Raw genomic sequence first — 57,671 nt, 5'->3', positions numbered from 1 at the left:
AAATCATCATTGCTGAAATAGCTGTATTAAATTGATTAATAGTTTCAATATCATGAGATACTTTTTTAATAGTTTTATGAGTTAATTTTAATAATTCTGGAGACATTGGTATAGAAAGAATTTCATGATCTTCAAATAATCGCCAAACTCTATCTAAAAATTTTTTAATACCTTTTATTCCATTCATAGACCAAGGTTTTCCCATTTCTAAAGGTCCCATAAACATTTCATAAAGGCGTAAACTATCCGCACCAAATTCTGCTACGACATCATCTGGATTTACAACATTACCACGAGATTTACTCATTTTTTCGTTATTTTCACCAAGAATCATTCCTTGATTTACAAGTTTATGGAAAGGTTCTTTTGTAGAAACCAAACCACAGTCAAATAATACTTTATGCCAAAATCGTGCATATAATAGATGGAGTACTGCATGTTCTTGCCCACCTACATAAAGATTAACAGGCATCCAATATTCTTCTTTTTCTTTAGATATAAATTCTTGAGTATTGGTCGGATCAATATATCTTAAATAGTACCAACATGATCCTGCCCATTGAGGCATTGTATTTGTTTCACGCTTTGCTTCTATTCCACATTTTGGACAAGAGGTATTCACCCACTCCTCAACTTCAGCCAAAGGTGATTCTCCTGTAGAAGCTGGGAAAAATTTTTTTACATTAGGTAATAATACAGGTAGCTCTGATTCAGGAACGGGAACAATTCCACATGTACTACAATGCACCAAAGGGATAGGCTCTCCCCAAAAACGCTGTCTAGAAAAAATCCAATCTCTTAATTTGTACTGTACTTTGGCTTTTCCTTTTTGTTGAGCTTCTAATTTTTCAATAATTTTTTGTTGCATTATTTTTGTTTCAAGACCAGATAATTTTTCAGAATTAAAAGAAAACCCATATTGAGTATAGGCATTGTCAGTTAAATCTGGTGCGTTTGTGCCATCAGGAGATACCACAGGAATAATAGGTAAATCATATTTTTTTGCAAAAGTATAATCTCTTTCATCATGAGCAGGTACCGCCATAACAGCACCTGTCCCATAAGTTTCCAAAACATAATCTCCTATCCAAATAGGTATTTTTTGATTATTAATAGGATTGATAGCAAAAGCACCCGTAAAAACACCTGACTTTTCTTTATTAAGTTCTGTTCTTTCCATATCATTTTTCGATTGAGTTGCTATAATATACTCTTGAATAGATTTTTTTTGATTGTCTGTAGTTATTATTGATACCAATTTATGCCCAGGAGATAATACTATATAAGTAGCACCATATAGAGTATCTGGTCGTGTTGTATAAACAGTAATAGTTTTATTGGAGTTTTCTTCTGTAAAAATAATTTCCGCACCATTTGAGCGACCTATCCAATTTTTTTGGAGAGATTTGATAGAATCCGGCCAATCACACAAATCCAAATCTTCAATCAATCTATCTGCATAAGCAGTTATTTTAAGTACCCATTGACGAAGATTTTTTTTGATTACAGGATAACCCGTGCGTTCACATTTACCATTGACTACTTCTTCATTAGCTAAGACAGTCCTACTTTCTTCACACCAATTTACTGGCATTTGAGCTTCGTAAGCAAGACCTTTTTCAAATAATTTTAAAAAAATAAACTGTGTCCATTTGTAATAATCAGCATTATGAGTGCAAACTTTTCTATCCCAATCATAAGCAAATCCAAGACTTTTAATCTGTCGTTCAAAATTAATAATATTTTGTTCTGTCGAAATCAAAGGATGTATCCCTGTTTTGAGAGCATACTGTTCTGCTGGAAGACCAAAAGAATCATAGCCCATAGGATGTAAAACATTAAAACCCTTCATCCTCAAGTAACGTCCATAAATATCTGTAGCTGTATACCCTTCTGGATGTCCCACATGTAGACCATTTCCAGATGGATAGGGAAACATATCTAATAAATAAGCTCTTTTTTCTTTAGGAAATGCTAGATCTTCAGTAACTTTAAAAGAATTATTATCTGACCAATATTTTTGCCATTTTTGTTCTATTGATTTAAAATCATAAGCCATAAGTTAGTCCTCGTAATTGTAATCTTACCTTTTGAATATCGGAATTATTTGTATTTTATTAACACTATAAATATATTATATTAAAAATAAAACCCTCTAACGAGGGTTTTATTTGTTTATTAAGATGTTTGTATTCTTTTGTTTATAATCAGTATAATATAATTTATATTTGAAATATCTTCTCTAAATATAAATTATATATTTCGTATATTTATTGTTAATTTTATTCCAATATATTATTGATTCGTTAAAACCATTCATAATTTTCTCTTATATCAAAACGAGCACAAATAATATATAATATACTTCCAAAAATTATATTGATTAAAATTTCACCCGGTATTTTTAAGAAAAAATAGAAATCAAATAATGATGTTTCTCTATATATAATAAAAAATACATAATATAATATATATTTGACTATAGTAATAAGAATAATATAAAGTATGAATACAATAATGTTTGGCAATTTTGCTATTTTTTGAAATGGAGTAGCACACGCTCCTACTAAAGTAAACACAAAAGCATTAAGTCCAAATAATGCACCACTCATTAAATCTAAGATTAATCCCAGAAAAAATCCTAAAATCTCTCCTTTAAAAGAACCTCTTGATAAGGCATAAACAATCGTTAATAATAAGAGAAAATCAGGAGAAACAGATCCTATAGAAATAACTTGAAATGATTGCATTAATCCTAGAAAAATCCCTAAAAAAAGATATAACATAGAAAAAAAATATTTAGATTCCATTATTAGTATCCTTAAATTCATTAAAATCAGGGTAGTTATTTACATAATCTAGCACAAAAACCTCTAATATTTTACTATATTCAAATTTAGACTCAATATATAATATTTTAAAGAACTCTTCAATCACATTTTGACCTATACCTTTAATTTCGCCTATATACAAACCTTCTGGATAAATATCACTACCACCAGAAGTTACTATTTTTTCTCCTAAGATAGGATTAGCATCAATAGGAATATAATCCAAAGCAAGATTTTGATTCCAAGAACCTTGTCCTCTTAATACACCTGCATATCCCGTCTCTTGGGACTTAACACCCACAAAAAAGTTCTTTGCGGTAATAACTCTAACTCTACTATAATCCAAACCAACTTCAACTGTTTTACCAACTAAAATTAATTTTTCTGTATTTTCTGATGAATATACTACAGGCATATTAATTTTAAGACCATCTTTTTGACCTTTATTAATAACTAAAAAATCAGACATTAATGAAGGATCTCTAAAAATAACTTTACTATAATGTACAGAATATTGTATTTCTTGTTTTAATCTGAGCATTTGACGAAGATTATCATTTTCTTCTTTTAAATAAGTATACAAACGAGATAATTCTTTATAATATAAAACTTCTTGTTCAGAATTTTCTAGCTCTTTTTCAAGTTGTCGAATATTTTTAGTGTTTATAAAAACATTCACAAGAGAATTTTTTATGTCTAAAATAGAATTTTCAAATTTAAATAAAAAACCATAAAAATGCGATCTTAAATAAATTTTATCTGTATCTATTTTTGATGACATAAAATATACTGAAATTAATAATAAAGTACAAGCACTGATGAGAATTTTATAACGAATGAAAAAAAAGCGCACAATTATACTGAATACGGAGTTTCGTAATATTTAATATTTTCTAAAAATTTACCACATCCCATAACCACACAAGTCAATGGTTCATCTGCTAGAAAAGATGGAACGCCGGTATTTTTTGCAATAAACTTGGACAAACCTCTAAGTAGTGCACCACCACCTGTCATTACAATACCACGATCAATGATATCTGCTGCTAATTCTGCAGGAGTTTGATCTAATGTCAAACGAATAACATCCAAGACTTGATTAACAACATCTTGTAGTGATTCTCTAATTTCAACACTATCAATAGTTAGTGTTCTTGGTAATCCTGAAATAGTATCACGACCTTTAATATCAATATGTTCTACTGTTTTTAATGGATATGCTGATCCAATTTTGATTTTGACTTCTTCTGCCGTTCGTTCACCCACACTTAAATTATGATATCGTTTCAAATGATTAATAATAGCTTCATCAAATTTATCTCCGCCAACACGAATAGAATTAGTAATAACGATACCACCTAATGATAGTACAGATACTTCTGTAGTACCACCACCAATATCAACAACCATATGACCTGCTGGCTCTTCAACAGGAATTCCTGCACCTAAGGCTGCTGCACGAGATTCTTCAATCAAATGAATTTTAGTTGCCCCAGCTTGTTCTGCCGCTTCACGAACAGCTCTGCGTTCTACTTCGGTAACACCTGATGGTACACCTATGACCATTCTTGGATAAACAAGTTTTTTATAAGGTTGACTTTTTGCAACAAAGTATTTCATCATTTTACCAACTACTTCAAAATCAGCAATAACACCATCTTGCATGGGACGAATAGCAACAATATCACCAGGTGTTTTTCCTAACATTTTTTTAGCTTCTCTACCCACAGCAATCACTTTTCCTGTACTTGTTTGTAATGCTACAACAGAAGGTTCTGATAATTCTATGCCTCTGCCTCTTACATAAATAAGAGTATTAGCTGTGCCCAAATCTACAGCTATATCATTAATAAAAATATCTCTGATTCCTTTAATTAAATCCATGAATGCTCCCTTGCATTTGTATAGCAAAATTAACTGATTCTATACTGTATTATATTAGTATAAAACACTTACTATAAAAATTCAAATTTTTATTTATTTATTTTTATTATTCTGAATGAGCTTTTTAGTAAAGAAATTATTGTATCCCAAACATTTAATATTCTAATTATATTAAATAATATAACATATCGTATTCCTTTTCTAATACCTAATGAATAAATATACCATAAATATATTCCTATTTCTATTATTCCTAAAGGCAGTATGAGTATGTATTCTTGAACAAAAATAGCAACAATAGCAAGTACTTTTACAAACATATATACAGTGCTGATATTTTTTTTGATATCTACCACACAATTCGGTATATTTTGAATAAATTGTTGAAATTCTTTGTAGTTTTTTGGAAATTGTTTGTGAATAAAATAAAAAGGTGTATGAACTATATGAGAAAAAGTGTCTATTTTTAGTGGAAATTCATTATTATGTTGCTCAATAATATTTTCTAAAAACTCTCGCCTATATACAAACATTGTTGTTGAAAATAATTCTCTTTCTTTTTTCAGATCATTAATAAAATCTTGCTGAACAGGTCTATATCTAGGATAATAACCTTTTGAAAAAAACATATTTCCAACAATAGCATAATACAATTCTTCTGAAACATCTTGTGTTAAAGGAAGTAACAACGGTAGAACACCCTTAATACTAGGATCAACAAAAATTCTATTCAAGATATCTTGAGCAAATATAGGGATTTCATCACCCATTTCTTTAAATATAATGATATCATAAGATTTTAGATTAGGAAGTAGCGCTAAGATATCATTAGTAGTAGAGATATAAAAAGTATCTTTTATATCTCTATCTGCCTGATCAAAAGAAAGCACCGCATAAGTAAGTTGCTCTTTACCAAATACTAGTCTTCCCCAAAAATTACTTTTTAAACGCCAAAAAACAGCTATAGTATCTTTGAACATAGAAAGAATAGTATCTACACTGATTCGGCCTATATTTGACCCTCTTGCATAATGTAACACTATAGGGTGAGATTCTATTGTATAATCTCTATATTGACACAAAGCTAATAGCTCTATATCAAATGCAAATCTTTTTACTAATAAATATGGTAGGGTTTTTTCTAATATTTCTCTCTTAAATAACTTTATTCCTGTTTGCGTATCTTTAACAGATAAATTAAATAATACTTTATTAATAAGAGTATATACTTTACTAAATAGCTTTCTAATAAAAGGATAATTCAAATTAGATCTTGGATCTTCTTTTGATCCAATAATAATATCACTATTAGTTTGATTCATTTTTTGAATAAAATACGGTAAATGTTTTATACTCAATTCTAGATCACTATCTAAAAACAAAATATAGTCACCTTCACTTTTTTCAAAAGCAGTACATAAAGCCCTACCCTTGCCATAATTACGCGAAGATCGTAGAATTTTTATCTTGGGATTTTGTGAAAATTCTTGCAACAAAATCTTATATCCATTATCATGAGATCCATCATCAGAAATAATAACTTCAAAATTCCAATCCCACTCTATTAGTTGCATCACAATAATATGAACATTTTGAACAATCACTGATTCTTCATTATAATAAGGTAATAAAATAGATAGTTTTTTTTGTTTGATTTGCATAGGAATTTCTTGCAAAACAGATTGAATACTATCAAAAGAAAATTTCACCATAAACACATAACCACATTTATTTATTTTATTATAACATAGTAAAATAAATAAATCAAAATAATACAAGTAATTCTCATGCAATAACACTAATATAAATTTTAAAAAATCCGATACTATACTAGGTTAATTCTAATTGAATAATTAGTTTTTCGGAGGAAAAAATATGAAAATTTTATTATTAGTAACATTTATATTTATGAATGCTATTACTTATGGACAGTCTTTTCAAATGCAATATAACAAAATATCAGCAAATGAAGTTCAATTTACTACGATTTATAAAGGTCCTAGTGCTGAAATTATACTACCAGCAAGAGGTAGAATTATTGCTTTATCAGAACAAAATGATCTTAATACTGGTGGCGGAAAAATACGCGTCGGTATTCGTGTAGGTTCAAACAACGAAACTACAGATCAAGAATATACGGTACGATTCACTTATTCTTTATTATTATCTAGCCGTGGTGGATCAGGTAGTATTTCTACAAATTGGTATCCTACTATTAAAGATATTGACACAGAATATACTGTTACTACCCTTGGCTCAACATTAGGAATGCTTATTTATCCATATATGAGTAATGAAAATAATACTTTCAATTTCATGGACTCTCAAAATCCTCAACTTCTTGTTTTTAATCATACAAAAGAAATATCTTCTGAAACATCTTTACCAATAACATTATATACTGCTACTAAATTTGAAACATCATTTGATAATATTATAAAGATTACTGATTATATTAACGATTACTTTGGGAAAAAAGATATTCAAGAAATTATTATTATCAACATGCCTCTTATTACTTCCAGTAGTTTTTTTAGTAATGGAAAACTATTCGTTAATATCCCTGGTAATGGCACTGAAAAACAAATGAAAGACACTATTATAATAGCATGGGAAAAAACTAAAGAAAATCTCAGTACTCGTTTTTTTAATATGTTTAAAGATTCTGTATTTAGATTAGCATCACTTACTCTTAATACCAATTCCATTTCTGTTGACGAATCTACACCAACAGAAACTGCAAATACATCAACACCAACTTTAAATACTGATCTTGGAAAAATAGTACTTGTTCCTGGAACTTCTTATTATCAAGAATTATTTAATAAAGGATTTGAAACTAATTCTGTACAATATGTTGATATAGAAGGTATTTTTAATAACTATGCTCTTCTTCACCTTGCACAGTATAATATTGGTACAGAAACACTACTAGCAGGTATTAAAGCATATTTCAATGGAGAAAATGTTACACCAACAACAGAAAAAGCTGCTGAGACTACAGATAGTACTACAGAAAATATTACAAATACTAATATTATTGACAAAATTACTACAAAAAGTGCCAATAATATCCCTACCAAAATCGATGCAGAATATATAGATTGGACTATAATTACTCAAAACAAACTACAAGAGCCTCTTTTCAGTCTTTATACAAAAGAGATTTTCGCAAAGAATTTTGTACCACATTTGATTGCAAAAGGAAATACTGTATCACGAAACAGTTTTAATATTCCAAACTTTAATATGAAAGATTCCGAAGGAACTGCTATTGATATAAATTGGAACGATTTTAGATCTATTAATATCGATATTTCAACTAATAGTAGCTATACCATAGATCCTGAAAGAATAGTTCCTCAACAAAACTACATGGATAATTATTACACACCTAACACCAATGAACAAAATATTCGACATCAAATAATAGCATTAGCAAGTCGTCAAAAAGCTGTTGGTGAAATTAATATTAGAACAAATTTGAATATGGTGAAATTTACTGTAGAAAGTGAAAATCCATTTCAAGTAGAAACTGGCAGTTCTATTTATGTTCTTGTTTCTCACATCTTATCAAATGTTACAGGTTCTTTAAAACCTGGTATTAAAGAATCTTTCTTCTCTGTAGATATTGATGGAAAAATCACTTACATTGCTACTCGTTTAAGAATATAAAATACATATTATAAAACAAAAAATCCCACCGTTTGGTGGGATTTTTTTATTTATTTATCTATTAATGACGCTTTAAAGACTAATTAAAGTAATTAAATTAAAAATATCATCAGTTTTAAAGTTTTTTTAGCTACAAACATAGTCATACTCTATTCCTATCCTCTAACAAACTACTACAAAACTAAATATGACCCTATAAATAAGTAATTTTTACCACAATATTTTTTCTACGCTACTTTACTTATACTATTGTTATTGAAATTTGATATAAATTATCTTATTCTTGATTAGATAGTATTATTTTTGAGATATTAGCCCACTCATAAATCAGAAAAGACATTGTAGATTACAATGTCTTTTCTGATTATATTGATATTATTATCGAATCCTATTTAGTGTATCACCAAAATCTTCTTCTGTATCTTGTTGAATTCTAGTAGACACTCGAGGAGAGGAACTTTTAGAATAAGCTTCTTTTCTGATCCGTTTTAAGAACATTTCTTCATAATAAGGAGTATTCTTTTTAAAAAGATTAACATCTTGTAACGATGCTTCTTTAATAACTTCCATAACAGGATCTTGAATTCCATGGGGAACATTTGATGTATGTAAAAACCCTAGATTATGAGTCAATTCATGAGCTAAAATTACCGCTAATGATATCACATTGTATTGTTGATAGTTAACATCGGTTCTAAACCATATGGTATGTTGAAAACCACCGACAGTAGCTTGTGCTAAAATATTTTTATCCAAATCTGCTTTACTTATACTAAAAGTCATTATTGATTTTCTTAAGTTATTAATAATAATTATTGGAAGTACTTGCTCTGTTCTGTTATTATTATAAAAAGTTTTTAATTTCATTTTTTCTTCAAATAAAGGATGATTAATAACAAAAATTACTAATTCTAATGCATCTGCAAATATAATTCTTTCTTGCCATGTAAATTCTCCAGATACAGAAAAGTTAATAAAAGATAATAAATCTATCTGAAAATAAGGATATGTCTTTTTGAAATCTGTATTAACAGGATTCCAATCTTTCCTAGTCCGAAGAATCGTACACATATTTCCAAATAAAGTAACTCCTGGTTCTAATCTCTGTGGAAATAAATTACCCCGATCAAATCCATGTAGAGGTCTTGTTGGAAATGATTTATTTTGATAAAAATTGTCATCAAGTGAACAAGATGTAAAATAGATAAAACAAAAAATAAGTCCATATATTCTCATAAACATACCCTTATACTAGAATTTCTATTTAGTAAATGTAATTAATGATGGATTATAGTCTGTTGGAGCTTCCAAGCCACAGAGATTACATAATGTTGCTGCTACATTCGCTAATCCTGCTGGTTCTTCAATAGTAGCTAATTTGTATTCACCATTATAATTAGGATCATAAATAATAAAAGGTACTGGAGCTAATGTATGAGCAGTATGAGGAGACTTTTCTCCTGTATTTTTATCTATAGTCCACATTTTATCAGCATTACCATGATCAGCTAAGACTATTAAAATCCCATTAGCTTTTTTTACGGCATCCAAAACTCTACCCAATTGTTTGTCGGTAACTTCCATAGAAAATACAGTTGCATCATAATCACCTGTGTGCCCTACCATATCTCCATTAGGAAAATTAATACGGATATGATTGAATTTACCACTTTCTATAGCTATTAGTACTTCGTTAGCAATTTCTTCAGCTTTCATTGCTGGAGCTTGATCGAAAGGGATATTATCAGATTTTATTTCTACATATTTTTCTAGTTTTTCATTTAGATATCCACTTTTATTTCCATTCCAAAAATAAGTAACATGTCCATATTTTTGAGTTTCAGAAATAGCCATTGTTGATAATCCATTAGAGACAAAATATTCCCCTACAGGTCTATCTATTTTTGGAGGAACTACCAAAAATAATTCTGGCAATTTTAGATCTCCGTCGTACTGCATCATACCAGCATATAAGACATTTGGTCTAACACCTCTATCAAAATATTTGAATTCATCTAAGGTAAAAGCCATCGAAATTTCAATCGCTCTATCTCCACGATAATTAAAAAACACAACAGCATCATTATCTTGAATACGACCTATTGGAGTATTATTTTTATCAACTACTACAAATCCAGGAACATATTGATCATTTCTTTTTGCATCTTCTGCATAAAATGTTTCAATAGCTTTGATCGCTGAAGGAAAAGTATGATCTGCTTGACCATGTACATGAGCATTCCAACCTTTTTCTACCATACCCCAATCAGCATTATAACGATCCATAGTCATAAGCATTCTTCCACCACCAGAAGCAATAGCATAACTAAATCCATCTTGAGTGTTAATCGTATCAAAAATTTCTTGTAATTCTTTGAAATAATTAATAGCACTACGACCAGCTACATCTCTACCATCTGTCAACGCATGGACACGGAGTGTTTTTACACCTTGAGTAGCAGCATGTTTGATCATTTCTATTAATTGTTTAATATTAGAATGTACTCCACCATCAGAAACTAATCCTATAAAATGAAATGTTGAATTTTTATCTATTGTTTGTTTTACTAATTTGTTCCAAGTTTCTGTTGTAAAAATAGAACCATCGGTAATAGCTTGATTTACTCTTTTCGCCCCTTGAGCAAAAATTCGTCCAGAACCCAAAGCGTTGTGCCCAACTTCACTATTACCCATATCATCATCTGTTGGCATACCAACAGCAGTTCCATGAGCTTTTAATAAACGATGAATTTCAGATTCCATTAAAGCATCTAATACGGGAGTACATGCACCAGCAACAGCATTGCCATCTATTTTATCACTTATACCAACACCATCTAGAATTGCTAAAACTACAGGGCCAGGTCTTTTAAATCCATTTTTTTCTAATTTCAAATTCATAAGTAACTCCAAATGTTATAATATTATATTGTATTATTATTTAGTACTATGTATTATTATAACTATAATATGATTTTATTGCAAGACTAGAGTATAATAATATAATATAACTTATTTTAAATATATCTTGATTTATAAAGTATATAAGTCTTATAATTAAACTAATAATTAATTAAGGAGTTGTTTTTATGAGCAAAAATATATACTTAGATAATAATGCTACCACTCCTATAGACCCTGATGTTTTGAATACTATGTACCCCTATTTGGAACAGATCTTTGGCAATCCCAACTCTTCCCACAATACAGGATTGGAGACACATGTTGGTTTGACACGGGCATCAGATCAATTGTATGCCTCACTTAATATTCCCGAACAAGATACTCTTGTTATGACATCTAGTGCAACAGAAAGTATCAATACAGTACATAAAAGTATTTTATTTGATTTTATAAAAAATAAAAATTCTCAAAACCAAATTATTACTTCATCAGTAGAACATTCAGCGGTACGAAAAAGCTTAGCTTATTTGGAAAAATTCGGTATAGAAATTATTTCTTTACCCGCTATTAATAATAGTGTTTCTATAGAAAGTTTTCAAAGCAAATTTCAACCTGAAAAAACATTATTAGTATCTATTGGATTAGCAAATAGTGAAACAGGGATCCTTCAACCAATCAAAGATATTGCTAAAATATGTCATCAAAATAATATATTAATTCATACAGATGCTACTCAAGCTATTGGTAAAATACCTATTGATATTTATGACCTTGATGTTGATTATTTATCATTTTCAGGACATAAATTCCATGCACCAAAAGGAATTGGAGGATTATATATCAAAGACTCTGCTCCTCTTATTCCTTTATTACATGGAGGAGAACAAATGGGAGGTTTCCGTTCGGGAACGCTGAATGTTGCTGGCATCATTGCAATGGGCGAAGCATTAAAAATAGCAACAAAAAAACTAGACTTGTATAGCGATTCTATGCTACAATTAAGAAGCAATTTGGAAGATTTTCTTGCTCAAATTCCAAATTGTACTATTTATGGCAAAGATCAAGATCGTATTCCTAATACTACTTTTTTTAATATTCCTCAAATAGATCATGATTATCTTGTTTGGCACCTTAATAACAATAACATTTCTGTTTCAACTGGATCTGCATGTACTACCAAAACTATAGACTTATCTTTGCAAACAGACTCCAATAGAGGAGTACGAGTAAGTACTTCTAAATTCACTACATTGGAAGAAATTACAATATTGATAGATTATATTTCAAAACTATTAAATTAATATTTTACGATTTTAGGAGATTACTATATGCAAAAAGTAGATGTGAATTTTGATGAACTTAGCTTAGTTCAAAAATTAAGAGTAATAGAATTAGAATTAGATGAACATGTTCGCCCTATGTTAATCATGGATGGTGGAGATATGGAATTAATTGATCTTAAAGAAGACGGGGACAATCTATTGTTATTCATTGAATATTTAGGTGCATGTAATGGTTGTCCTAGTGCATCTACAGGTACATTAATGGCTATTCAACAATTTTTACATGTAAGAATTTCAGAAAGAATAGAAGTCATTCCTGCTTTATTTAAAGATTTAGATTTAGTATAATCACAAAAAATCCTAAAAATTAAAATAAATTTTTAGGATTTTTAATGTTTTTTTTCTTTTTGATACTAAATTCTATACCATATTGATTGATATTATCAATAATTTCTTGTTTCAAAGGTAAAGAATTACCTTGCCAAATTAATACACGAATTGTTTTTGTATCAATTTGAATAACACCTAATAAACTAGGTAAATAATCTTCATAGATACTATAGAGAGCATAATTTTGATCTTGATTTATTAACGAAAATGGAGTATTAGTTGTGCCTAATAATTTTCCTACTCCTAATTTGATTTCATTAGATAAAAAATGAATTTTTTGTTTATTACCAGATTTCTTACTTTGCCATTCTGTATTCTCTAATTTTCTTTCCATTAATAATGAATTATTATCATTCATAGGAATATAGGCAATACATGAAGTTAGAAATATAATATAATATAATATAATATATAGTTTCATTATTATATCCTAAAAAATAAAATTTTCGAGCTTTATTTTTATTTCTTTTTCATTATTACACCTAAAACATCATGGTTAGATTTATATCCTTCTAAAGAATTAGAAGCTGAAATAACAGATACTTTAATAGTATCTTTGTCTACAAGAGACAATCCAAACACTGTGTTTTTCTCAGAATTATAAACATTAAAAACAGTGAAATCATCATCTTCGTCTAACATACTAATAGTACCATTAGAGATAAAAGAAGTTTCACTCATAGAAGATGTTGCTGTATTATCTTTAATACGGATATTTCCATATTTATAAGTAGGCATTTCCCAATAGGTATTTTTTATTTTTGCTAAAACTTTAGATTTTTTATTTGTAACTATATCTGTTTCAGCTGAACTATCGTCACTACCACAGGATACAATTAAAAAAACTGACATGATAAGTAATATATTTTTCATTAAAATTCTCCTTCCAATAATTGAATTATTATTATTATACAATAGTATATTTATTTAATCAAGAAAAAACCGAATCATTGTATATTATAAAAAGAGGTTATATGCTTAGATATATTTTTATATTATTATTAACATCATTTTGTTCTATACTTGATTTAAAAACTACCAAAGATCACCTTGATTCTATTTTTGAACCTAATATTCATCTAATTTCACCTTCTACGAAATTAACTTTACTCACTGATTCTATCAAATTAGAATTAGCATTTCAAGACCCTTTAGGAGTTTCAACTATTGAGATCAAAACCCCAACAGATACTATATCTATAGAACCCGTTGGAGCTCCTAAAGAATTTCTAACATCTCAAGTTTTTCCAATAAAAAATAGTGGTTCTTATAATACTTCTCATGGAAAATATAATATTGATATAAGTTATAAAAATACTGATGGTATTACCATCTCTAAAAAATACACCTTAACAATAAAATTACTTTCCGTAAGTTATTTGTTTGAGTATACTCCAACAAAACCAGCTGCTGGTAGTAGTTGGGCTGGAAATGAACAAATGTCTATTACAATAAATAATACTGGAGCTCCTATAGATAGAATAGAAATTGAAGGACTATTAGGGTCTAAAACTTACAATGCTCCCTTACTTTCAAATCCTTTTCTAATAACTTATAATTCTCTAACTACTACCGTACCTACAGGCTTAGTTCATGTATGGGTTCGTATTATCTCTAAAAATGGAGGTATTGCTACAGAATCTTTTGCTCTTCCTTAAATGTTTTCTAAACAATTTACAATAATATCTAATCCTATTTTATTAGAAGCTTTTATTAGCACCGTATCACCTGATTTTAATTCTTTGTCTAATACAAACCATACTTCTTCTTTTGTTTGGAAATGACAATAGGGAATTTTTAATTCTTGACAAGTATACCCCATATCTTCTCCAACAGCTAATACCAAATCAGGATTAATTTTATTTATATAAGTACCAATTTCTCTATGAATAAACTCTGTACTATCACCTAACTCCAAGATACTACCTATGACAGCTATTTTTCTTCCTTTAGATTTTTGTAATACATCCAAAGAGGCTTTAAATGATTCTAAAGAAGCATTATAACAGTCTGCAATTACAGAAACCCCTCTCTTATTAGAAAAAATTCTCATTCTATTATCTATGTTTTTGATATTTAGAAGTCCTTGTTCAATACACTCCAGAGGTATTTGTAATATATCTATAAGCGCAAAAATAATAGATATATTCAAGAGTAAGTGTTCTCCTGAAATAGGACAGAAAAAATGACGATTTGGATACTCTTTGTGGGCAAATTCAAAACCATCCAATCCTTTATCTTCTAAAATATATAATTGCATAGGATCAAAATAGATTATCTTACCTTTTGCTTTGGATTCAAATAACATTTTATAAGGATCATGTTTATTGATAAGTAATACAGAAGAGTCATTCATACCGTCAACTATTTCTATTTTAGCTTCAGCAACTTGATCCACACTTCCTAAAAATTCAATATGACTATATCCAATATTAGTAATTACAGCAATTTCAGGATTAACCATTTTAGAAAGATGACTAATCTCTCCTTTACTATTCATTCCAGCTTCTAAAATAGATATTTTAGATTCCCTATCTGTTTCCAAAATTGTAAGAGGGGTACCGATAGCATTATTCCAATTTTTCTTTGCTGTATGTGTCTCATATTTTTCTCTTAAGATATAAGTTAACATCAAACGCGTCGTTGTTTTGCCAACACTACCTGTAATCAAAACATGCGGGATCTGAAGCATATTTTTGTGTTCATGAGCAAGTTGAGCAAGTGCCTCTAAGGTATCCGAAACAAAATAAATAACAGCATCATCAGGAATTATTGTTGGTAATTTTTGTAATATGAAAACCCTCACTCCAGCTTTATAGGCTTGATCAAAAAAATCATTGCCATCAAATTGCAATCCTTTGATTCCAATAAAACAATGCAAACAAGGATCTTCTATTATTCGGGCATCATTGGTAAAATATTTTATCGCGATTTCTTTATTATTAATAGCTTTGGTCTTCAAAGATTGCTCAAAAAATTTATTATCAAATATAGTTTTTAATTCACCTAACATCTTTCCTCCAACTTTATCTGAAGATTCATTGATAATTTTATTATTATATTATATAATTTTAACATACTATTATTCTATTGAGGCTCATATGAAATTAACATTTCTCGGTACAGGTACTTCTTCTGGTGTACCTGTTATAGGATGTGCCTGCAAAGTGTGCCTCTCTAAAGATCCTAAAGATTCTAGACTCCGTTGTGCTGCTTTATTAGAAACAAATACAGAGCGGATTTTGATAGATTCTGGTCCTGACATTAGGACACAATTACTTCGCTATAATATCCAATCTTTATCCGCTATACTGATAACACATTCTCATTTTGATCATATTATGGGATTAGATGAACTGCGTCCTTTTTCTTGGTATAAGGCGTTAGAACTCTATGCAGATTCTTCAGCACTAAAAGATATCAAAAGAGTTTTTAGTTATATATTTGATAACACTAATATTCAAATAGGTGGTGGATTAACACAATTCAAAGATATTATTATTGAACATTATCAAACTTTTTATATTAATGATATTACTATTACCCCTCTTTTAGTGATGCATGGTAAATTACCTATTACAGGATATAAAATAAATAATCTCGCTTATTTAACTGATGTGAAAAGTTTGCCTATAGAAACATTACAACAAATCCAAAATATTGACACCTTGGTTATTAATTGTTTGAGAATTCAAACTCATAACACTCATCTTAATTTGGAAGAAGTTCTAAAACTGACACAACAAATTCAAGCAAAAAAAACTTATCTCATACATATGAACCATGAACTATCGCATCAAAATTGGTGTGATATTTTACCTACAAATATTCATGTCGCTTATGATGGTTTGACAATTAGTATTATATAATATCAATATTATACACGATTTTATATAAAAATCAACTAGAAAAAATGCATACTTTTAAAAATTTATATCTTATTCATAATTATTAGAAATTATAAATTGTTATCTATAATTTATACAAAATTTTGCAAATTAGAAAGGTAAATCCATAAAAAAAACACTCTGTTTTGATACTGAGTGTTTTAATTAATAATTTTTTGTAATTGATCAAATGTTTCTTCAAAAGAAGAGTGTTCGTCAATATCTTGTTTTAAAAATTGATTAATATTTGGTATTTTAAGTAATGCTTCTTCAACAAGAGGATTTGTTCCTCGAACATAAGCCCCTATATTAATTAAATCTTCTGAATCTTTGTATGTAGAAACAATTTCTTTTAATTTTCCAGCTAAGCGTATATGTTCTTTTGTAGTAATATCTTTCATCACACGAGAAATACTAGACGAAATATCAATTGCAGGAAAATGGTTTTTATCAGCCAATGCTCGTGATAAAAGAATATGCCCATCAAGAATACCTCTTACAGTATCAGAGATAGGTTCATTATCATCATCCCCTTCTACCAAGACTGTATAAAATGCCGTGATAGTTCCAATCTCTCCAGTACCTGTTCTTTCTAATAATTTTTGTAAGGTAGAAAATACACTCGGAGTATAACCTCTCATCGCAGGTGGTTCTCCAATAGATAATCCAACTTCACGCTGAGCCATAGCAAATCGTGTTACAGAATCCATCATAAACATAACATTTTTACCTTGATCTCTAAAGTGTTCTGCAATAGCTGTCGCTATATAAGCTCCTCTAATTCTCAATAATGCTGGTTCATCACCTGTTACAGAAATCACTACTGATTTTTTTAGTCCTTCTTCACCTAGTTCATTTTCTAAAAATTCTCTAACTTCTCTACCACGCTCTCCAATAAGAGCAATCACATTTACATCTGCATTTGTGTTACGAGCTATCATTCCCATTAAGGTAGATTTACCAACACCACTTCCTGCAAAAATACCAAGCCTTTGACCTTGTCCAACCGTAAGAACACCATCAATAGCTCTAACACCTGTCGAAATTACATCAGTGATTCTTTGTCGTAAATAAGGATCTGGAGGAATTCTATCTATATTGATTTTTTCTGGTGTTTGTATAGAACCTAACTTGTCTATAGGCTCACCTGCACCAGAGATAACCCTACCTAATAAAGCATCTCCTACAGAAATCTGTAAAGGATGCATTGTATTTTCTATCTTCATTCCAGGAGAAATACCTTGTAAATGACCTAAAAGCATAAGAAGTGTCTTGCCATTTTTAAAACCTACAATTTCTGCTTTCACAGGTTCTTCTGCACTAGTATGAATATAACAAAGATCTCCTATAGCACCAACAGGACCTATACTTTCAATTAATAAACCATTCAGATTTTCTAATTTACCATAAGTTTTGAGAACAGTAGTTCTATTGACAGCATTTTGATACTTTAAAAAAACATCATTCATTTAATTCTCTCTTTTATTAGATAGTGTTATCATTCTAGGATTTCTGAGAAATCTACTTTTCAGAATCCTTTTCATAAGATTCCATTTCTTCTGTATCAAGAAGATCTACAGGATGAGAAAGCTCATCTTTTATTCCTGGTTTAGAAATAAATTCTTCTCGTTGAGCAAAATCAGTCTTTGCTAATTGTTCTCGAATTTCTTTTTGAACATCTTCTTCTTGTTCTTTTGCTAATTGTTCTGAATTTTCTTGTTCTCGTCTTTTTATTTCTGGAGATTTAACTTTTATAGGCATATAAAAACGCATTTGATTTTCTAATTCTTCCAGCTGTGAACGAATCGTAACATCAATATCACCTGTATCCGTTTCTATATAGACCCCACCTGGTTCTATAGTTGGATCTTCAATAAATTTTAAATCAGCTCGTCTTTCTATCTTTCTAACTAGCTCTTCTTTAAAAGAACTCACATAATTAAAATCTAAAGGTGATACTCGTATAAAAATAGTCATCGCACCTCTAAGTAACTCTAAAGCAGATCTTACATTATTCATAACAACATCTTGATGTTCTGCTGTAAGTTTTTTAACAACTTTTTTAACCATTGTTATAACAAGATTAATCACCTGGGTTTCACTATGATTTAGAATTCTTTCTCGTTCTCTAGCTGTTTCTGCAACAATACTGTGTAGTCTTTCTATAGCAAAATCAACTTCAGTTTGACTCGCTGCTATTCCTTTTTGAACACCATCTTCATAACCATCTTTTTGAGCTATATCTTTTATTTTGATTGAGTCTTTATTTGCATCTTCTTTCATTTCCTCTGCTTCACGCAAGGCTTTTGCTCTGATCATTTCTACTTCTTGAGATGTTTGTTGAAGAGTAGTTTCTTTTTCTTGAACAGATTTCTGTACACGATTAAACGCATGTTGTTCTGCTTCTTCTAAGACCTTTTTAGCTTCATCTTGAACTTGTACTAAAATTGTATCAGCCTTTTCTTGGCTAATTCGTCTTTTTTCTTTGATTTTGATTTCTAATTCTTCAATTTCAGAATGCATGGATGAAATTCTTTTTTGAATATTTTTTTCCAACATATTTTCTGTATCAAATTCTTTAATAGGTACATCTATTGATGTTGTTCTTATTTCATACTGACCATCATGTAAAATTCTTGCGTGAGGATTAAAAGATTTTTGTAACACGAAATACTCCAAATAGTATAATGTTTCTTTTTTTTATAATATTATATATTTATTTTCATAAAACTTTATACAACCAGATCATCATCAGCACCACGAGATACGACAATTTCACCTTGTTCTTCCAATTTTCTGATAATAGATACAATTTTTTGCTGTGTTTCTTCAACCTCTTTAAGACGAACAGGACCCATAAATTCCATATCATCTTTAAGCATTTGAGCTGCGCGTTTTGACATATTTCTAAATATTTTATCCTGAACTTCAGCATCAACAGATTTGAGAGCTTTTGAAAGATCTGTATTATCAACATTTCGCATAACTTTTTGAATACTTTTATCATCAAGAGTAATAATATCTTCAAAGACAAACATTTTCTTTTTGATTTCTTCTGCCAAATCTGGATCATCCTCTTCCAAGCTTTCTATAATATTACGCTCTGTTGTTCTATCAGCGTTATTAATAATAGCAACAACAGCATCGATACCACCGGCAGATGTGAAATCTTCACTACTGAGTGTAGATAACTTACGCTCTAATACCCTTTCAACTTCACGAAGAATTTCAGGAGATGTTCTATCCATAGTTGCAATACGCTTCATAATATCTGCTTGTAAATCTGTATTCAATGCCGCTAAAATTAGTGCAGCTTTGCCTGGATCCAAATAAGATAAAATAAGTGCTATCGTTTGAGGGTGTTCATTTTGAATAAAGTTTACTAAATGAGCAGGATCTGTTTTTCTAATAAAGTCAAATGGTTTTGTTTGTAAAGAAGATGTTAATCTATTAATAATATCTACAGCACGCTGTGTACCCAAAGCTCTCTCTAGTACTTCTCGAGCATAGTCCACACCGCCACTCATGATAAAATCTTGAGCCATCATTAATTCTTGAAATTCCATCAAAACTTCATCTCTTGATTCTGATGTTACATAGTCTGCTCTAGCTAATTCAAAAGATATTTCTTCGATTTCGTCTTCTTTTAGATGTTTTAACACTTCAGAGGAAACTTCAGATCCTATACTAATAAGAAAAACTGCTGCTTTTTCTTTTCCTGTTAAAATCTTCTTTTTACTCGAGCGTCCACCTTTCTCGGCAATTGCTTTATCAGCCATCCCTATCTCCAATATCTATTATATTATTTTTCTTCGATGAGCCATGTTCTTAATAACTTAGCAGTCTCTTGTGGATGTTCACGGACAGCGTTAATAACACTGTCCAGAAGTTCATTAGAGGCTCTTTCTTCCATAGATAATTCCATTCCAGCCTGTTCTGCCTCAGCTTGTCTAAGAGCGGCTTCTCGCATAAGAGCTTGTTGACGCAATCGCTCTTCTTCTTTTTGTCTACGTCTAATTTCCAAATGAGTTGCTAATATTCTATACAAAATAATTAATATTATTAATCCAACTAAACTAAACATAGACATCAAAATAATTCTATTAATTAAAACTCTACGACGAACAACTCCATCTTCTAAAGCAAATTGAGCAGTTCTATCAAACTTTAACGCTCTAACTACGACTTGATCTAAACGAGCAGCATTAAATCCTACAGAACCTTGCACCAATTCTTGATAAGATCTAAGTTCTTTCGTATCTATAGGAGTATACTCTCGTGTAATACTTCCGTTAGATATGATTTCTTCACCGTTAGGTTTTCTATTGATACTCCATGTCCCATCAATAGCAACAGATATACTGATTCTTTTGATAAGATACGGAGCTTTTTTTTCCAAGGATTCTTGAGTTCCTGTTGTTACATTTCTTGTTGTTTGATTTTTTTCGTATTGATTAAATCTATCGATTTTGTCTTTTAATCCAGGAGGAACATTGTCATCAACACCTGCTGGACCTTCAGGAATATAAGAAGGTCCTCTGTAATTCTCTTCAACCCTATCTTCACTAACAAGCACTTCTAAAACTGTTTCACTATCATCGTAAGGAGTAACAGGATTATCAGGTTTAATAACGGTAGGTATTAATTCTTTTTTAGTTGATGTTCTTGTATTCCAATCAAATTCTATATCAGCAGAGACTAGATATCTATCTCTAGGCAAAGAAATACTTAAAGCATCAACAACACGAGCTGTATACCGAGCTCTTTCTCTTTCCATAATACGCAGTTGTTCTCTAGCTATTCTAACTTGTTCATCACCGTCATTAGGAACAAGCATATCTGATAATACATTACCCTTATTATCTACTACCACAACATCATCTTTTTTTAATTCTGGAATCCCATATGCAACCAAATTAACAATACCTTGAATTTTAGCTTTATTATTAGCAATATCAGAATAGGGTGCTGGTGTAATAACAATAGAGGCTGTAACAGGAGTTTGAGAATCAGAATATAGCTTTTTATCAGGAAAAGAAACCTGTATACTAACATCTTCCACATCACCTAGTGTCTTGATATGTTTTGTCATTTCACCAATAATAGCACGACGAAGATTTATATCTCTTTCAAAATCTGTAGTAGTAAAACGTTGTACATCAAAAAGCTCCCAACCACGCACATTTTGAGGTATAATACCTGCCTGACCTAAAGTCATACGAATATTTTTAGCTGTTTCAGGATCTTTAACCAAAATATACTGATCTTGCTTGGTATCAAATTGTACTTGTTGTTCTTGTAAGGCCATTGTTACTCTAGCGTAGTCATCTGGCGATAATGGCGATTTGTATAATAGTGCGGCATTCCCTACTCGTGTAGATAAAAAAACTATGAAAAAACCACTTAAAACTACAAGAAACAAACTACCTGCCATAAAAATTTTATATTGTAGAGATAATTGTACAAATTTCTCTTTAATTTTTAATAACAAAGTATTCCAATTTGGCATCATTCCCTCTATTTATTATTTTTGATTTATTTTTGACTAATATATTACAGAAATATTCCGATAAATAAGAAGAGAGAAATTCTTCTTTATTCTAATCTATTCAAACGATTGTATCTTAAAGACACAATCGTAAAACATTTTGTTTATAATGCACACTTATAACACATCATTTATTAGCGAATATTCATTATCTCACTATAAGCTCTTGTTGCTCTTTCTGTAACAGATTTTAACATCCCTACAGACAAACGAGCTTTTTCTGTGGCAATTAAAATATCAGACACATTTACAGAATCTGGTCTTGTAATTGCCGCTTGTTGTAATTGATCAGCATCATTTTGATTAGCGTTAATGTTATTAACAACATTAAAAAACACTTCAGCAAAACTTTGTTCTACATCACCTGACATAGCTTTGTTTTGATTCTTATTAATATGCCTTGAATCCAGTTGATTCATCTGTAATGTCGTTTGATTCACGGATGATGTTCCTATTTTCACGAGAGCCTCCTCAAAGTATGTAGTCTACATATATATTATAAAGTCAAATAATATTTTTTAGCAAATTATAGACAGCTATAAATTTTATTATTCACCTCTGTTTCGAAATAAAAACACCCCCTAAATTTAGAAGGTGTTTGTCTTGTTATTTATTTTGATTCTTATTAATCTTATATTAATAGTTTTATTATTTCAATCCTGAGTAGATTTAGCATCATAAAAATATACCTTTATGACTTTGAAAAAACTCTTATTTTAAATAGTTAAAGTTGTTAAAAACGGCAGATGTTTATATTTTGGTATTCTTTTATTTTAAGAGGCCAAATAATAGATTGTTACAATAAATATTATTTTTTTTATATAAATCACGAACAACACCTTCTAACTTGAATCCTAGATTTTTCATTATTTTTGCAGAGCCTATATTTTGTTCAAAACAATCACCTGTTAATTTTCTAGCCTTTAACACTTCAAAAGCATAATACACCAAAAATTCTCCTACAATCGTCCCCAAGCCTTGTCCCCAAAAAGGTTCATCTATCGTATAGCCTATAGTATAATTATTCGATGAATAAGCAATAGCGTCTATTCCACAATACCCTACTACCCTGTCATCTTTTTTTATAACAAAGAGATGCGTATTAGGTAATCTCTGTTCTTTTAATTGATCTTGAATTTTATGAATTTTGGGTAAAAAATAATCTTCCAAATGTTCTTTAGGACAAGGTGCAAAAAATAGATACTCACATACTTTGGTATTAGATAAGATCTCTATAATATCAGCCAAATTATCCGACTTCATATAAGTGAAAAACAAATTTTTGTATTCTTTGCTATCGCTATGATCTATCATCTTTATGATCCTTAATTAAAAAACTATCTAATATAAATATTAGATAGTTTTTTATGTTTTTTAATAATTAGTAATAACTATTATTGTCCTAATCTTAAAGCTCTTTCAAACATTTGTTTAGAAGAATCAATCATACTAACATTAGCTTCATAAGACCTATTTGCAGAGATCATATTTACCATTTCTTTGACAATATTAACATTAGGATATGCTACATAACCAGCCCATTTCCCATTAGTAATCGCATCTGGATGTGTTGGATCGTTCACCATTCTAGCCGGTGACTCGTCTTTTTCTATAGAATTAACTTTCACACCGCCACCCATAGCTGGTTGAAGAGCATCAGGTACATGAGGGCTTTTGAATACAGGCACGCCAGCTCTTGGTGTTAAAATAATTCTTGACCGTTGATAAGGACCACCTTCTGTCGTGCGTGTTGAATTAGCATTAGCTATATTGTTTGCAATAACATCAATGTTCATGCGTTGAGCACTAAGCCCTGTCGCTCCGATATTCATACTGGTAAATAAACCCATACTAGCCTCTTACTTTGTTTTTTTATTTTTTATATTATTATTATCTCATCGCTATATCAAGTAATTTAATATTTCTACTATATAATTCCATCATGAGATTATATTGCATGGTATTAGTAGCTGCTTGTGCCGATTCTACATCGATATCAACATTATTTCCGTCATTACGATAAGATGTATCATACTCTACACTGATACGAGGTTGAACTTTGGTAAAATCAATTTTTTTATTGAAGTCAATATGCCTAGCATCAGTTTTATATGTGGCAAGGCGTGGTGGTGTCTCAGATGCAACAGCACGACGAATTTGAGATTCAAAACTAAGCTCTGCTCTTTTATAGCCTGGGGTATCCACATTAGCGATATTATTAGCAATTAGTTGTCTTCTAAGAGTAGAAGCTTGAATACCTTGCTCTAGCATAGCTGAGGTACGACCGAAACCTGATGAGGTATTTCCAAAAATCATAGAAATTCTCCCTAATAATACAAAAACTCTTTCTCTATTATTTTCGGAATAAAAAAAAATTACTTTATAGTTTTTATAAAAAATATTTTGTTATATCATATTATAATAACTATAACGCTCTATTATTGCATTAATTTGTATAAAAGTGTATGCTAAGTATTATTACAAGTAATAATACTTAGCTTAAGAGAAAAATAAGGAGATAAAATGAAATCAATATTATTATTATTAATGACAACTATCGTAAGTTTTGCCCATGCTAATACAACTTTTTTTGAGCAAGTTCAGGGTAAAACAATTGTAGGACAATCCATAGAAGATATTACTACTCAATACGAATTTTCTGCAGATGGAAAATTAGTTATTCTTAAAAAAAATACAGGCTACAAACATACTTTTGTTAAAATGATAGGTGATATTGCTGTATATGAAGGTAATCGTGGAGGGAAAGTTCATTATGATGCTTTTCAAATAAACGATGGTGGAATTCTTCTTACTAGTAGTGATCAAATAGGTGGTATTAAATTAAAACCTAATACTCCTGAACAAATAGCCTTAGAATTAACTAAAAAAGGCTTAAATTTTACATTCCAACAAAAATAACAAAATAACAAGATATTTTAGTATCTTAAGCTAGATATTTATTTTATATTAAAGATGAAAATCAAAAAACACCCTCATACAATAATAGTATGGGGTTTTTTATATAATGGTATCCATTGATTAAAATACTAAATCAATTTATAATAAATAAATATTAACATTGTGGGAGGAATATATGAATGATTTTTTAGTAAAAAAAGACTATCTTCACGAACTCACTCCTTTATCAAAAGAAAATTTTTCTTATGGTGATAAAGGAAATAATGTTAAAAGAATACAAGAGCTATTGTATTTATGGCAATTAGACACCAACATCGATATTGATACCATCATAATAGATGGTATTTGGGGAGATCACACACAAAAGATTGTACTAGCGCTACAACCTGAATTTAATGTCAAAGCTGATGGTATTATTACTAATCAATTATTTCTCGATATGCTTGCTCCAATGAAAGAAGCTTTTTCTTTGGAATCCTTTAATAAAAAATCTCTAAGAGATAAAATTGTTTTTTTTGCTAAAAAACATCTTCAATATAGATCCTGTGAAATTAACCAACTAAATCAAGGCCCATGGGTACGATCTTACATGGGTGGTCATGATGGTGAAGAGTGGTATTGGTGTCAAGGTTTTGTCTGTACTATATTAGATCAAGCTTTTAGCACAATAAATCAAAAATTTACAAATCACTATGCTAATACATTTATTTGTGAAGAGTTCCATCAAGGTGCAAAAGATGCTAACTTGTGTTTTTCTTACAATGATATATTAAACAAAAAAACATCAATTGAAGCCGGTGATATAGGATTAGTAATATCTCCAACTAAAAATAGAGCTACCCATGTATTTATTATAGTAGATATCTTAGATGCTGAAAAGCAAATTGTTCAAACTATTGAAGGTAATACTAATTTTGGTGGTAGTCGTAATGGGACAGGAGTATTTATGAGAATTCGCTCATTTTCTGATACTATAGAATTAGTTAAGTGTATTACAGAATAAAAAAAGGACAGTATAATGAGTGATATCAAAAATTCATGGTTTAAATCTTGCGAAGACGGAAAAACCAAAGATGTGAAATATCTGATAGAAGATGGGACTAATATCAATGCCAAAACAGAAGATGATAACAGTACAGGCTTGATATTAGCTTCAGAAAAAGGGCATATTGAAATAGTCAAAATACTCATAAACGCTGAGGCTGATATTAGTGCCAAAGATATCGACGGTAATTCTGCCTTAATGTGGGCTTCTAGTGAGGGACATATAGATGTTGTAAGGGCTCTTCTCAAAGCTAAAGCTAGAATTAATAGTCCAAACAATACTGGAGAGACGGCTTTAATGTTGGCTGCATTTAATGGACACATAGAAGTAGCCAAAGCCCTCCTTATTGCTGGAGCTGATATCCATGCTACCAACAATAATAATGAAACAGTACTAATGTTTGCTGCTTTTAATGGATACACAGACATGGCAAAATATCTTATAAAATCAGGTGTTGATGTTCAATTAAAAGATGACGATAGTAAAACAGCCTTAGAGTGGGCAACTTCTAATGGACACGTCGAAATCATAGGTATACTCATAGAAGCCGGTGCTGAAAAATAACTATTTTAACAAATATCGCTACAATAATCTGTATTATTTAATAATACAGATAGAATGATTTAGTAAAATATGTTATACTAAAAAAAACAAGAGGGTCTTATGAGTGTTTTATTTTCTCCTATAATTATTAATAATTTAGCATTAAAAAATCGTATTGTGATGTCTCCTATGTGTCTAGGCATGTCTGATAATCAAGGTTTTGTAAAAGAATTCCACCATATACATTATGGTGCAAGAGCCATAGGTCAAGTAGGACTTATTATTATAGAAGCCACAAGTGTTTCTCCAGAAGGCCGTATAACAGATGCAGATCTTGGAATATGGAATAATCTACATCTTGCAGGACTCAAAGAATTGTGCGAAACCATCAAACAACAAGGTTCTAAAGCTGGAATACAGATAGCTCATGCAGGACGAAAAAGTAATATTCCTCATACTGCTATGAGTTGTAGTAATGTCGTTGTTGATCAACGCTATTCTATTCCTATAGAAATGACTCTCGAAGATATCGCTACCGTACAAGATCAGTTTATTAGTAGTGTGAAAAGAGCTATTGAGGCAGGATTCGATGTAATCGAAATTCATGCAGCCCATGGATATCTAATACATCAATTTTTATCACCTATAACAAATAATAGAAAAGATAATTACGGCGATTCTCCAGAAAATAGAGCTCGTTTTTTAAAAGAAATTCTTACTCGTATTAGAGAATTTTATAAAGGTGTATTATTTGTTCGTATATCGGCTACTGATTATAAAAAAGAAGGATTGCAAGTTACTGATTATATACAATTATTTAAAGATATTGATAGTATAGATTTTGTTGATGTTAGCTCTGGTGGTATTATTGATGATCTGAATATCAAAATATATCCTGGCTATCAAGTACCTTTATCTAAAATGTTAAAGAAGCATATTTCTATTCCTGTAGGAGCAGTAGGAATAATAAAAAAAGCTAAACAAGCTGAAAAAATACTACAACAAAACAAAGCTGATCTTATATTCCTTGGTCGTGCTCTAAATAAAAATCCAAATTGGGCTATTCAAGCAGCTCATGATCTCAAAGAAGCTATTGATCTTCCAAAAGCTTATAAAACAAGTTTTTAGATAAAATTTGCTCTTTTCATTTCAGTTTTGATACAGTAATAGTCGACAATATAAATGAAAGACGTTCCGGTAGTGAGTTAGGCTAAAGCCTTTCAAAGCAACAAAAAAACCCCTATTATTAGGGGTATTTTTGTTTTGTATAATATTATTTTTTATATATAAATTCTAGGAACTCTTTCATTAATAGATGTCAACATTTCATAAGAAATACTACCTATTTGTGTTGCTAATTGTTCTGCATTTAATAATGCGTCATTACCCATAATCAAAACATCTGTTTCTATAGGAATAAGTTCCTCTCCTGTATCTATAATCATCATATCCATACAGATATTTCCAATAACAGGAAAATATTGTGTGCCTACTTTGACATGAGCTTTGTTTGATAAAGATCTCGGATAACCATCTCCGTATCCTATAGGTAATAAGGCTATATTCGTATCTTTAGTGGCTACCCATGTTCCATTATAAGATACAGATTCTCCTTTAGTAATTTTTTGAGAATAAACTACTTTTGATTTAAAATTAAGAATGGGGATCAATCCCAAATCTTGATCCAAAGAATAACCATAAGCCCCTATTCCTATCCTAACCATATTATAATGCGATTCTATATGATTAATTGTTGCCGCCGTATTTGCTATATGAATAATAACATCACTATCTAAAAAATCACTAATTTCGTCAATAGCTATTTTGAACATTTCTATTTGTTCTTTTGTTTTTTGAATAGCTAGTTCTGTTTTTTCATCAGCATAAGCAAAATGTGATCCTATTCCAGTAATACTAATTGATGGATTATTTAACAAAGGTTCTAATTGTTGTTTAATGGCTACTGTCGAAAAACCAACTCTATTCATTCCTGTATTAATTTTTATATGTATAGATAAAGGATATTTGTATTGTAATGAAAAATTTTTTATATCTTCCAAATAATCTAAATGTGTTAACATAGGAGTAAGTTTGTATTGAAAAATAAACTTTAACTCTTGTTTGATAAAAGGTGATAATACTAAAATAGGTATCGTTATTCCACCACGACGAAGAATAATTCCTTCATCGACTCTAGCTACAGCAAGCATATCTACCTTGTTATCCTGTGCTAATATTGCTATTGGTAATAATCCATGACCATAAGCATTGGCCTTCACAGCGAGACATAATTTTTTAGAACCAATTTTTTGACGAAAAATATTTAAATTAGAAATGAATGCTTTAGAATTTATTTCAGCTCGAGTTGCTTTGAGAAACATCTTATCCTCATTATAAAATTATTATTTGATAACAGAAGATCCTTCTAAAATACTAGAAATTAACCATAATGGTATACAGACAAAAAATATTATTCGCCAAGAATATTTAATTTGTTGGTAATCTTTTTGTTTGTAGGCTTTAGAAAGAAATTTTACTTGTGAACAGTAAATAATCATTAAACTTGTCTCAAATATCGAATGAGGAAATACTAAACTAATAAAAGTTAATATCGTTGATTTATACATAGCTAAGATAATTCCAAAAGCAACACCATTCAGTACAATAAAAAAAGAAACACTTTCTATATATTTTAATCCACAAATCAAAATCAAAATCATTGTCCCTAAATTAACTAACAACAAGCTAGGAGTTGTTAGTGGAATTAGAGATAAGAAGTATACAAAGATATTTTGTATACTTTGTATAGAATCAGTAGGAATAGTAATAGAAAATAAAATAGCACAAATAATTGCAAAAATATACTCTCTAATACTTTGTAAATATTTATTTGTCATCTTTTTTATTTAATGAATTCAATTCTCCCATAAAAGCATTGACTAAAACAAGATTTTTATATACTGTTAATTCATATTGAAGTTTATTTAATGTTTCTACCAAGCGTTGATTATTAGGTTCTTGAGCTTTTTTAAGCAATAAAGAGGTTACTTCTTTATTATAAGATGGGATGCTTACTACAGCTGTATCCAGCACTTCTGGTTGTTTCAACAATAAAACATACATTTCTATCATTATTGTATAAAAATTTTCATAATCTAAAGTATCTTTAAATCCAGCATCGTTTAATTTCATTGCAAAATCTTGATCTTCAAACAAATATTGATAAAATTTTCGATTATATTCTACAGTAGTTACTTTTGAAGTATTAGCTTGTTGTTTGAACTCTTCCGATTTTCTTAAAATATTTGGCATCAATTTAATAATTACTTCCATTCTTGGTCTATCCAATTCAAGAATAATTTGTTGAACTGGTGTTTGATCTATTTTTTTAGGAGAACAAGCTGTTACTAATAATAATAATATAATACTAAATTTTTTCATAAATACCTCTTAAAATCCTGTTCTTTTAAATTCTTTGTCAAAAAATCCTCTACTCATAGGAACAACAATAGGTCTTCCATGGGGACAGGATTGAGGATTTTCACAATTTTTCCATTCTTCGAGTAATACTTGAATCTCATCGCAAGAAAGTGTATCACCAGAACGAGCAGATCCCTTACAAGCAATCATTTTACAAAGAGAATCCCAACGGTGAGAATCTTGGATAGAGAGATCTTCTACAAACAATTCTCTTAATACTGTTTCTGCATTTCCTACACTGAGAACATTAGGAATTCCCTCTACAGAAAAACTAGATTCACTAATTTGTGATATTTGAAATCCTAATTGAATTAATTTGTATTCTATCTTTTCAAAAATTACAGCTTCATGTGTGGCCACTTCAAAAATAATAGGAATAATATATTGGCTAGGAATAGTTTTGTTATATTGATTTAATATATTTTCATAGCGTATTCTTTCATGTAAGGCATGAAAATCTATTAAATATAAAAAATTTTGATATTCAAAAATAAGAAAAGTATTAAAAATAGTACCCACATAACGAGCTGATATTATAATATCATAAGCGTTCATTTCTTTTTTTTCAAATAACTCTTGTATTTGATCACTGTGCAAAGGAGAATTAATTCTATCTTTAGAAGTAGTATGTGATATATTATTTTTTGAAGAATATAGTGGAGTAGATCCAAAATAATTTGAAGACATATTCTTATTAGAAGAATATTGCACGATAGATTTTGATCTCTCTTGTGTGATTTCTTCTTGCTGAGAAGCATCTAAAACAAAATCCGACTTCTCTACACCTCTTCGTATTGCTCGTCTTACTATATCTGCAACGAGTTTTTCATTATCAAAACGAATTTCTTTTTTTTGTGGATGTACATTAAAATCAATTAACTCTGTATTAATTTCTATATAACAAAATACTGCAGGAAATTTTGATGGTGGAAGAAGATTGTTATAAGCAATATTTATTTGTTGACGAAAAGCCATCCATTCTATAACGCGTCCATTAACAAATAAGTATTGATAACTTCTTGTTGCTTTATACCAAGAAGGATGCGATAGAAATCCATAAACTTTAATTCCTTTTTCTTCATAAATAAATGCTTGTAACACATCTTTTAATTCTGGAAACAAATCTACTATTCTATCATATAAATCAAGACTCGTATTAAGCTGATATTTTTTTTCACCATTATGGGACAACTCAAAAGATGTTTGAGGTTTTGCCAAAGCTTTTTTGATCATCTCTTGAATAATTGCTCTATATTCAGAAGTATCTGTACTTAAAAATTTTAAACGAGCTGGAACATTTTGAAAAAAATTTGTGATCGAAATTTTAGTTCCTTGATTCATTCCTTTAGGAGATAACAAACCCCTTTTTCCAAAAGTAATTGTTAATTCTGACCCAAAATCCTTTTCTTGTTCACGAGAAGCTATCGTTAATTGAGCTATTTCAGCCAAACTAGCCAAAGCTTCTCCTCGAAACCCAAATGTTTTTAATCGAACAAGATCATCAAAATTGTGTATTTTACTAGTAGCATGATTAAGATATGCTTTTTGTAAATCATCTTCTGACATTCCAAGTCCATTATCTTGTACAGAAATAAATTCTTTTCCACCTTGCTCTACTTCTATAGATATCCATGTTGCTTCTGCATCAATAGCGTTATCCAGTAATTCACGAACAGCGGAAGCAGGCTTTTCAATGACCTCTCCCGCTGCGATTTTCATAGCTGTTGCCGAATCTAAAATAGTAATTTTAGACGACATTATTTTACTCTAATAATATTGTTTTGTTTTGTAATCAAACTATATCGTATTAATCCTATACCAATAATAAACATTGGAACAGAGTATATCATACCCGCTGTCAACCATTCTCCAAACAAAAATCCTATTTGAGAATCTGGTTCTCTGAAAAATTCTGTAAAAATACGAGAACAACTATAAGAAATCAAAAATGATCCTGTGAGAAATCCTCTGTATTTAGCAGCAGGGACTTTGTAATATAAGAACATTTGAATAATAAGAGTCATTATACCTTCCAAAAACATATGATATAATTGAGAAGGGTGACGCGGAATTTGTACAAATGTTTGACCACCTATAATAAATTCTGTAACATTTTTTTCTAAGATCATTTTGGTAGAATCAATAATAGTTTGTACTTGTTCTATAGGTAGTAACGCTCCACCTGTATGACCTAACTCTTGTCTTCTAGGAAATAACATTCGCCAAGCAACATCAGTAGGACGCCCATAAAGTTCACCATTAATAAAGTTTCCAAAACGACCACTAGCAAGACCAAAAGGAACTGATGTTAACACAATATCAGACAAATCTAATAAAGTAAAATCTCGTCTTCGATTGCGGAACAAGTACATACCTAGCATTGCACCAAGATAAGTCCCCATAAAAGCACCATGAAAACTCATGCCACCTTCCCAAGGTCTAAAAATAGCTAATGGATCTTCTAAAAAATAATATCTAGGATTATAAAGAAAAACATAGCCCAAACGACCGCCCAAAATTAATCCTAACATCATATAAAATAATTGATCACTTAACAATTCGATAGAATCTGTTAATTTATTACTTTTTGAAATAAACAAACGATCTTTTGAGATTTCATACTTAGTCCACCCAAAGAAAAACATAAAACCAATAATATACATAAGGCTATACCAACGAATACTTATGGGACCTATACTGAAAAGTTCTACGGGAATAGCTGGATGTATTAACATATTAACCTCTTTATATTTTTTACAAATAAATTTTTATAAAATTTCTTCTGCGTCTATAAATCCTCTTTCTACATTTACTCGTACGATACGAATAGTTATAGGCATTCCTATTTTATAAATTTTTGTTTTTGATCTATTATACGCGATCAACTCTTCTTCATTAAAATTAATATATTCTTTCATATCAGAATAACGTATCATTGCTTCTACACCAGAAGTTGGATCTTCTACAAAAAGTCCAAAATTAGCTATAGAGCTAACTGTTCCTTTAATAGTTTCTCCTTCAAAAGGTTTCATATAACGAACAGACTTGATTTTACATAGATCTCTTTCAGCTTCCATTGCTATTCGTTCTTGAGCAGAAATATGAGTAGCAATGTTATCTAATTCTTCTTTTGTATAAGGTATTTTATCAAATTCATTTTTAAACAAATAATATTTAATTAAACGATGAACAACAAGATCGGCATACCGCCTAATAGGAGAAGTAAAATGAGCATACAAAGTGAAGCCCAATCCAAAATGCCCTATATTTTCTTGCTGATAAACAGCTTGAGCCATAGAACGCAAGGTGAGTATTTCACCACTCATTTGCACTGGAGAATCAACCAATGAGTCTATAAATAATTGAAGATCTTTTGGTTTAGGAACATCAGGTAATTTATAGCCTCTTTTACCTGCAAAATTTTTAAGTTTTTGATATTTTTCAACAGGTGGTAAATCATGAACTCTATACAAACCAGGACCATTTTTTGTTAAGAATTCTCCTGTAGCTTGATTGGCTGCTAGCATAAATTCTTCAATAAGACGCTCTGAATCAAGTCTATCTTTTTGATAAATTTTCGTAGGCAACTGATTGTCATCAAGAATGATCTTTTTTTCTTTAAAATTAAAATCAACACTACCATTTTTCATTCTTCTTGTATGCAGAATTCGAAATAATTGACTCATCAAATCAATATTTTTAACTAAAGTTTCATCTTTATCAGGACTACCCTTCATCATTTCTTCAACTCTATCATAAGTCATACGATAATTTGTTTTAATAATAGAAGGAGTAAATCTATATTTTTTAACATTACCTTGATTGTCAAAGTTGATAAAAACAGACATAGCTTTTTTTTCTACATTCGGATTTAAACTACATAGATCATTGGATAACATTTGTGGAAGCATCGGTGTTACTTTATTAATAAAATAATAACTATTAGCTCTACTCAATGCTTCTTTGTCAAGTGCTGTATGCTGAGGAACATAATGTGACACATCAGCAATATGCACGCCTAATTCCCAACCACCAAAAAATGATTTAGAAATACTGACAGCATCATCCAAATCTTTAGAATCTGCACCATCAATAGTAACAACAAACAAATCTCTAAGGTCTTGCCTATGTTTTTCTATAGAATGTTGATTATTCCAAATTTCATTATGAACTTCACGCTCAATATCGGCATTAAAATCATTAGGCAATTGAAATTTTTCTTTTATTAAAGCCAAATCTTCTTCAGCGTTATCTGTATAACGAACAATAGGCCTATCATCTTTACGTTCAAAAGTTTTACCTTTAGAACTACTTGTTCGCGGTAATGTTTTTGTTCCTATCGCTATAATACGATGAGTCTTAGCATCAACAGATACATTGCCTTGATCTTGTAATTGTTGAATAATAGTTTTAATATCTTTTTTTTGTTTCGGTGTTTCTATATCAAATTTTTTGTAAATGATAGCAAAACTTACATTTCTTTTTTTATTAATGTACTCTAATATATCTTGATCTCTCAAAAAATTTCCCCTTGATTTGGTATAAATATAAAGTTAGCATAGAATATTCTATGCTAACTTTATATTATTTACTGTAAATTCATCATATTTTCTTCATTTTGTTTACTAGAATTTTTTTTGATATAAACCCCATAGTCTTTTCTTAGTCTCTCTATAAATTTAACTAATTCCAAATCATTCCAAACAATACTGTATTGATTAGCTATTTTTTCTCTAAATTGACTTTGAACAAGTGTATATCTACTAGTAAGTATAGCTTGCTTAATATTCTCTTTAGATTCTTCTAATGTTGCATAAACAGGAGTTCCATTTTGTGCATAAGATAAGATTTGTTTGTTTTCAGGATTATTATAGAATTCTTTTATTTCTGAATCAGTAACATTCGTCGAAATATCTTTAAAGACCTCAACAGACATAATTTGATAAACATTTTCTAATTTCATAGAATCTAGATTTGATTTTAACATATCTTTATATTCTTTAGAGTTTTTCAAACTATCACTATAACCTTTAAACATAATCGCTAGCTGCTGAGCTATTGATGACACTGGCTGTTGTTGTTGAGAAACAGAAAGTATTTGTAATATTATAGCTGGTGTATAATCTTGAGTAGATTTACCTACTAGAATTTCAAAAATAGGAGCAAGTTGTGTTGCTGTATAACTTTTACCCCAAACCTTAAGGAGTTTTTGATTTTCCTTAATATCAGTTACAGCTATTTCTTTTTTATTAAAAGTGTAAATATCTGGAGTTTCTGGATTAACTGTGTAAAGATATTCAAAATTATCCATAATATAATTTGCTTCTATTGCCGCTAATGAAACCATGCCGCCATCTTTTTCTAATTCTGAAACTTTCTTTTTTTGTACAGAAGTATGAATGAAAACAATATAACTACCATCATTCGCTATAACAATTTCAGGATACAAACCTTTTGCTTTTTTTGTAAAGACTGTTTCATCTAATGATTTGAACTGACCTTTTTGAATACTACCAAGATATCCACCTGTTTGAGCACCTAAAGGTTCTTGAGAATATTTTTCAGCCATAACAGGAATATCTTCCAAAATAGTTTCACTATTTTTTAATTCTTCTAAAAGAGAAATCATTGATATACCATCAACCTCTTCTCCGATCTGTAAAGGATCTCCATTTGTAAACATAATACGAGAGACTTCAGCTATTTCAACACTTTGTCTTTGTAGTTCTTTTTGTACTATTTTTTGACCTTTTTGATACGCCAACTGATAAGGAAGTATTTTTTTTTGTTGCTCTATATTCTCTTGATATTCGGCACTATCAATAAAATTAGAAATTTTCATAGATTCTAATGTTAGAATTTCAGGTTCTACTAAACGACTATGCGCTACTAATTTTAGGGTATCTTGATTCCCTAAAAAATTTTCCATATCTTGCTCAGATACTTGTGGATAAAGACTTCTTATATCTTTTAACAATTGACCAGATGTTATTTTTTTAGTTTTCCCACCAATTTGATAAGTTACTAAAGTATTGTTGTTTCCACATGAAACAGCGAATATCAATAAAGTTAATACTCCAAAATATTTAAACATAATTCCTCCATCATATATTTATATGTATTACAAATATATATATTATATCATAAATATAATAACATATATATTTATAAATTTCAAATTTTAAATAAAAAAAATCATATTCATATATTATAATACCAAGAATTACTATATAAATTTGCAAAAAAATTAAAAAAAACATATACTATGATTAAAGAAAACTATCTTAATAGGATGTTATTTCATATGATAAAACTTTCACTTTATGATTTTGATAAAACTATCTACAAAAAAGATACAGGGATAGTGGTACTAAAGTATTTATTTAAAAAACATCCTAAGACTCTCTTACAAATACCAAAAATTGTATTATCATTTACATTTTATTTTCTAAAAATCATTCCTACACATAGATTAAAAGAAATATTTTTTTCTCCTATATCTATACTCACAAAAGAAGAGTGGGAAACTTTTATTACTGATTTTTGGGCTATAGAAAAAAATAATTTATTCCCTAATACTTGCGAACAAATAGAACAAGATAAAAAAAACGGTTATATTATTGGTATTCTATCTGCATCAGCTGAAATTATGCTATATCCTATTATGGATATAATCTCCATAGATTTTTTAATTGGAACTATTTTTAGTACTACAGAAAGCACTGTTACCAGCACTATTATTGGTAAAAATTGTAAAAATGAAGAAAAAGTATCTCGTTTGTACAAATATATAGAAGCACATTATCCAAATCAAAAATATACGATAGACAAAATGTACTCAGATTCTTTACATGATCTTCCTTTATTCAACATAGCTCAACAACAATTTACTGTAGAAGCTAATGGGACTATCAGACCAGGTTTACCAAACCCTAATAATCATTTATAAAAATTATACATAAAGAGGATATAATATGAGTCAAAACACATATTCCGCAGCTTCAATTATTGCACTAGATTTCCCTGACAATGTCAGAATGCGTCCAGATATGTATATTGGAGATCGTAGTATTGAAGGCTATCACCATTGTGCATATGAAATTATAGACAACTCTGTTGATGAACACCTTGCTGATCATGCTCAAAATATTACTGTAACATTATACCCTGAAAGTATTTTAGAAGTCAGCGATGATGGTAGAGGTATTCCTATAGACATGCATGTTGGTGAAGGGATTCTCGCTATTGAACTCGTAATGACCAAATTGCATGCTGGTGGTAAATTTGATAGCGATTCTTATCAAGTTTCTGGTGGATTACATGGAGTCGGACTCTCTGTTGTAAATGCTCTTTCTGAATTTATGGAAGTAGATGTTTATAAAAATAAAAAAATCTATAGAATTCGTTATGAAAAAGGTGTAAAAACCGTTGATCTTCATGAAGTAGGTCAAACTACTAAACAAGGGACTACTATTCGATTTAGATTAGATTCTACGATTTTTCATGATGTTGATCATTATAATCCAGACATACTTATTGCTCGATTAAAACAAAGTGCTTTTCTAAATCCTGGTTTGAGAGTTATTTTTGAAAATCAACTACATAGAACAGAAGATGCTGTTGAAGAAATATCTAGACATGAATTTTTTTATGAATTTGGTGCTTTAGAATTTTTAAAAGATGACATAAACAAAGATATTCCTGTATTATTTGAAGACCCTATTAGAATCACTGGTGAGCATCAAGGTGTTATCATGGACATCGTTTTTCAATATAGAACATCCAATGATGACCCCTTATTATTAAGCTATGTAAATACTATTCATACCAAAAGTCATGGACTTCATGTTGATGGTTTTTGGGCTGCTTACGAAAAACTAATGAAATCATTTGCAGAACGTCTCAAAATGGATAAAAAAGGAACATTAATTACTAAAAGAAGTTTGTCAATCGGATTAACTTGTATCATTAATACCCGTATTCCTAATGCAGAATTCAAAGGGCAGACAAAAGACAAACTTACCGAACCAACAAAAACAAATGCTACTATTAGATCATTAACTGAAAATGCTTTAGCAAACTTTTTTGAAAAAAATAAAGATATTACAACCTTAATTTTGGAAAAAACTGTTCGTGAAATGGAAGCTATTGAATCTGCTCAACGCACTTTAGAGAATTCTAGATCTGGAAAACTAAAAAGAAAAGAAGCACTAACAATGTTGGCTGGAAAACTTGCTGATTGTACTAGTAAAGATCCTGCAAAAAAAGAACTTTTTATTGTTGAGGGAGATTCTGCTGGTGGTTCTGCCAAACAAGGGAGAAATCGTGAAATTCAAGCAATTTTACCAGTTCGTGGTAAAATTCTCAATGTTGCAAAAAAACAAGATGCCCTAAAAAATGAAATTATTCGTATGATCTTTGCAGCATTAGGGGTCAATCCTGTCTTAAGACAAAGTGATGAGTATTTAGAAAAATTAAGATATCATAAGGTTATTATTATGACGGATGCTGATGTAGACGGTTCACATATTCAAATTCTTTTGTTAACATTCTTTTATCGTTTTATACCGGCATTAATTCAAGAAGGCTATCTCTACATTGCACAACCTCCTCTTTATAAAATATCTGCTGGTAAAGACTTTGTTTATGCCTTTTCAGATGGAGAAAAAGATGAATATGTCAAAAGTGATCGTTTTGCAAATAAAAAATATGATATCCAACGCTACAAAGGTCTTGGAGAAATGGATGCAGATCAACTTTGGGATACAACAATGGATCCTAGTGTAAGAAAGCTTCGCAGAGTACAAATTCAAGATGAACTTCTTACCAAAGCTAAAATTGAACTTTTGATGAGTGAAAGTGGAAATCCTATAGAAAAAAAAGAATTTATTCTTTCTAATGCAGATTTCGTTACTAATATTGATGATATTGGATAATTCTTTAATAACAAATAAAAAGCCACCTAATAATATTAGGTGGCTTTTTGAATATATTTTTACTTATCTACCTTTTTTGTTAAACTGAAATATTATTATCCTGTCTTTGGATATAACTATGATAAATATATATATATATACTAAATCAAATATTGCTCTATAGAGTTTCAATTCTATTATAATAGGAGTGGTATATTTTTTAAAAATTATAAAAATTAATTTTATATTACTACTTGATATACTTTTCTTTTAGATTCACATCTATAGTAAAGCGAGGTAAAGGCCAATATCTAAATAATACTCGTCCATAAATACGCTGTTTTGGAACATAACCAAAATAACGACTATCTTCACTAAAATCTCTATTATCACCCATCATAAAATAATAATCATCTTTAGGAATCCATGCTGTTAGCTCTTTGGTATGCTGAGATAATTTACCATCTTGTAAAATAGTAGCAACACCTGATTCTCTTTGAATCAGCATTCTTAAGAGATATTTTTCATAATTATTTAGATTATTAATAATTATTTCTTTATTTTTTTGAGGTATAATAATAGGTGGAAATCCTTGTACTAAAAGAGATCTTAGTAATAATTCAAAATTATTATCTTCATAAAATTCCATAGAGTTATTTTCTGAATCAAAAGAATTCGAAACATGTTGTACTATTCTATCAAAAGACTTTGTTTTTTCTTCAAAGAGATTATAATTCATACGACCTTGACGCTTACCACTACTGTAAACAATTTGATTTTGAGTAGTGAATTCAGATCCACTAAGTAGCTGTTCATTGAAGTATAATTGTTTGTTAGTCATCGCTAAAACATCACCAGGACCAGCAACTAGTCTCTTTACCAAAATTTTAGGATTTTGAAAAGTATTATCTTTATTAATAATAGATAAGGACAAAAAGGTAATAAGCTCATCAAAAAATCCTGGACTTTTCCATTCAGGAGAAACAAAAACTACCATATTATTTACATTAGCTTGTGAAAAACTAGGTATTTTTTTATTTAAAACAGGAATATAAGTACCTAAACTTATTTTTTCTACCATAAGAGTATCCCCAACTAATAAGCTAGGAACCATGGACTGAGAAGGTATTTGAGATGCCTCTATAAGAAAAGTTCTTATAACTAAAGCCAATAGATAAGTAGAAAAAAATAATTTAACTTGATCTAAAAATGTTTCTGGTTTTTTATTTTTTTTCTGAGGTTTTTTATTAAACATATCTTCTCACTTAAATTTATTTTATTTTATTTTATTTTTTGAAACAAAACATTAGCATAAGCTTGTATTGTTAATAAATTTGTTTGTTCTGTTGTTTTTCCACGGATAGTTATATTTTCTATATCCATTTGTACATATTTCGCTATATTTTGTCTAATTGCTAAAGCATATGAAGATATTTTGGGTTTATCACAAATAACAACAATATCTATATTAACAATACGATAACTATCTATTATACTTTGAAAAGCATAGTACAAAAATTCATTACTAGATCGATTAAGATTTTCAGGTTCAGTATTAGGAAATTCAACCCCTATATCTTTACCAATAACGCTAAACAACGCATCTGTTAATGCGTGAAAAACCACATCTCCATCAGAATGTGCCCCATCTATTATGAATTCACAAGGGATTTTTATCCCACCACATATTACAGATGATTTTTCGGCTCTCTTTAAACGATGAAGATCATACCCTAAAGCAACTCTGTACATTAAATCGAATCGGTAAAAATAATTCTTCCAGCAGAAGTTTGTAAAGTACTAGTCACACGAGCTGTGATTTTTCGTCCCACTAAATTACCACCATTGGCAACAACAACCATAGTACCATCAGCTAAGTACCCTACCCCTTGATTGTTTTCTTTACCTTCACGAAGTACATCTAATTCAAATTCTTCACCAGGTAACAGAACTGGTATCAAAGCAGTAATTAAATCATTAAGATTTAACACAGTAACTCCTTCAATATTAGCTACTTTGTTTAGATTATAATCATTAGTAAAAATAGCATAAGATTTTTCTTTTGCTAGTATGATTAATTTTGAATCTACTCCCTTTATATCAGGATAATCGCGTGAAATCACTTTTAATATAATATTTTTTTGTTCTCGTAATTGATTCAGTACATCTAAGCCCCTTCTAGCTCTACTACGCTTAATAGAATCTTGAGAATCTGCAAGTGCTTGTATTTCGTTCAAAACAAATTTAGGGACTACTAATGTTCCATAGATAAATCCAGTAGCAACAATATCATTAATTCTACCATCAATAATAACACTAGTATCTAACAACTTAATATCTAACGGTGATTGTGTTGCTGAGCTTTCGTTATAAGGACCTTGAAGAATCCCTCCAGGCTGTTGTACAGACATCAATGGCATATAATACCCTAAATACCCAAAACAAGCTATCAAATACGGTTCCAAGTTTATAGGTAATTCATGAGGATAAACCATTTGAATGAAACGCCAAGCAAGCTGCCCTGAGAAAAATCCTGTTATGAATCCTATTTGGGCAAAAATATAAACGCCTCTTTTTTCGTAAAAAATATGCTCCATTAATAATGTAGAAAAAATAGTAATTAATGAAGCCACGATAACCCAAGGACTCTGAATACCATAAATATAATCAACAGTACCAGCTAATATAAAAACAAACATTGCAAAGCGATGTCTATGCCAAATTTTGTTCATAACATCCTCCTTATAAAATATATATATATATGTGTTTATATTCTATCATAAATTTTATATAAAAACAATCATTTTTAATACGATATATTGTATTAAATTCTATTATATTTTATAGTAATATCATGTAACCATTTTTTAGTAGAGCTATCAGGTAATGTTTTCATTCTCCAGTTCCAATTATTACCGATTGTAGAAGGAGTATTAATACGAGCTTCCTCTCCCAATAATAATAAATCTTGTATAGGAACAATAGCCGTATTAGCTTTTGTACTCCACGCCATCTCTATAAAATTTTTCACAAAAGTATCTGAGGATATAGCATCATATGTAAATCGTTTTGATACATTTTGTACGTCATTTTGATTGTTTATATCCAAAGACCAACCTAGTGTAGTATTGTTATCATGAGTCCCTGTGTAAACTACTTTGTTCTCTGTGATGTTTTCAGGTTTGTAGGGATTATCACTATGGTCATCAAAAGCAAAGTGTAAAACACTCATACCTGGAAAATTTGTATGACTCATCAACTCTTCTACAGCTGGTGTTATAATACCTAAATCTTCTGCAATAATAGGTAATTCACCCATCTGTTCTTTTAATAAATCAAACAATTCTTTCCCTGGTGCTTTGATCCATTCTCCATTAATAGCGGTTTTTTCACCTTGAGGAATCGCCCAGTAAGATTCAAAAGCTCTAAAATGGTCAATTCTTAAAACATCAAATAATTCTAATGATCTGACTATTCTAGTAATCCACCAACTGAAATCATCCTTTTTAATTGTTTCCCAATCATAGAGAGGATTACCCCATAATTGACCCGTTTCACTAAAATAATCTGGTGGAACACCTGCTACTGATATCTCATGTCCTTGATCATCTAAAAGAAAATATTCCGGATTCACCCAAATATCAACAGAATCACCGGATACAAAAATAGGTAAATCCCCAATAATTAATATATTATGAGCATTAGCATATTTTTTTAAGTCAAACCATTGTTGATAAAATTTTATTTGTAAAAAAACATGAAATCTTCCTTCTTCATTAAGATACTCACTGGAATCTTCTAATAGCATTGATTTTATTGAATTATTATCCCAATCTCTTCTTGATTGACCTTGATAAGTTGCTTTCAAAGACATAAAAATACCAAAATCTTGTAACCATGGAAATTGTATATAGGCTTCTTCTTCCTGTTCTTTTGTAAATAAAGAATTTCGAAACGCTTTTTTTAATATCTTATATTTACAATTTTCGATATTGTTATAATTAATATATTGTGGATCTCCCCAATCAATATCAATATCTTCTTGATCTAACAAAGATTCTTGTTTTAATAATTCTAAATCAATAAAAAAAGGATTTCCAGCAAAAGAAGAAAAGCTTTGATAAGGGGAGTTTCCATAAGAAGTAATTCCTATTGGTAATACTTGCCAGTAAGTTTGTTTTGTTTCTACAAGCAAATCAACAAAATCATAAGCACCTTTACCCATAGTTCCAATACCTTCCATATTAGATAAGGAAAAAATAGGACATAAAATCCCCGAAGATCTTTTGTCCACAAACATATCATCCTCCATTTAAAGTTTTAATTATAATTTCAACTATTTTTATAGTTACTAATTAAATTAAATTAAAACAAATGTTTTAACAAAATAAATTAAAAAGGATTGACAACTTGTATTAAAAATGATATAATATATTTCAATAAGCAGGGGTGCCCGAGCGGCCAAAGGGAGCAGACTGTAAATCTGCCGGCTTCGCCTTCGAAGGTTCGAATCCTTCTCCCTGCAATTTTCCCAGAATCCATGGCAGTAATGCTGTGGGTTCATTTTTTTTAAATATTAATATCTTTTTTGTTTAATAATACTGATACTAAAAAAACCTAGCTTACGCTAGGTTTTTTTTTAATATACAATTTTTTATTCTTATCTTAAATTAGAAACAATTTAAAACATTCTAAACACAGTATATATTTTTACTCTTGATTCTTCTTTGATACATATTTTACTAAAACAAGAGTTATATAAAAAGATAATACTATTGAATTTATTTTAAATATCGTTTATTATAGATTATATGATAAATTTTATCTTTTAATATTTTCATATATTTTTTGAGGAGAGTTATATGATAGATAGCCATTTACAACATCATATTAAAAATATTTTAAAAAATAAAGTAAAATTATTAACAAGTATAGGTGTTACCGCTAATCAAATTACTATCTTAGGATTGTGTTTAGGATTAGGAGTGGCTTTTGCTATTCTCAATAATAATAATACCTTAGCTATAATATTACTATTATTATCAGGATATTGTGATATTTTAGACGGGCTATTGGCACGAGCACAGGGTGGTGGATCTTCTTTGGGAACATTAATGGATATTACTTTTGATAGACTTGTCGAAGTTTCTATTGTTCTCGCACTAGGTTTTACTTATCCAAACGGAATGCCTGTGATGATGCTCTTATTAGCATCTATCGTTATTTGTATATCTGTTTTTTTAGTTGTAGGTATTATTATTCAAAAAGAAAGCTACAAATCATTTTTCTATGCCCCTGGTCTTATGGAAAGAACAGAAGCGTTTATTTTATTTCTTTTATTAATTGTTTTTCCTCAGTGGATTATAATTATTGGGACAATCGGATCATTATTAATTTTTGCAACAGGCGTTCAACGCTTTATATTAACAATAAAATACTTAGATTAAGGATTATTATATGCCAATAGAAGTGAAAAAATATGATATCATTGTTATTGGTGGTGGTGCAGGTGGATTAACTTGTGCAATTGGTGCTATTAAATTAAACAAAAAAATATTACTTATCGAACGCCGCAAGATAGGTGGAGAATGTACTTGGAGTGGATGTGTTCCGTCAAAAGCTTTTATCCAGTATAGTAAGGATAATTTAACAAATAAAGATGATATTTTTCAAAAAGTTAGAGATATCTCTGATAAAATATATACTCATGAAACTCCTGAATTACTAGAATCCTATGGTATTGATGTTGTTTTGGGTGAAGCTCAATTTCAAGATTCACATCATATCAAAGTAAATGATCAATTATTCACAGGAAAGAAAATTGTTATCACCACAGGTACTAGTCCTTTTATTCCTGAGATTAAAGGACTCAATGAATCTAATATGCTTAGTAATGATAATTTTTTCAAACAAAACTCCTTACCGAAATCTATTGTATTTGTTGGTGCAGGTGTTATTACTATGGAATTGGCTATTCCTCTAGCTCGTCTTGGCGTCAAGGTTTCTATTTTGGAAAAAGCTACGGATATCTTAGCTATCGCTGAAGAATTTATTCGTACTTCTATCAAAGAAACTCTCAAAAAATATAATATTGATCTTATTACTGATGTCACTATTGAAGAAATCATTTCTAACAATATAGAATCTACTGTACATTTTCTAGTAAACAATCAAAAACAAACTATTTCTACAGAAAAAATATTTATCGCCTCAGGGCGAGTTCCTAATATTAGAGAACTCAATTTAGAAAAAATCGGTGTTGCATACACCAAATTTGGGATTATTGTTGATGATTATCTTCGTACTTCTCAAGCTCATATATATGCCTTAGGTGATTGTGTAGGACCTTTTCGTTTTTCACATGTAGCAGGTAAACAAGGAGAATTATTTATTAGAAATTTAATACTTCCTTTTTTACCTGCAAAATATCCAAAAACAGAGTTTATTCCTTATGTAGTATTTACAGATCCTGAATATGCAAAAGTCGGTTTGTTAGAAAAAGAAGCTAGAGAACAATTTGGTGATAATATCAAAATATATGAATCATTTCAAGCGGATAGTGAAAGAGCTGTTATTTCTTTAGAAGAACAATTTTATATCAAAATAATTACTCACAAAGGATTAATCGTCGGAGCAACAGTCTTGTGTTCCAAAGCTGGAGAAATAGCAAATCTTTTACAATGGCTCTACGCATCCAAAACACCTTTTAGAAAATTTGCAACAGTTACTCAAGCGTATCCAAGCTACGGTGATTTCTTAAGAAAAATTGCTAAAAAAGCAATGATAGATGATTTGTTGTCAAATCCTATTGTAAAATTATTTAGAAAATAAAAGAAGGGTATATGATTAAGATTGTAACTGTCTGTAATTTTGGGATTGGAACTAGTATCATTCTCAAAATGTCCACAGAAAAAGCTCTCAAACAAATGAATATAGAAGGCGAAGTGCAATGTACGGATCAAACTAGTGCCAAAAGTTTGGTAGCGGATATATATCTAACTTCAAAAGCTATCGCCCAAGAATTAATATTAGAAGTTAATAAGCCTGTGATTGTCATTGAATCTTTTTTAAATATTGATGAAATTATTACAAAACTTCAAGAAGTGTTATAAATGAATATTGTATTATCTTATATAGTTAGTGTTTTTCGTCAACCGGCTCTCTTTCTTGGATTTTTTTCTATGCTTGGATTAATCTTACAAAAAAAAAGTTTTTCTGATATTGTAAAAGGAACATTAAAAACCATTATAGGTATTATAATTTTATTTAAAGGGGTAGACATTTTAATTCAAGCAATTACTCCTATAAGTAATGCTATTAATTTGATGTTTAGTCCTACAAATACAAGTACTCTTGGGGATTTTAGTATTTTCATTCAAAACAATAGTATAGATATTGGTATTGTAATGATTTCTTCCTTTTTTCTCAATGTTATTATTGCACGATTCACATCTTTCAAAGCTATCTTTCTTACAGCTAATTTAATTTTTTGGTTTGCTATGTTATTTGTTGCTCTAGGTACTGAAATGGGGATAACAAGATCTCTCACAATAATTTTGGCAGTAATCTTTACTACCTTATATCTTGTTATTCCTTCTAATTTGTTAGCACCTTATGTCAAAGAATTGACAGGTAGTGATGATTTTACAATAGGGCATACAACTTCTATATTTTGTTTTTTAGGAATTTTTATAGGATCTATTTTTGGTGATTCCAAAAAATCTGCTGAAAATATTACTTTACCAAAATATTTGATGTTTTTTACAGATACTAATTTGGCAGCTGGTTTGGTTATGTTTGTTACCTATTTAATTATTTGTATTATTGACTTAGTAACACAAGGTACTGTCGTCTCAGAAATTTTCAACACTAAAGATATTTTTATCTATAGCCTTCTTCAAGGGGTAAATTTTAGTGCTGGTACTGCGGTATTATTACTTGGTTCACGAATGATGTTAGCAGAAATAATTCCTTCTTTCAAAGGAATTAGTGATATCTTAGCACCAGAATCAAAACCTGCCCTAGATGTTCCTATGATTTTTTCTTATGGAATGAATTCTTTAGTCATAGGATTTTTAACTGCTGTTGTCTTTAGTCTTATCACTATTGTTGTCTTAGGAATGAGCAGTATGCTCCCTTATGCTATTATCCCATTGATTATTGCTTGTTATTTTGATGTAGCTCCTGGGGCTATTTTTGCTAACCAACGAGGTGGTATAATTGCAGTCATTTTAAGCTCAGCATTAGGCGGTATAGTACTGATGGTCTTCTGTGCTATTTCATTAACACTTATTGCATCTACTACAGGAACATTTATTCAAGTCTATGGAGGAAATGATTTCTCCTTATGGCTACTACTAGCTTATCCTATATTCTCACTATTCAAATAAAAATAAGGAACAATCGATGAAAAAATATCAAAATATAATTATTTTTTTAATACTCTTTGGTCTTGGAATATTTGTTCTTACAAAAACAGGAGTTGCATCTCAATTAAGTTTAGAAAATATTCCAAAACTCAAAGAACAATTTTTATCCTTAGGTTGGATAGCCTTTATTATTTATTTCTTTGCATACATTATTGTGTGTATATTTTTCCTTCCAGGGTCTCCACTTACTATTTTGGGTGGTGTCGTATTCGGGCCATTATTAGGGACTTTTTATACTGTTATTTCTGCTTCTGCTGGACTAGCTATTTCTTTTTTAATAAGTCGTTATACCTTAAGAGATCTTATGCTTGAAAAATTTGGTAAATCAGACGCTTTTATCAAAATAGACAAAGGTGTCAAAGAACAAGGTTGGCGTATTCTTGTAATAACTAGATTGATGCCAGTATTTCCTTTTAGTTTGTCTAATTATATCTATGGATTAACTGATATCAAGTTTCTAACTTATTGGATATTATCAACACTCTTTATTATTCCAGGAACAGCAGCTTATACTATGTCTGCAGGGGCTGTATTATCAGGAGAATTTTCTACTAAAAATCTTATCTATCTCGGTATTGGAGCTGTTTGTTTTGTTGGATTGAGCTTTATCCCACAATGGTTAAAAGCAAAAGATAGTAATTCTCAAGAAAAATTATAACAAAGGATATTTATATGAGATATTTAATAATTTTAGTAACACTATTTTCCTATTCTACTTTATTTTCAGCACCAAAATCAGTATATAACAAATTTTGGGATAAATCTAATGATACCAACTCGGCTCGTATCAAGCATACTGAATTTGATAAATTTCTAACAAGCTATGTAAGTAATATCAATGATATTACCCTTGTGAATTATCGCGGTGTAACATCTCAAGATAAAGCATCTTTAAATACTTATATTAATACATTAGAAAAAACACCTATTTTTACCTACTCTAAAGCAGAACAACAAGCATACTGGATTAATCTCTACAATGCTTTAACTATTCAAGTCATTTTAGATAATTACCCGCTAACTTCTATTAAAGAAGCTTACGGAGGCGTTTTCAAAACTGGGCCTTGGGATAAAAAACTCTTAACCATAGAAGGTAAAGCTGTAAGTTTGAACGATATAGAGCATACCATTTTAAGACCTATTTGGAAAGATAGCCGTGTTCACTTTTTAGTGAATTGTGCTAGTATAGCTTGTCCTAATTTGTTACAAAAAGCCATCACCCGAGATACTTATGAAGCTGTTGCTGAACAAGCCACAGTAGATTTTATAAATAATTTTAGAGCTGTTAGTTTAGAAAAAGATAAATTAGTATTAACTTCTTTATTTGATTGGTATAGCATTGACTTTGGCTCCAACACAAAAGCTATTTTGACTTATATTACAAAATATGCTAATGATCAAACAAAAGCCAAATTAAATAATTACAAAACTATCTCTTATACTTATAATTGGAATCTTAACGAAATAGACCAATAATTAAACTAAATTAAAAAAAGCTAGAAATTTTATTTCTAGCTTTTTTTTTGTTAAATCATTAAAGAATAGATAATCATAAAATAATAGGAATCAAATATCCAGCAGCTAAAGCCATGCTTAATATTACAAATAAAAAAGCAATAATTAATGGTGTTTTGAATAAAGATTTTAACAAAATTACTTCAGGCAAACTTGCTCCAGATCCTCCGATTATTAAAGCTAACATTGCTCCCATGGATACCCCTTTACTCGTTAAAATAGGCACTAAAGGTAATAAAACTGAAGCTCTGACATATAAAGGTATTCCTATCACTGTTGCTACAGGAATAGCAAAAGGATTCTTATCACCTATATATTCAGCTAAGATATTATCTGGAACATAACCATAAATTATAGCTCCTGCCCCAGCACTAATAAGTAAATGAGGGATAATATTTTTAAAATCATTTAGAGAACTTTGCCACGCACTACTCAAACGAGTAGAAGTTAGTTTAGATTCTTTAGTACTACTGCAACAACAAGGTTTCGGGGTATTTTGACTAATAATATATCGATTGAATCCTAATTGTTCCAACAAAATTCCTGATCCAATACCAAAAAATAAGGCAATACAAATATAAAAAATAGTGATATTTAATCCTAAGATCGTAACAAATAATGTGATAATGATAGGATTTAAAAGAGGTGATACAAACAAAAAAACCATTGTCGCACCAAATCCAGCTTTAGCTTTGAGAAGTCCTTTAAGCATTGGGATCGTTGAACAAGTACAAAAAGGAGTAATACTTCCTAATAAAGCTGCAAAGAAATATCCTTTTCCTTGACGAGTTCCAAGAATTTTTTGAATTTTTTCCTCTGGTAAATATTGCTGTATCAAAGATACTAAAAAATTAATAATCAAAAAAAGTACACTAATTTCTACTACAATAGTCATGAATTTTTGAAAAATTTGTACCGTATTCATTCTGATCTCCTAAATATTATTGTATAATCATTTTCAAACTCATCAACACAAAAGATAGTTCTATCTAACCAACACACACATCTTCTGCTACCAAATCAATTTCTGAAAGAAGAATAGCTATAAAGGTATATTTAGTGAGTGTGTTCTGATTTAAAGAATAGAAACTCCATTTGCCTTCTTTACGAGTATGCACTAAAGATGCTCCTATAATTTTAGACATATGTTTTGATAAATTAGATTGTGTTATTTGTAAGTTTTCAATCAATTCACAAGCACAAAGTTCTTTTTTATGAAATAATATTTTTAATATCTTTAGACGATTATAATCACTTAGACATTTTATAATTTCTATCATTTTTCTACCCCCCAAACATATAAACACATGATCATATATTCATATAATAGATGATAATTAATAAAATGTCAATAAGTACTTGTTCTTAATTTTATTAAGTTAAAAAAAGATCATATATATATGATTAACTACTATAATACAAATGAGACTACTTAAGATTCCAAATATTATTTTAGCTACTAACCCTTTAGTAAAATACAGAATAATACTACACAATAAAGGAATATAATGTATTAAATCCCAATAAGAAGTTAATCTATCATCCATAACAACAAAAATAGAACTAATAGCTCTATACCCGATCTCACAAATCAAAAACAATCTCGATACTTTTGTACCTTTGTATAGTTGAAAATAATAAGTAATATACAAAAATGCCAAAGCAAGTACAATAAAAATTTCTAATAATTTTGCTATCATTTATTTCTCCATTCAAGAATTTTATTGTACTATGAAATCATAAAAAGCGATAATTTATTAAGATAATAAATAACAAGATATGATTCACAAAGTATACTAAAAAAATAACATTACGCATATGATCTTTTTTTTGATTATTTTATATCAGACTGATTCATTAACGATTTGTAAGTTAGTCCATTAATCTTTGCTACACTAGGAGCAGCTATAAATAATGCAGCGATATACCCTGGGATCATACAAGCAGCAATAACAATAGGAGCAAATAAAAAGCCGAAAATTTCTGGTTTCATATAACCTGGAATGATATTGAGTAAGCCTCCTGGATTTCCTAAATATAGAACAACCACGGTAGAACAAGTAAATCCTATCCAAACAGCTTTTGAACCAACTTTTGTTGAGAAAATTCCTAATAAAAATACGCCAGTAATAGGTCCTCCTAATAACCCTAAGATACTATTAAAAAAAAGATATATATCACTTTGACCTCGTTTGACAAATATCATGGCTAGTAATGTTCCTCCTATTCCAATAATCCAACTAATATATTGAGCATAAATAATTTTATTATTATCGCTAAGATCTTTGTTGAAAGGAGCAATAAAATCTACTAATATACAAGTAGATGTCGAGTTAAGACTAGATGATACTGTGGATTGAGCCGCTGCAAAAATACCTGCAATAACTAAACCTGACACGCCTATTGGTAATTGATGAATCACAAAATAAGGAAGCAAGGCATTATTATTAGCTAATACAGGTGCTGGAACTCCGCTAAATTTGTAAAATAAATAGATAGAAGATCCCATACCCACAAACATAATAGTACTAACAAATAATAATGGTACTTGTAAATAAAGTATTTTTTTTGCTTCTGTAATATTTTTGGTAGAACTATATCTTTGAACTACATCCTGAGAACCAATATACTGATAAATAGAACCAAAAAATCCACCTAAAAACAAGGCCCATACAGTCGTAATATTAGGATCAAAAGAGAAATTCTCCGCTGGAAATATTTTTTTATCTGTAATTAGCGTTCCCATAGCACTCACTCCTTCGGGTACTGAGATAAATCCATATCCCATTACTAAGAGTGCAGCTCCTATTAAGACAAAAGTTTGAATAGTATCTGACCAAACCACAGCCTCAAATCCGCCAATAGTAGTGTAAATCACACATAATAATCCCATAACTGCAATTAATATTAGAGGATCTACTTGAGGCAAAACTTCAATAAATGCTAAAGTAGGAATAAAAATAACTACCCCTATTCTCATAATATGAAATAAAATAAAGATCGCACTAGCAAGAAAACGCATAGGTCTATCAAAACGAGCTTCTAAATATTCATAAGCAGTAACACAATTAATACGACGAATAAAAGGAACAAAATAATGTGCTACTAAAAATACTAATGGAAGAACGCCTAATACTCCTACGCCAGACATCCAGCCATTACGATAGACATTAGAAGTAATAGCTACATAAGAGATAGAAGATAGAGCTGTTGCATAAACACTACATGCCGCAACCCATGCTGGAATACGCTGACCACCAACAAAATAATCATTACTATTTGATCGGCGTGTTGAAAAGAAATATCCTAGACAAACTAAAAATACTAAATACCCGACAAGAATTACCACATTTAAAATATGCCATTCCATATTAATATCCTCTGATTATTTATTAACAATTATTTTTCGGTAAGTATTTTGAATAAACATTTTCTAACAGAAGTATTTCCTTTAGAGGTTCTTAGACCAGGTTTGTGAATATCTGTTGGGTAAAATATGGTTAAATCATTTTTTTTCATTAACAAAGTAGCCAAAGATTCTCCTTCAAAAATAAATAAATCTTTTGATTCATCGTAATCACCTAATTGTTTCATATACTTTTTACCAGATATCTCAATAATTTCTTCACCATCAAGAATCCATTGAATATCTATATATTTTTTATGAGATTCCCAAATAGCATCATTTTTTGAATGATACTCTTGTACCATATAAAAAAAAGAAGAATCTACTTCGTATTTACCTACTTTTTGAGCTTCTATTTGATCTTTATTTTTTAGTAGATATTCTACAGCTTTTTGTACAGTTCCTGTATAATCTTTAGCATTTAATACATCTATATATGTTTGAACCATAATTCCCCTCCTATATTTTATATATTATATCTTATAAATATCATTTGTCAATAATAACTTCTGTATCTCTTTTAATTAATTGTTATCTGAATAAATCTACAAACGCGATTGACAAATTTATTAAATCCATATACAATTATATTACTTTATAAGGAGGAATAATGAAAAAACTTATTTCTATTATAACCCCAATGTATAATGAAGAAGAAAACATTATACTTTGCTATCAACGAATTACTACTATTATGGTTAGTTTCACAGAATATAATTACGAAATTATTTTTATTAATGATGGTAGTGTAGATTCTTCTTGGGATCTCATGAAAGCTATTGCCCAAAAAGATCCTCTCTTCAAACCTATCAATTTTGCGCGTAATTTTGGTCAGCAAGTATCTACTACAGCTGGTCTTACTTTTTGTAAAGGTGAATACGCTTTTATTATAGATGGAGACTTACAACATCCACCTGAGTTATTTCCAAAAATGCTTGAAAAATGTATCCATGAGGGTTATGATTCTGTCTATGTAGAACAATATTCTAAAAAAAACATATCTTTTATAAAAAAATATACCTCAAAAATATTCTATAGTTTTTTTAATTTTTTATCAACAGTCTCTATCCCATCTAATACTAGCGATTTTCGTATTATTAATAGAAAAATGATAGATGTCTATTTGAATATGCCTGAAAAACACAAATTTATTCGAGGGCAATTTGCTTGGATGGGATTCAAACAGTGTTCTATTCCTTTAGAATTACCTATTCGAGAACATGGGAAATCGAAGTTTACTTTTATCAAAAGTTTAAATCTTGCTTTAGATGGATTGTTTTCTTTTAGTTTTGCTCCAGTCCGTTTTATCTTTTTGATTACTTTTTTGATAAGTGCATTAACAGGTTTTTTACTATTTAGCTCGATTATTTCTCTATTTTTTGGTCAAAATTATTTCATAGGATTTAGTGGTATTACTTTATTATTATTAACACTAGCCTCTCTCCTATTCTATTCTATAGGTATACTAGGAGAATATATTATTCGTATTTATATACAATCCTTAGATAGACCTGTTTTCACTATTTCCGAAAAATTAAATTATGACAAGGAGTGAAAAATGCCTTCATTAACAATAAAACGCTACCAGTATGTACTAATAGTATTAACATTTTTTATTTTTATATATTGGTTTATTCAAGGTTACTATACTACATTTTGGATAGATCCTATGAAAGAAATGATAGGTAATGTTACTCAACTCCGATTTCCTAATACCTTATGGAATCATACTATCAAAAATCAAAATCATATAAATTATTTAATGAGAGAATGGCATACAGCTCGATGGACTGCTGATATCATACCTTATATCTCTTATCAAACTATTGGTCGATTGTATCATTTTTCCACTAAAGATCCTGTAACAGCTATATACATAAGTCAAGGGTTATATGTTGCACTGTATTTTACTTTTTTAGCTTGGATTATCGCACTTTATACAAAAATAGCTTTAAAGATATCTACATATTCTTATCATTTTTTATATATTTTATTCATTTCTGGTATTTCACCCTTTATGATTACAACAATATCTCTTGATAAAAATATAAGTATAGTGTCTCATTATATATGGCCAATGACTCTTATGCTCATCGCATTGTATCCTTATTGGAAGGCCTTTTTTAACAATATATGGGATGAAAAATATATTTCGACTCTATTATCTCAAAGTATCTGGTATACTATAATTTTATTAACAGCCTTTTCATCAAATGGTATTACTATACTATATTTTTATATTCAAGCTATAATAGGATTGTATCTTTTTATTGCACATCCTCAGAAAAATATATTAGAAAAAATTAAATATTTTTTACTATCACCTCCCTCTTATGTTAAAGTGTTGTATTGTGGTGGTATATTTTGTGTTATTGCTATTTTATCAGAACGATTTTATGGTATTAATATAAAATATAATGCAGGACTTGGTCATTTCCCTTCTTTTTCTGAAAATTTAAAAAGTAGTATTTCACTACTAATTCCTTATCATTTTATTTTTTTTATATACTATTCTTATTATACTTTTATTTCTTTTCTCTCAAAACTATACAAAAAAGATCTTTATCACAACATATCTAAATTTATTATTATTACAATTTTTAGTCATTTTAGTATAACAATGTGTACACTATTAATAGGTGTAATGAGATCTGCTATATACGCTTACTTAGATCCTATGAAAATATTAACCTTATTAAATGGATTATTAATACTAAGTCAACTATTAATAAATTTTAAATCACCTTTACTATATGCCATTATTCTTATATCTACTTTTTCTAATTATTTAGAATTCATACCCCGTTATCCTAGTATTCAAAAACATCTCCAAGAATATCAGTGGTATCAAGATCTGTATTATCAAAATAAAACGCGTACAAATAAGCAAAATATAATTGTTTCTTCTTCATATTTATATTCTGAAGAAATTTTAGAAGTTATACAAGAATTCGCTAGATCTACAGAAATTATAGATCCTGAGGTTACCCTATCTCTTGAAGAAGAAAAATAAAATAAATTAAAAAAATATTGCAATAATAAAAAAACAGATTCATAATAAATACTCAACAATAAAATACTAGGAGATATTTATGAATAATAATAATCAACATTGGATTATAGCAGCACTGTACCAATTCAAAACATTAGATAATTTAGAAACTCGTAAACAAGAACTTTTAAATTTGTGTAAATATAATAATATTTTCGGAACGCTAATTATTGGTGAAGAAGGGATAAATGGTACTATTGCCGGAAATAGACAGGGTATTGATACAATTAAGGCTTTCTTACAAGCGTGGGGATTTAATGATCTAGAATACAAAGAATCTTTTTCCCCAAAAGATAAAGCAGTTTTTTATAGAATGAAAGTAAAAATAAAAAAAGAAATTGTTACTATGCGTATTGATAATATGCAACCAAACGAACACAGAGCTAATTATTTATCCCCAAGAGAATGGCATGAATTAATACAACAAGATAATGTCATTATTGTCGATACTCGTAATGATTACGAATTTCATATAGGTACCTTTCGTAATGCTATCAATCCTCAACTAATTGCCTTCAAAGATTTTCCTGAATTCTGTGAAAAACATAGAGAAGAATGGAAAGACAAAACTATAGCTATGTTTTGTACTGGTGGTATTCGTTGCGAAAAATCTACATCCTATGCAACTGTTACCAATTTAGGTAAAGAAGTCTTTCATCTAAAAGGTGGTATTTTGAAATATCTAGAAGAGATTCCTCAAGAAGAAGGTTTGTGGGATGGAGAATGTTTTGTATTCGACTATCGAGTTAGTGTCGGATATGGATTAATTCCTGGAAATTATCAGCTATGTTATACTTGCCGTATGCCCTTAACTGATGAAGAGCGTCAATTGCCTTCATACTCATATGGATTGCATTGTCACCATTGTCATGAAACTCTCTCCGAACAACAAATCAAACGCTTTTCATCTCGTCAATACCAGATGAATTTGGGTGCTTGTAGTTTTGGCCCTAATTAAACAAAAACTCCTCATATGAGGAGTTTTTTTTACCATAATATTTCTAAAGGTATATTCAGAAGAATTATTAAAATCACTAAAACTACAGATACTGTAAAAATTGCTATTCCTAAAGCCAGCATTAAAGCTATTATATACATATTATTTTCTACAAAATTAATAATTTTAAATTTTTGCAATTCTTTTTTTTTATGAATTTCATTTACATAAAAATCTGTCATTTGATGCAATATATCATCGATATTGATTTTCATATTATCCTCATATTTATTAATGATATAATTATTAAATTTATATTAAATTATTAACATCTATAATATTATTTTTAGAGACATCGGTGAGATGTTCTCTAGATATATTATTATTATTCAACATAATTTGAAATTGACCTGCAAAATTTATCCAAACAAAGGATCCGATTTTCACCTTTTCCTTACAAATAGTCTCTATATTATTTTTTATAAGAGCATTCCGGACATCTTTAGTTTTTATTTTTTCTGCTAAAAATTTTATTTTACTTTCTGTTATTACAGTAGGAATAAATTTATATTTATTATTAGTATAAGTATATGTTTTATTATGATTTAAAGGATGAATATTGTATATTTTTGAAATTTTTTCATAAGATTCTACCCAAATTTTATCATCTTTTTGAATAATAAAATCACCTTTTTTAGGAGTATATTCTTTAACAATAGAAGAATCCATTAATATTACTTCTAATTTTTCGTCAGTATCAATAATATCCCTATAATCAACAATAGAAATCTTGTAATCAGGTTTAAAATGATAGATATTAAATTGTCTTTTTTTAATAAAAAAAAGTAGTGAAGAACTCATAATAATAATTATAAAGATAATAATTATTAATATAAATAACACGAACTCTTCAAAAGTTATTTTCTTTTTTACAATTTGAAAAATATCATGCATTATATGATTTTCACTATGGATACTTGTTGAATAAATAATCTCTTGATTTTCTATAACTAAGTCATCTATTTTTG

Annotated in this window: 56 protein-coding genes and 1 tRNA gene (2 of these 57 cut by a window edge); 21 read left to right on the top strand and 36 right to left on the bottom strand. The window is 29.5% G+C overall.

The features are described 5' to 3' along the window. From leuS to KFW21_04035, 5 genes are all read right to left on the bottom strand, one after another. Positions 1-2,059, bottom strand: partial view of a leucine--tRNA ligase gene (gene leuS, locus KFW21_04055; protein MDK2818608.1) — the 5' portion only. 362 nt of this gene lie to the left of the window's left edge; 2,059 of the gene's 2,421 nt are visible here — the first part of the coding sequence; the start codon lies at positions 2,057-2,059; the stop codon falls past the left edge of the window. Between the two features lie 247 nt (positions 2,060-2,306). Continuing rightward, on the bottom strand, positions 2,307-2,810 hold the full coding sequence (mreD, locus tag KFW21_04050; protein ID MDK2818607.1) for a rod shape-determining protein MreD: 504 nt from the start codon (positions 2,808-2,810) through the stop codon (positions 2,307-2,309). Further along, positions 2,800-3,612, bottom strand: coding sequence for a rod shape-determining protein MreC (gene mreC / locus KFW21_04045; protein MDK2818606.1), 813 nt, complete (start codon positions 3,610-3,612; stop codon positions 2,800-2,802). The genes mreD and mreC overlap by 11 nt, the downstream gene beginning before the upstream one ends. 74 nt (positions 3,613-3,686) lie before the next feature. After that, on the bottom strand, positions 3,687-4,715 hold the full coding sequence (locus tag KFW21_04040; protein MDK2818605.1) for a rod shape-determining protein: 1,029 nt from the start codon (positions 4,713-4,715) through the stop codon (positions 3,687-3,689). An 89-nt stretch (positions 4,716-4,804) separates the two neighbouring features. After that, complete coding sequence (locus KFW21_04035) at positions 4,805-6,427, bottom strand: glycosyltransferase family 2 protein (GenBank protein ID MDK2818604.1); 1,623 nt, start codon at positions 6,425-6,427, stop codon at positions 4,805-4,807. 163 nt (positions 6,428-6,590) lie between these two features. Here KFW21_04035 and KFW21_04030 point away from each other — a divergent pair, with 163 nt between their 5' ends. Next, positions 6,591-8,390 (top strand): hypothetical protein, encoded by a 1,800-nt coding sequence (locus tag KFW21_04030; GenBank protein ID MDK2818603.1) that lies wholly within the window; start codon positions 6,591-6,593, stop codon positions 8,388-8,390. Positions 8,391-8,768: 378 nt separating this feature from the next. Here the strand turns inward: KFW21_04030 and KFW21_04025 are convergent, their stop codons facing one another. Continuing rightward, positions 8,769-9,626, bottom strand: coding sequence for a hypothetical protein (locus tag KFW21_04025; protein MDK2818602.1), 858 nt, complete (start codon positions 9,624-9,626; stop codon positions 8,769-8,771). Between the two features lie 24 nt (positions 9,627-9,650). Further along, positions 9,651-11,291 carry a 2,3-bisphosphoglycerate-independent phosphoglycerate mutase gene (gene gpmI, locus KFW21_04020; protein ID MDK2818601.1) on the bottom strand — a complete coding sequence of 547 codons (1,641 nt, stop codon included), beginning with the start codon at positions 11,289-11,291 and terminating at the stop codon, positions 9,651-9,653. Positions 11,292-11,479: 188 nt separating this feature from the next. On the opposite strand from gpmI, the gene KFW21_04015 reads away from it, so the two are divergent. Together KFW21_04015 and KFW21_04010 are read left to right on the top strand one after the other, a co-directional pair. Continuing rightward, positions 11,480-12,595 (top strand): cysteine desulfurase, encoded by a 1,116-nt coding sequence (locus KFW21_04015; protein ID MDK2818600.1) that lies wholly within the window; start codon positions 11,480-11,482, stop codon positions 12,593-12,595. Between the two features lie 27 nt (positions 12,596-12,622). Next, entirely contained in the window at positions 12,623-12,925 is a 303-nt protein-coding gene (locus KFW21_04010; GenBank protein MDK2818599.1) for a NifU family protein, read from the top strand. 19 nt (positions 12,926-12,944) lie between these two features. On the opposite strand, the gene KFW21_04005 is transcribed toward KFW21_04010, so the two are convergent. Together KFW21_04005 and KFW21_04000 are read right to left on the bottom strand one after the other, a co-directional pair. After that, entirely contained in the window at positions 12,945-13,388 is a 444-nt protein-coding gene (locus KFW21_04005) for a hypothetical protein (protein ID MDK2818598.1), read from the bottom strand. A gap of 38 nt (positions 13,389-13,426) precedes the next feature. After that, positions 13,427-13,840: a hypothetical protein gene (locus KFW21_04000; protein ID MDK2818597.1), complete on the bottom strand. Its 414-nt coding sequence runs from the start codon at positions 13,838-13,840 to the stop codon at positions 13,427-13,429. A 101-nt stretch (positions 13,841-13,941) separates the two neighbouring features. Between KFW21_04000 and KFW21_03995 the strand changes: the two genes are divergently transcribed. After that, complete coding sequence (locus KFW21_03995; GenBank protein ID MDK2818596.1) at positions 13,942-14,625, top strand: hypothetical protein; 684 nt, start codon at positions 13,942-13,944, stop codon at positions 14,623-14,625. Here the strand turns inward: KFW21_03995 and murF are convergent. Further along, entirely contained in the window at positions 14,622-15,980 is a 1,359-nt protein-coding gene (murF, locus tag KFW21_03990) for a UDP-N-acetylmuramoyl-tripeptide--D-alanyl-D-alanine ligase (protein ID MDK2818595.1), read from the bottom strand. The genes KFW21_03995 and murF overlap by 4 nt on opposite strands. Before the next feature lie 88 nt (positions 15,981-16,068). On the opposite strand from murF, the gene KFW21_03985 reads away from it, so the two are divergent. Further along, complete coding sequence (locus tag KFW21_03985) at positions 16,069-16,836, top strand: MBL fold metallo-hydrolase (protein MDK2818594.1); 768 nt, start codon at positions 16,069-16,071, stop codon at positions 16,834-16,836. A gap of 179 nt (positions 16,837-17,015) precedes the next feature. Here KFW21_03985 and fliI read toward each other — a convergent pair whose 3' ends face one another. From fliI to flgB, 8 genes are all read right to left on the bottom strand, one after another. After that, complete coding sequence (gene fliI, locus KFW21_03980) at positions 17,016-18,323, bottom strand: flagellar protein export ATPase FliI (protein MDK2818593.1); 1,308 nt, start codon at positions 18,321-18,323, stop codon at positions 17,016-17,018. A gap of 52 nt (positions 18,324-18,375) precedes the next feature. Then, positions 18,376-19,521 (bottom strand): hypothetical protein, encoded by a 1,146-nt coding sequence (locus KFW21_03975; GenBank protein MDK2818592.1) that lies wholly within the window; start codon positions 19,519-19,521, stop codon positions 18,376-18,378. A 65-nt stretch (positions 19,522-19,586) separates the two neighbouring features. Next, complete coding sequence (gene fliG / locus KFW21_03970; protein ID MDK2818591.1) at positions 19,587-20,633, bottom strand: flagellar motor switch protein FliG; 1,047 nt, start codon at positions 20,631-20,633, stop codon at positions 19,587-19,589. A gap of 23 nt (positions 20,634-20,656) precedes the next feature. Further along, positions 20,657-22,363, bottom strand: a complete 1,707-nt coding sequence (fliF, locus tag KFW21_03965; GenBank protein MDK2818590.1) for a flagellar M-ring protein FliF — start codon at positions 22,361-22,363, stop codon at positions 20,657-20,659. A 173-nt stretch (positions 22,364-22,536) separates the two neighbouring features. Then, positions 22,537-22,863 carry a flagellar hook-basal body complex protein FliE gene (fliE, locus tag KFW21_03960; protein ID MDK2818589.1) on the bottom strand — a complete coding sequence of 109 codons (327 nt, stop codon included), beginning with the start codon at positions 22,861-22,863 and terminating at the stop codon, positions 22,537-22,539. A gap of 307 nt (positions 22,864-23,170) precedes the next feature. Continuing rightward, the gene (locus KFW21_03955) at positions 23,171-23,716 is read right to left on the bottom strand and encodes a GNAT family N-acetyltransferase (GenBank protein ID MDK2818588.1); all 546 of its coding nucleotides are present in this window, start codon (positions 23,714-23,716) and stop codon (positions 23,171-23,173) included. An 80-nt stretch (positions 23,717-23,796) separates the two neighbouring features. After that, a complete protein-coding gene (gene flgC / locus KFW21_03950) occupies positions 23,797-24,252 on the bottom strand; it encodes a flagellar basal body rod protein FlgC (GenBank protein ID MDK2818587.1) in 456 nt (151 codons plus the stop codon). Positions 24,253-24,292: 40 nt separating this feature from the next. Continuing rightward, positions 24,293-24,718: a flagellar basal body rod protein FlgB gene (flgB, locus tag KFW21_03945; protein MDK2818586.1), complete on the bottom strand. Its 426-nt coding sequence runs from the start codon at positions 24,716-24,718 to the stop codon at positions 24,293-24,295. 207 nt (positions 24,719-24,925) lie between these two features. Here flgB and KFW21_03940 point away from each other — a divergent pair, with 207 nt between their 5' ends. From KFW21_03940 to namA, 4 genes are all read left to right on the top strand, one after another. Next, positions 24,926-25,321, top strand: a complete 396-nt coding sequence (locus KFW21_03940; protein MDK2818585.1) for a hypothetical protein — start codon at positions 24,926-24,928, stop codon at positions 25,319-25,321. Between the two features lie 175 nt (positions 25,322-25,496). After that, positions 25,497-26,324, top strand: a complete 828-nt coding sequence (locus KFW21_03935) for a hypothetical protein (GenBank protein MDK2818584.1) — start codon at positions 25,497-25,499, stop codon at positions 26,322-26,324. 15 nt (positions 26,325-26,339) lie between these two features. Continuing rightward, complete coding sequence (locus tag KFW21_03930; protein ID MDK2818583.1) at positions 26,340-26,930, top strand: ankyrin repeat domain-containing protein; 591 nt, start codon at positions 26,340-26,342, stop codon at positions 26,928-26,930. Positions 26,931-27,029: 99 nt separating this feature from the next. Then, positions 27,030-28,037 (top strand): NADPH dehydrogenase NamA, encoded by a 1,008-nt coding sequence (gene namA / locus KFW21_03925; protein MDK2818582.1) that lies wholly within the window; start codon positions 27,030-27,032, stop codon positions 28,035-28,037. Between the two features lie 152 nt (positions 28,038-28,189). Here namA and alr read toward each other — a convergent pair whose 3' ends face one another. The 7 genes from alr to KFW21_03890 all read right to left on the bottom strand — a co-directional run bounded on the left by alr (position 28,190) and on the right by KFW21_03890 (position 36,483). Further along, positions 28,190-29,290, bottom strand: coding sequence for an alanine racemase (gene alr, locus KFW21_03920; GenBank protein ID MDK2818581.1), 1,101 nt, complete (start codon positions 29,288-29,290; stop codon positions 28,190-28,192). Positions 29,291-29,311: 21 nt separating this feature from the next. Then, entirely contained in the window at positions 29,312-29,806 is a 495-nt protein-coding gene (locus tag KFW21_03915) for a stage II sporulation protein M (protein ID MDK2818580.1), read from the bottom strand. Continuing rightward, complete coding sequence (locus KFW21_03910; GenBank protein ID MDK2818579.1) at positions 29,796-30,350, bottom strand: hypothetical protein; 555 nt, start codon at positions 30,348-30,350, stop codon at positions 29,796-29,798. Before KFW21_03910 ends, KFW21_03915 begins: the two co-directional genes overlap by 11 nt. A 9-nt stretch (positions 30,351-30,359) precedes the next feature. After that, positions 30,360-32,147, bottom strand: coding sequence for a DNA mismatch repair endonuclease MutL (gene mutL, locus KFW21_03905; GenBank protein MDK2818578.1), 1,788 nt, complete (start codon positions 32,145-32,147; stop codon positions 30,360-30,362). Next, positions 32,147-33,124, bottom strand: a complete 978-nt coding sequence (locus KFW21_03900) for a prolipoprotein diacylglyceryl transferase (GenBank protein MDK2818577.1) — start codon at positions 33,122-33,124, stop codon at positions 32,147-32,149. Before KFW21_03900 ends, mutL begins: the two co-directional genes overlap by 1 nt. A 33-nt stretch (positions 33,125-33,157) precedes the next feature. After that, positions 33,158-34,909, bottom strand: a complete 1,752-nt coding sequence (locus KFW21_03895; protein ID MDK2818576.1) for a VacB/RNase II family 3'-5' exoribonuclease — start codon at positions 34,907-34,909, stop codon at positions 33,158-33,160. Between the two features lie 68 nt (positions 34,910-34,977). Continuing rightward, positions 34,978-36,483, bottom strand: a complete 1,506-nt coding sequence (locus tag KFW21_03890) for a peptidylprolyl isomerase (GenBank protein ID MDK2818575.1) — start codon at positions 36,481-36,483, stop codon at positions 34,978-34,980. Positions 36,484-36,693: 210 nt separating this feature from the next. Here KFW21_03890 and KFW21_03885 point away from each other — a divergent pair, with 210 nt between their 5' ends. Further along, on the top strand, positions 36,694-37,338 hold the full coding sequence (locus KFW21_03885) for an HAD-IB family phosphatase (protein ID MDK2818574.1): 645 nt from the start codon (positions 36,694-36,696) through the stop codon (positions 37,336-37,338). Positions 37,339-37,363: 25 nt separating this feature from the next. Continuing rightward, complete coding sequence (locus tag KFW21_03880) at positions 37,364-39,325, top strand: DNA topoisomerase IV subunit B (GenBank protein MDK2818573.1); 1,962 nt, start codon at positions 37,364-37,366, stop codon at positions 39,323-39,325. Between the two features lie 229 nt (positions 39,326-39,554). Here the strand turns inward: KFW21_03880 and lepB are convergent, their stop codons facing one another. The 4 genes from lepB to malQ all read right to left on the bottom strand — a co-directional run bounded on the left by lepB (position 39,555) and on the right by malQ (position 43,604). Continuing rightward, positions 39,555-40,559 carry a signal peptidase I gene (lepB, locus tag KFW21_03875; GenBank protein MDK2818572.1) on the bottom strand — a complete coding sequence of 335 codons (1,005 nt, stop codon included), beginning with the start codon at positions 40,557-40,559 and terminating at the stop codon, positions 39,555-39,557. Between the two features lie 26 nt (positions 40,560-40,585). Continuing rightward, positions 40,586-41,056 carry a 2-C-methyl-D-erythritol 2,4-cyclodiphosphate synthase gene (gene ispF / locus KFW21_03870; protein ID MDK2818571.1) on the bottom strand — a complete coding sequence of 157 codons (471 nt, stop codon included), beginning with the start codon at positions 41,054-41,056 and terminating at the stop codon, positions 40,586-40,588. Further along, a complete protein-coding gene (locus KFW21_03865) occupies positions 41,056-42,036 on the bottom strand; it encodes a hypothetical protein (GenBank protein ID MDK2818570.1) in 981 nt (326 codons plus the stop codon). The genes ispF and KFW21_03865 overlap by 1 nt, the downstream gene beginning before the upstream one ends. A gap of 92 nt (positions 42,037-42,128) precedes the next feature. Then, positions 42,129-43,604, bottom strand: coding sequence for a 4-alpha-glucanotransferase (gene malQ, locus KFW21_03860; protein MDK2818569.1), 1,476 nt, complete (start codon positions 43,602-43,604; stop codon positions 42,129-42,131). 143 nt (positions 43,605-43,747) lie between these two features. Between malQ and KFW21_03855 the strand changes: the two genes are divergently transcribed. The 7 genes from KFW21_03855 (at position 43,748) to KFW21_03825 (ending at position 49,209) form a co-directional block, all read left to right on the top strand. Beyond that, positions 43,748-43,829 (top strand) — tRNA-Tyr (locus KFW21_03855). Positions 43,830-44,166: 337 nt separating this feature from the next. Beyond that, positions 44,167-44,751 (top strand): CDP-alcohol phosphatidyltransferase family protein, encoded by a 585-nt coding sequence (locus KFW21_03850; GenBank protein ID MDK2818568.1) that lies wholly within the window; start codon positions 44,167-44,169, stop codon positions 44,749-44,751. A gap of 10 nt (positions 44,752-44,761) precedes the next feature. Continuing rightward, positions 44,762-46,135, top strand: coding sequence for an NAD(P)/FAD-dependent oxidoreductase (locus KFW21_03845; protein MDK2818567.1), 1,374 nt, complete (start codon positions 44,762-44,764; stop codon positions 46,133-46,135). Positions 46,136-46,149: 14 nt separating this feature from the next. Beyond that, positions 46,150-46,416 carry a PTS sugar transporter subunit IIB gene (locus KFW21_03840; GenBank protein ID MDK2818566.1) on the top strand — a complete coding sequence of 89 codons (267 nt, stop codon included), beginning with the start codon at positions 46,150-46,152 and terminating at the stop codon, positions 46,414-46,416. Continuing rightward, positions 46,417-47,694: a PTS ascorbate transporter subunit IIC gene (locus tag KFW21_03835; GenBank protein MDK2818565.1), complete on the top strand. Its 1,278-nt coding sequence runs from the start codon at positions 46,417-46,419 to the stop codon at positions 47,692-47,694. It begins immediately after the preceding gene. A 16-nt stretch (positions 47,695-47,710) separates the two neighbouring features. Continuing rightward, complete coding sequence (locus tag KFW21_03830) at positions 47,711-48,391, top strand: TVP38/TMEM64 family protein (GenBank protein MDK2818564.1); 681 nt, start codon at positions 47,711-47,713, stop codon at positions 48,389-48,391. A 14-nt stretch (positions 48,392-48,405) separates the two neighbouring features. After that, positions 48,406-49,209, top strand: a complete 804-nt coding sequence (locus tag KFW21_03825) for a DUF547 domain-containing protein (protein MDK2818563.1) — start codon at positions 48,406-48,408, stop codon at positions 49,207-49,209. Positions 49,210-49,282: 73 nt separating this feature from the next. Here KFW21_03825 and KFW21_03820 read toward each other — a convergent pair whose 3' ends face one another. The 5 genes from KFW21_03820 to KFW21_03800 all read right to left on the bottom strand — a co-directional run bounded on the left by KFW21_03820 (position 49,283) and on the right by KFW21_03800 (position 53,103). Next, a complete protein-coding gene (locus KFW21_03820; protein MDK2818562.1) occupies positions 49,283-50,173 on the bottom strand; it encodes a permease in 891 nt (296 codons plus the stop codon). 64 nt (positions 50,174-50,237) lie between these two features. Beyond that, positions 50,238-50,528 carry a winged helix-turn-helix transcriptional regulator gene (locus tag KFW21_03815; GenBank protein ID MDK2818561.1) on the bottom strand — a complete coding sequence of 97 codons (291 nt, stop codon included), beginning with the start codon at positions 50,526-50,528 and terminating at the stop codon, positions 50,238-50,240. Positions 50,529-50,627: 99 nt separating this feature from the next. Beyond that, entirely contained in the window at positions 50,628-50,948 is a 321-nt protein-coding gene (locus KFW21_03810) for a hypothetical protein (GenBank protein ID MDK2818560.1), read from the bottom strand. A 134-nt stretch (positions 50,949-51,082) separates the two neighbouring features. After that, the gene (locus KFW21_03805) at positions 51,083-52,618 is read right to left on the bottom strand and encodes a sodium:solute symporter (protein ID MDK2818559.1); all 1,536 of its coding nucleotides are present in this window, start codon (positions 52,616-52,618) and stop codon (positions 51,083-51,085) included. 29 nt (positions 52,619-52,647) lie between these two features. After that, a complete protein-coding gene (locus KFW21_03800) occupies positions 52,648-53,103 on the bottom strand; it encodes a YhcH/YjgK/YiaL family protein (protein ID MDK2818558.1) in 456 nt (151 codons plus the stop codon). Between the two features lie 161 nt (positions 53,104-53,264). Here KFW21_03800 and KFW21_03795 point away from each other — a divergent pair, with 161 nt between their 5' ends. The 3 genes from KFW21_03795 to KFW21_03785 all read left to right on the top strand — a co-directional run bounded on the left by KFW21_03795 (position 53,265) and on the right by KFW21_03785 (position 56,664). Then, positions 53,265-54,209 (top strand): glycosyltransferase family 2 protein, encoded by a 945-nt coding sequence (locus KFW21_03795; GenBank protein ID MDK2818557.1) that lies wholly within the window; start codon positions 53,265-53,267, stop codon positions 54,207-54,209. A 3-nt stretch (positions 54,210-54,212) separates the two neighbouring features. Continuing rightward, on the top strand, positions 54,213-55,667 hold the full coding sequence (locus KFW21_03790) for a hypothetical protein (GenBank protein ID MDK2818556.1): 1,455 nt from the start codon (positions 54,213-54,215) through the stop codon (positions 55,665-55,667). A gap of 79 nt (positions 55,668-55,746) precedes the next feature. Continuing rightward, a complete protein-coding gene (locus KFW21_03785; protein ID MDK2818555.1) occupies positions 55,747-56,664 on the top strand; it encodes a rhodanese-related sulfurtransferase in 918 nt (305 codons plus the stop codon). A gap of 29 nt (positions 56,665-56,693) precedes the next feature. On the opposite strand, the gene KFW21_03780 is transcribed toward KFW21_03785, so the two are convergent. Next, the gene (locus KFW21_03780) at positions 56,694-56,918 is read right to left on the bottom strand and encodes a hypothetical protein (GenBank protein ID MDK2818554.1); all 225 of its coding nucleotides are present in this window, start codon (positions 56,916-56,918) and stop codon (positions 56,694-56,696) included. 37 nt (positions 56,919-56,955) lie between these two features. Further along, positions 56,956-57,671, bottom strand: the 3' portion of a protein-coding gene (locus tag KFW21_03775; protein ID MDK2818553.1) for a hypothetical protein. 76 nt of this gene lie beyond the right edge of the window; 716 of the gene's 792 nt are visible here — the last part of the coding sequence; the start codon falls outside the window, past its right edge — the gene reads right to left on this strand; the stop codon is at positions 56,956-56,958.

Source organism: Spirochaetota bacterium (assembly GCA_030154445.1).
Lineage (GTDB): Bacteria > Spirochaetota > Brevinematia > Brevinematales > Brevinemataceae > Brevinema_A.
Note: the sequence above shows the minus strand (reverse complement) of the source record. Positions and strands in the feature narration are given on the sequence as shown.

Excerpts from the sequence above, each read along its gene's own strand:
- mreD (MDK2818607.1), bottom strand. The coding sequence starts at position 2,810 with ATGGAATCTAAATATTTTTTTTCTATGTTATATCTTTTTTTAGGGATT.
- mreC (MDK2818606.1), bottom strand. The coding sequence starts at position 3,612 with ATGTCATCAAAAATAGATACAGATAAAATTTATTTAAGATCGCATTTT.
- KFW21_04040 (MDK2818605.1), bottom strand. The coding sequence starts at position 4,715 with ATGGATTTAATTAAAGGAATCAGAGATATTTTTATTAATGATATAGCT.
- KFW21_04035 (MDK2818604.1), bottom strand. The coding sequence starts at position 6,427 with ATGGTGAAATTTTCTTTTGATAGTATTCAATCTGTTTTGCAAGAAATT.
- KFW21_04030 (MDK2818603.1), top strand. The coding sequence starts at position 6,591 with ATGAAAATTTTATTATTAGTAACATTTATATTTATGAATGCTATTACT.
- KFW21_04025 (MDK2818602.1), bottom strand. The coding sequence starts at position 9,626 with ATGAGAATATATGGACTTATTTTTTGTTTTATCTATTTTACATCTTGT.
- gpmI (MDK2818601.1), bottom strand. The coding sequence starts at position 11,291 with ATGAATTTGAAATTAGAAAAAAATGGATTTAAAAGACCTGGCCCTGTA.
- KFW21_04015 (MDK2818600.1), top strand. The coding sequence starts at position 11,480 with ATGAGCAAAAATATATACTTAGATAATAATGCTACCACTCCTATAGAC.
- KFW21_04010 (MDK2818599.1), top strand. The coding sequence starts at position 12,623 with ATGCAAAAAGTAGATGTGAATTTTGATGAACTTAGCTTAGTTCAAAAA.
- KFW21_04005 (MDK2818598.1), bottom strand. The coding sequence starts at position 13,388 with ATGAAACTATATATTATATTATATTATATTATATTTCTAACTTCATGT.
- KFW21_04000 (MDK2818597.1), bottom strand. The coding sequence starts at position 13,840 with ATGAAAAATATATTACTTATCATGTCAGTTTTTTTAATTGTATCCTGT.
- KFW21_03995 (MDK2818596.1), top strand. The coding sequence starts at position 13,942 with ATGCTTAGATATATTTTTATATTATTATTAACATCATTTTGTTCTATA.
- murF (MDK2818595.1), bottom strand. The coding sequence starts at position 15,980 with ATGTTAGGTGAATTAAAAACTATATTTGATAATAAATTTTTTGAGCAA.
- KFW21_03985 (MDK2818594.1), top strand. The coding sequence starts at position 16,069 with ATGAAATTAACATTTCTCGGTACAGGTACTTCTTCTGGTGTACCTGTT.
- fliI (MDK2818593.1), bottom strand. The coding sequence starts at position 18,323 with ATGAATGATGTTTTTTTAAAGTATCAAAATGCTGTCAATAGAACTACT.
- fliG (MDK2818591.1), bottom strand. The coding sequence starts at position 20,633 with ATGGCTGATAAAGCAATTGCCGAGAAAGGTGGACGCTCGAGTAAAAAG.
- fliF (MDK2818590.1), bottom strand. The coding sequence starts at position 22,363 with ATGCCAAATTGGAATACTTTGTTATTAAAAATTAAAGAGAAATTTGTA.
- KFW21_03955 (MDK2818588.1), bottom strand. The coding sequence starts at position 23,716 with ATGATAGATCATAGCGATAGCAAAGAATACAAAAATTTGTTTTTCACT.
- flgC (MDK2818587.1), bottom strand. The coding sequence starts at position 24,252 with ATGGGTTTATTTACCAGTATGAATATCGGAGCGACAGGGCTTAGTGCT.
- flgB (MDK2818586.1), bottom strand. The coding sequence starts at position 24,718 with ATGATTTTTGGAAATACCTCATCAGGTTTCGGTCGTACCTCAGCTATG.
- KFW21_03940 (MDK2818585.1), top strand. The coding sequence starts at position 24,926 with ATGAAATCAATATTATTATTATTAATGACAACTATCGTAAGTTTTGCC.
- KFW21_03935 (MDK2818584.1), top strand. The coding sequence starts at position 25,497 with ATGAATGATTTTTTAGTAAAAAAAGACTATCTTCACGAACTCACTCCT.
- KFW21_03930 (MDK2818583.1), top strand. The coding sequence starts at position 26,340 with ATGAGTGATATCAAAAATTCATGGTTTAAATCTTGCGAAGACGGAAAA.
- namA (MDK2818582.1), top strand. The coding sequence starts at position 27,030 with ATGAGTGTTTTATTTTCTCCTATAATTATTAATAATTTAGCATTAAAA.
- alr (MDK2818581.1), bottom strand. The coding sequence starts at position 29,290 with ATGTTTCTCAAAGCAACTCGAGCTGAAATAAATTCTAAAGCATTCATT.
- KFW21_03915 (MDK2818580.1), bottom strand. The coding sequence starts at position 29,806 with ATGACAAATAAATATTTACAAAGTATTAGAGAGTATATTTTTGCAATT.
- KFW21_03910 (MDK2818579.1), bottom strand. The coding sequence starts at position 30,350 with ATGAAAAAATTTAGTATTATATTATTATTATTAGTAACAGCTTGTTCT.
- mutL (MDK2818578.1), bottom strand. The coding sequence starts at position 32,147 with ATGTCGTCTAAAATTACTATTTTAGATTCGGCAACAGCTATGAAAATC.
- KFW21_03900 (MDK2818577.1), bottom strand. The coding sequence starts at position 33,124 with ATGTTAATACATCCAGCTATTCCCGTAGAACTTTTCAGTATAGGTCCC.
- KFW21_03890 (MDK2818575.1), bottom strand. The coding sequence starts at position 36,483 with ATGTTTAAATATTTTGGAGTATTAACTTTATTGATATTCGCTGTTTCA.
- KFW21_03885 (MDK2818574.1), top strand. The coding sequence starts at position 36,694 with ATGATAAAACTTTCACTTTATGATTTTGATAAAACTATCTACAAAAAA.
- KFW21_03880 (MDK2818573.1), top strand. The coding sequence starts at position 37,364 with ATGAGTCAAAACACATATTCCGCAGCTTCAATTATTGCACTAGATTTC.
- lepB (MDK2818572.1), bottom strand. The coding sequence starts at position 40,559 with ATGTTTAATAAAAAACCTCAGAAAAAAAATAAAAAACCAGAAACATTT.
- ispF (MDK2818571.1), bottom strand. The coding sequence starts at position 41,056 with ATGTACAGAGTTGCTTTAGGGTATGATCTTCATCGTTTAAAGAGAGCC.
- KFW21_03865 (MDK2818570.1), bottom strand. The coding sequence starts at position 42,036 with ATGAACAAAATTTGGCATAGACATCGCTTTGCAATGTTTGTTTTTATA.
- malQ (MDK2818569.1), bottom strand. The coding sequence starts at position 43,604 with ATGTTTGTGGACAAAAGATCTTCGGGGATTTTATGTCCTATTTTTTCC.
- KFW21_03850 (MDK2818568.1), top strand. The coding sequence starts at position 44,167 with ATGATAGATAGCCATTTACAACATCATATTAAAAATATTTTAAAAAAT.
- KFW21_03845 (MDK2818567.1), top strand. The coding sequence starts at position 44,762 with ATGCCAATAGAAGTGAAAAAATATGATATCATTGTTATTGGTGGTGGT.
- KFW21_03835 (MDK2818565.1), top strand. The coding sequence starts at position 46,417 with ATGAATATTGTATTATCTTATATAGTTAGTGTTTTTCGTCAACCGGCT.
- KFW21_03830 (MDK2818564.1), top strand. The coding sequence starts at position 47,711 with ATGAAAAAATATCAAAATATAATTATTTTTTTAATACTCTTTGGTCTT.
- KFW21_03825 (MDK2818563.1), top strand. The coding sequence starts at position 48,406 with ATGAGATATTTAATAATTTTAGTAACACTATTTTCCTATTCTACTTTA.
- KFW21_03820 (MDK2818562.1), bottom strand. The coding sequence starts at position 50,173 with ATGAATACGGTACAAATTTTTCAAAAATTCATGACTATTGTAGTAGAA.
- KFW21_03815 (MDK2818561.1), bottom strand. The coding sequence starts at position 50,528 with ATGATAGAAATTATAAAATGTCTAAGTGATTATAATCGTCTAAAGATA.
- KFW21_03810 (MDK2818560.1), bottom strand. The coding sequence starts at position 50,948 with ATGATAGCAAAATTATTAGAAATTTTTATTGTACTTGCTTTGGCATTT.
- KFW21_03805 (MDK2818559.1), bottom strand. The coding sequence starts at position 52,618 with ATGGAATGGCATATTTTAAATGTGGTAATTCTTGTCGGGTATTTAGTA.
- KFW21_03800 (MDK2818558.1), bottom strand. The coding sequence starts at position 53,103 with ATGGTTCAAACATATATAGATGTATTAAATGCTAAAGATTATACAGGA.
- KFW21_03795 (MDK2818557.1), top strand. The coding sequence starts at position 53,265 with ATGAAAAAACTTATTTCTATTATAACCCCAATGTATAATGAAGAAGAA.
- KFW21_03790 (MDK2818556.1), top strand. The coding sequence starts at position 54,213 with ATGCCTTCATTAACAATAAAACGCTACCAGTATGTACTAATAGTATTA.
- KFW21_03785 (MDK2818555.1), top strand. The coding sequence starts at position 55,747 with ATGAATAATAATAATCAACATTGGATTATAGCAGCACTGTACCAATTC.
- KFW21_03780 (MDK2818554.1), bottom strand. The coding sequence starts at position 56,918 with ATGAAAATCAATATCGATGATATATTGCATCAAATGACAGATTTTTAT.